Below are 57,671 nucleotides of genomic sequence, written 5' to 3' on the forward strand. Positions count from 1 at the left end.
TAGGCCAACATAAAGCGTCGCGGGATGGAGCAGCCCGGTAGCTCGTCAGGCTCATAACCTGAAGGTCGTAGGTTCAAATCCTACTCCCGCAACCAGTACTCTCGAACAACAAGCCGCCTCAGGGCGGCTTTGTTCGTTTTGGGGCACGCCCAACGACAAAAGACTCCCAAGATCGCCAAGCAGATCAATGTCCAAGGCATTGGAAGCGTTGGGCACAAGGCGAATGTTTTCAAGCAACGAGCGGAGGAGGGTCGTCGTCTCCGCTTTGGTGTCTGAGCTGTTGAGCTGCTCTGTGAGCGCCGCGACCTTGACACGGTACACATCAGAGAGGTGGCTGAACGGCCCACTTGGGTAGTTCATGTTAAAAGTTTGTGCATGATGGGCCTTTGATCCATTGGGATGATGACTTCAGTCGCAGGTGGGCGGATTGGTTCGCGACCTTTCAACAGTCCATCTGCATTCAACTGAGCCAGTAAGTCCACGATCTGGCGCCAGATGCCCTCGTCAGGCACAAGATTGATCATACTCGCAAGATGAAAAACGGGTGTGTTCAAGCCGTCAGCTCCCAGGTTCTCAATTTCTTTTTGACGCGGGCCCTCCCTGCTCAAACAGTGAGGACAAAAAGCCCACGGCGCGATCAACGCACCGGCACTGAGGCCAGAGATGAAGGCCCGGCGTCCCATGATCCAAAGGGCGCATCCATGACCGGCCGTTCGCCCCACTGTGACCACCTACGTTGGCGGGTTGGGGTGGTTTTGGCGGAGGTTTCATCAATAAAGGCAACGCGACCTGGTCGGCGCGAGATCGTTGGCAGACAGTGTTTGACGCAGTCCTCGCGCTGCTTATTTGCCCTTGCCCGGCGTCGCTCAGTCGCGACCAAAGTCCTTTGTATGTAAACTTGAGCTTGCGCAAGAACCGGCCGGTCGCATCCGTTAGCCCTTCAATATTGTCAAATCCATGCACTGTTTCTTTGGGAAGCTGTTTTGACAAATGATTGATGGACTTACCTTTGAAATACCGAGTTCAATTACAAGCCCGGCCTCCCCCTTTGCATACTCAGCGGCATAGTCCCAAAGATCCTGTGCCTTTTCTAAGACCATGGCATCGCCGAAATACGGTTCGACATAATCGGCAGAGTCAATGATGGAGCATTCCCGAAGAATTGGAAAGTCGCTCAGTTTGTAGGGGGGGCTTGCTCAGCAAATTGAACACGCGGCGTTGGTTCTTTTTGATCTTCTTTCCATCCCAACACGTCGCATAATCTGCGACGTTGGCGCGGCGCACAACATGCGATTGGAAGGTGCAAAAAGAGGCATCAGTTGATTGTTCAATGTCCTTATGGTCCGAAAACCCTTAGAAACGAGAATAACCGGGTGTCCCGCTAGTTTGTCGAGATTGCAATTCGCTTCGTCATTGCTAAGTGACTATCCCCCAAAGCGTGCCTTCATCTTTTCTGTCACAGGAAAGATAAACTGCTGACCCAGACGCGATGGCTTGTCCACTTTTGCAGGGACATCATCCACCGAAAGGACTGCGATATCGCGCTTTTCGCCACTGGTTTCGAGCACGTCTTGCACAGCCATCCGCACCTCTTTCCGGTCATTGTGAGATTTTAGCAGATCGTCGCCAGTGATATATCCGCCCACTTTCACCTTACGGATTGAAAGCTCTAGTTCGTCACGCACCTGCTGATAGGTGTGACTCGCATCGATATAGACCCAGTCAAAATGGCTATTGGGGAAGGTTGGCAATTCTTCTTGCGAAAACCCCCGGACAATCTTCACTTCTTTGTTGCCCTTAAAGCGATCGACAACCCCGGCATGAAGGGCCTTCATTGTGTCACTGTTTTCGAACCACCTGTTAGGATTTGCAGCGTCCCCCAATCGCTCGGCTAGAAGGTTCCAGGGATCAACGAGCACCAGTTTCTTAGGCTCGACAGTTCGCAAGATTTCCTCGGAGAAATCACCTTTCGAAACGCCAATCTCTGCCCCAACAGAGTTCTTGGGCAGGAGAGTTAATAGCGAATATCGGATGCGCTCCCGTCCGGAAGAAAATTCCCTGTCAGTCATTGAAGATGTCCTTTGAGTAAAAAGCTTGGGCTTTTCTACCTATTTTTAAAACCATTGTTCAAGTGGAACCGTCACCAGTTGCCAGTTCTAAGACGTTTACTATCGAGAGGTATTGTCGGGAACGGAATGTGTGTCGTCCGAAGTTGGACGGATTCACGGATTACACTGATACGTGGCTTTTGAAGGGTAAGCGGTGCGCACCCAAAACAACCATCCATCGGCACATCACGTAGCCTACCTTTACGCCGCCCTACGGGCCCACTTTTGCTCCTCCCCTGACAAAGCACCCCAAACCACAACTGGACCGCTACATTGAAGAATGCCTAAGGAGTTTGGTTTCTTTTCGCTTTGGTGAAAAGACCTTGATCTAACTTCCTGTCATTGGCAATTTGATGAAAACGGCATGTCGCATGTGACTCTGTCGCTGAATAATGCTCAAACAGGTTTATCGATGTCCAACAGTGCTTTAGTGTCTTGCAAAACCCAAAATTTGGATTTTTCGAAGCTTTTCAAGTATCAGTACCTAATATCACGAGTTCCTGATCCCGAGATACCGATGCGGTGCCACTCTCTTAGCGGGTGGACTGTTATGGCTGGCGACGAACTTCCAATGGCCTTTCTGCTGGACAAATCGGGCGTTCTTTTTGCGGTTTTTTTAGGCATTGGCGTAGACGTTGAGGGCCTTGTCGAAGGCGATCACCACGTTAAAACGCTGTCTGTTGATCAGGATAGTTTCTTCACTGATTTTGAAAGCTGGTTGATAGATGTGGCTGGGCGCTACACGATTTTGGTTTCGGCGCGTGGCGAGACACGGGCCTATACGGATCCGGTGGGCATGAACGGAATGGTTTATGATCCATCATCGCGACAGATCGCATCAAGCACGCTGTTGTGCCTGAACCGGCCGATTGAAGATCACCCAAGCTACGATCATAGTGTCGTGGAGCAAGGACAAGGGAAATACACGCTCTTCCACACCCGCGACGCCAAAGTCAGGCGGTGCAACCCAAACTGTTACATTGATTTGGGCGATTTTAGCGAACATCGGTTTTGGCCGAGACATGAGACCTTTGAGACAACTGACAGCAATCTGGCGATTTACGAAAACCTGACCTCGATGACGCGCCATGTCATTCGAAACATTAATGCAAAATACAAAACCGCGTTGCCTATGTCTGGAGGGCAGGACAGTCGATTGCTGGCAGTTTTGGCGGGTAGCGAAATTCATAATTTCGATCAGATTTTCACCCATATTCACAACTATGCCAGCCGCATTGATGCGACCATAGCCTCGGAAATTGCCAAGTTCTTGCAAGTGGACATCAGTATATCCGACAAGCGAACGACCAAGGTTTCCAAACTTAAAGCGCGACAAGAACAGGCAGAGTTTCAGGTCGCCGCTGGGCTGATCACGCCGCAGAACCGTGAGGTTGAACTTGGGCTGCATCACAATGTGCTGGAGGGCGCTGTAGTGATGCGGGGTCATCAAACTGATCTGTTGAGGGCTGTTTTTATTGATCGGCTGGGGCCTAAGTCACGCAAAAATCTTAAATGGCAGGTCAAACGCTTGTTGATCGTACCGCCCAGAGAATTCAGCGACGAAATATACCATAGGTTCCTGCCTGAATACGAAGCTTGGCTTGATACCTTGCCCGAAACCGCTCGGGAGAGGTCTGTGGATTTTATGTTCCTGGAAATCTACTATAGTTCGACGCTGGGTGTGACCTTCCCTGCCTTGACGCATAACTTCTTTATGTCGCCCTTCAACAGTCGGCGGCTCATTGCGCTAAGCCTGTCATTGGACGAGACGTACCGCCGCAAAAGCCATGTCGTAAATGATATGTTGCTGATGGGAAATCCTGCCCTGCACAGCATTCCTTTTGACTACGAATTTGGTGGGGGCCGCGATTTGGCCCAGATCCTGGACGGTGCCGAAATGGATGAAATTACAGCAGAGCGGCGGCAGAGTTCATATGCTCGGATGGCAGATTTGAGAGCCACAGCAGAACCGTCTACCACCTAATAACGGGCCATGCGGCCTGCGATATAAAAGGAGCAGCAACAGATGCGGCAAGACGTCGAATACGGAAAACTGAGAACCTTGGTTGAGGATTCTGTTGTTCGTATCAATCATCTGCCCCAAAAAGGCAGCCATCTGATTGTGTCTTTTGCCAGCATTGGCAAGGGGTGGCACCTGATGCCGCCGGATGAATTTGTTGGAACGATTAGCAAAATGCCCAATTGTTCGGGACTTTTCATTAGCGATATGACCCGGTCCTGGATGAATTCGAGTGTATTGCGCAACACCGTTGAGCGGGTCGTAAATGAGGTGATCGCCGAGTTTGAAATTGAGAAAGTGACGACACTTGGCCTCAGTATGGGGGCGTTCTCGGCTCTTGTTGCGCCTCGGCTTTTTCCGGTGGACACAGCTATCGCCTTATCCCCCCAGTTTTCGGTGTCCCGTGAGATTGTTCCAAGTGAAACACGCTGGCGGCACTGGACCAAGAATATACAAGACTTCCACTTCCCTTCAGTATTGCCGATTTCACCTATGGGACGCGTGGTGATCTGTCACGGTCTGGTGGATGATTATGAGCAGATGAAACTGTTCCCGCAGCAGGACAATGTCGATCATTTTGTTTTTCCGAATGCCCGCCATGCCGAGATTGGCAAGCTAATTAAGAAAGGCGGAAAACTGTCGCCCTTCATCACCGCTGCCAGTGCGCACAAGAAAAGGTCTGTGGCGCAAATTTTGCGCGGTTTGGGCGGTAGTTGGCGGATGCGCTACGAGGTCAGCGCCCATGGCGATGCTGCCGTGTGACAAGACCTTTGTACATCAGCTTAACGTTGCGCTGCTTTTTCCTCATTTACCACCTCTCTTTATTGACACGACTCTTAAAACAAAAAATGGATCGCCCGATCATGACGCCCAATGTTCGCAAGATGATCGTCGCGTTACATGCCAAGGTCATGATTTCGAGGCCGCCAAAATGGCCGATACTGGCCGCGTATTTCTGTCGGGGCAATGCACTCCACACGTTGGCTGCCTTGGATCGAAGAGAGCAAGATGTGGCAGCTCGTTTCCACAACCGCCCGCTCTTAGTCGAACGCCAATGCACGGCGTGAAAAAGTTGCCTCGTCGGTCCTTTGCTGCAGGCATACAAAGTTGGATCTGCGGCAAAATCTGCGGCAATGACCGCTAGTGCAGGCGACAAACCGGTTCCAGAAAATTGTGCGCCAATCCAGTCAAAACAAGTTTTATCTGGTTTTCAGGTTTGCCAAGGTATGCGCCCTTGTTGATTTCGATACCAAAGTCGACGCGAGAAGCCATCTTATCCGCGCCAGTAGCGCGCCAGATAACAAAGCCTTGCACTGCCAAATCCTGATCTTTGGGCGACTGGCCTTTGATCAGTAAATCAACGCGCGGTCGTCCATCGGAATTTTGGTGTGGGAGGCGCCGTTTTGCACCGGAGCCAACGCTCCGGCCCAAAGTAAGTCGAATTGCGGAAAACGCCCCCACAGCAGGTTGGAAAACACGGTCGCATCCGTCGCTTCAATGCAGCGTGAACAAAGTCTCTTGACCCGCCGCAACGTCGTAAACCGCTCCCTGCGGACGATCTAAGGCCTCTATATCCTTTCGCGGGAGGTCACGAATAAGCCCGCGGATCATACAAAGGGTCACCGAATGGGAAACAAGAATGGTTGGGCGTTCCAGTCCACTTAGAAATGCCACACATCGAGCGCGCAGGTTGTCAAAACCTTCTCCACCTGGTGCTGTCAAAAAGAGCCGCATCATATTGCAGTCTTTCACGAGCTCTCCAGTGTCCACAATTTCCCCGTATGTTTTGCCTTCCCAGTCCCCGGCGTTGATTTCTGCAACCAAAGGATCAAATCGCGGCAGTTTCCCAACCGCCCCAAGAGCAATCAGGGCGGTCTCTTGGGCCCTTCCTAAAGGGCTGCAGACCGCATCAAAGCTCTCGACGCCTTTGATTTGTTTTAGGATGTGCCCCTGTTGGCGGGCTTGCGCCCGCCCTAGGTCCGTGAGTGGTGAGTTTTTGCGACCCTGCAACCGGCCCTGCCGGTTCCATTGTGTTTCGCCGTGGCGCAACAGAAGCAGGCGCGGGCCGGAATAGACAAAGCTCATGAGGCAACAATCACCGCTTCGTTGGTGTTGACCTTCAGGTGCACGTCGCTGCCGGTGTCACGCCAGTCATGTCCCACGTGGTGAAACTGATCAACAATCATTTCGGTGCCCGAGGTGCGTACAATGTAGCGCACCTGACTGCCCATGAACTCGCGGTGCAGGATTGTGCCGGGCAAAGTGTCTGCCCCCGCCTGATCCACGATCTGCATGTTCTGCGGCCGCAGGACAATCGATCCGGCGCCTTCGTGACCGTCACTGAGCGGCAGCACATCGCCCGCACTGGTGCGGAACCTCTTGGCGCCCCCATCACTTTCCACCTGTCCACCGAGGATATTGGCGGTGCCAAGAAACTCAGCCACAAACAGGTTTTCGGGCGTGTCATACAACACCTGTGGTGTGCCAATTTGCTGGATCACACCTTTATCCAACACCGCCATGCGATCTGCGGTGGTGTTGGCCTCTTCCTGATCGTGGGTCACAAAGATGGTGGTCAGCCCCAGTTTGCGTTGCAATGCCAGCAATTCCCTGCGCATTTGCACCCGCAGGCTGGCGTCTAGGTTGGACAAAGGCTCATCCAGCAGCAGGACTTCCGGTTCCACAACCACCGTACGGGCCAGTGCGATCCGCTGTTGTTGCCCGCCCGAGAGCTGGTTTGGCATGCGGTCTGCCAAATGGGTCAGCCCAACCAATTCAAGGGCGGCGTCGACCTTGGGCGCAATCTCCGATGCAGGCATTTTGCGTTCTTTGAGACCAAAACCAACGTTGTCCCGCACCGACATATGTGGCCACAGCGCGTAAGACTGGAACACCATACCCACATTGCGTTTCCACGGCGGCAGGTTGACCACATCACGCCCGCCAATGCGGATGCTGCCTTGCGGTGTGGGCCCAAACCCAGCGATGGAGCGCAACAGCGTCGATTTGCCAGAGCCGGAGGGCCCGAGGAAGGCGAAGAACTCGCCCGGTTGAATGTCGAGGTTCACCCCGGTCAGCACCTCGGTTTCCCCGAAAGAGAGGTGCAGATCGTTGATTTCAATTCCGACCATTTGATTTGTCATAGTTCTATACTCCCGCACGTTTAGTGCGACTGATCCGTGGATTTGAATTTCTTGTCGCGCTCAATCATCAACTGCGACAGGAAGGTGCCGAGACCGACGATGATGACAGCAACCACACCAAGGGCTGCGCCAGCGCCACGTCCGGACGGCGTTTGCATGAAGAGGTAGATGCCATAAGCCAGCGGCGCGTCACTTTCCGAGCTCACCAGCATGATGGTGGCCGAAAGCTCGACCGCCGCGGTGGCAAAGGAGGTCACAAAGCCCGCCAGAATACCGCCCGACATCAGCGGGATCACAATCCTGCGAATGGTGGAGCCTTTGGTTGCGCCAAGGCTTTCCGCAGCTTCTTCCAGCGCCAACGACACCTGTTGCAACGCGGCAGTACAAGCACGCAATGCGTAGGGTAGGCGGCGGATCATCAGCGCCAGCGCAATGATCACCCACCAGCTGGCCATCGGCTTATCCGTGAACGGGATGTCGATGGAGTGGAACACCCGCAGGTAGCCAATGCCCAGCACCACACCCGGCACAGCCAAAGCGGCGGTCGCGAGATAGTCGAGCGACTTACGCCCCCAGATGCCGGTACGGATCACGATATAGGCAATGGCGGTGCCAATGATCACATCCAGCACAGCTGCGATGCCCGCGTAGATCACCGTGTTGGTGATGAACTGCTTCGAGTTCTCCCACATCACGACGTAGTTCTGCAGGGTGAAACCGTCAGGCAGCGGTGCAAAGCTCCAGATGGTGGCAAAGCTGAGCAGGGTCAGGCCGATGTGCGGGCTGAGCACCAGAATGAGGATGAAGGCCACAACCGCGTAGGCGGCAATCTTTTCCCCTGTGCGCAGGTCGCGTCGAGACAGACCGCCGCCGCCTTTTTGCACCGTGGAGTAGTCTTTGCCGCGCATCACAAGGAAGGAGGCCCAGAGCGAGAAGATCGAGAAGGCCACCAGAATAAAGCTGATCACATAGCCCATTGGATCGCTGATCCCAATCGAGCTGATCCGCAGGAAGGCCTGTGGTGCCAGCATGTTGTTCACGTTGAGCAGCAGGGGCGTGCCAAGATCGTCAAACACCTTGATGAACACCAGCGCGGCACCCGCCACATATCCAGGCATGGCCAGTGGGAACACAATCCGACGGAACAGGCGCATGCCTTGCGAGCCGAGGTTCTGCGCGGCTTCTTCCATAGACCGGTCGATGTTGCGCAGGCTGGTCGACAGGTTGATCAGGATAAACGGGAAGTAGTGGATCGACTGCACCAGAATGACGCCGTTGAGCCCCTCCATAAAAGGGATGTTGATGCCAAACTTCTCTTCCATCAGCAGGTTGACTGTGCCGTTGCGGCCAAAGATCAACTGCATCGCCACCGCGCCAACAAAGGGCGGCATGATCAGCGGGATGAAGCCCAAACTTTGGATCACCACGGAGCCGGCAAAGTTGAAGCGCGTGGTGATGTAGGCCAAGGGCAACGCGATGACAGTGGCAAACACCACCGACATGGCGGAGACGTAGAAAGAGTTCCAGAAGCTTTCGCGGAACAGCGAGGTGCGGAAGAAGTCCACAAAGTTTTGCAGCGTCAGAGCGCCGGTGTTGGGATCGAGAAAGGCGACGTAGATCACCTGAAAGACGGGGATGATCAGCAGGCCGATCAAAAGGATGGCAATGATCAGCGCGGCGGCATGAAGGCCGGTGACGCGCGGAAAGATCGACGCCGGGAGACGGTCAAGCAGAGACGGACCGCCGGCGTTGTGCGGCGAGGCATTCGACATGGGAAAGTACCCGAGAATTTAGAGGAAGAGTGGCTTTGGTGCCGGGGAGTGACCTGCACCAAAGCGGGGGGGCGAGGCGGCGAAAACCGCCTCGGGAGGTGCCGTTACAGAGCGGCGGCTTGGTCAGCCAGCTCTTTGGCTTTGCGGTAGTTTTCAACCACCATAGCGTCCCAGCGCTGTTCAACTTCGGCCTGACGCTCGCCAACCGTGTCGGAGGCTTTCTTGCGCTTTTTGGTGAAGATGCCAGCGAACTCCGCGTCCATCGATTTGGCTTCGTCAATAGGGTTGGCGTCGATCAAGGCACGAGCCTCCGCGATCAGCGCTTTGGCCTCGGCATTGTCGCCACCCACATGTTTGGCTTCGGCGGCCTGCACCGCGCCCACGGCGGCGCGCAGATCGTCCAAACGATAGGTGATCATCACGTCAAACATGGAGTTCACCAGGTTGTAACGTGCACCAGACTTGGCGACGTCAAACTTCACAGCCGCACCAATGGACCCGTCCTCAAACGGGTTTGGGAAGCCTTCTGGCGCATTTGCATAAGTCGCTGGGTTGATCGGCAAACGCATGATTGCCGGATCCAACAACACTTCCTGACCAGCCGGTGTCAGCAGGTGTTCCACAAAGGTTTTGGCAGCCGCTTCATTTGGCGCATTTTTCACCACAGCGATGTTGGCTGGCACCAAGGCAGTGACCTCAGGATACGCGAAGTCCACCGGGAAGCCGGAAGCTTTGGAGCTAAAGCCAAAGAAGTCGATCACAATGCCAAGGCCAAAGTTGCCGGTGTTCACGCCATCCGGCACACCAAATGAACGCTCGGTTACGGTGGAGAAATTGCCGCCGATCCATTTCCATTCCGCCCATCCATTGTCCCAACCTTCACCCTGCAGAACTGTTTCCACAGTCAGGTGAGTGGTGCCAGAGCGTGACGGCGCAGACATGCCAACGTGGCCATGATACGCGGCGTCTTTCAATTCCGCCCAGTTTTTGGCCGGTTCAAGCTTCTTGGCTTTTAGGTAACGCTCATTCCACATGATGCCGTAACCCGCAGCAGCAAAGCCATAATACTTGCCGTCTGGGTCATTCATCGGATAGGCGCCGATTTTTTCCGGGATGCCGTCAGAATTGATCTCGACGGCAGCCAGAAGATCGTCACCTTTCAGGACTTCAAATGCATCCGGAGCGGACGCCCAGAAGATATCCGCCGTGTTGGCGTCTGAAATCTCTTGAATGTATTTTACACCAGCGGAGGTTTTTTTATTCAGGATCTCCAGATCGATGCCCGGGTTGGCCGCTTCAAAAGCTGCCTCAATTGGGCCGGTCATCGAGTTGGGGAATGAGGTGACCACAACCACTGTGTCGGCCGCCAAAGCTGCGGATGCAGAGCTCAGGGCCAGAGCGGCCACAGATGCGCGAAAAGTTTGTTTCATATTTTCCTCCCATTGATGGGCAACACAAGTATAGCCCATCGATGGTCAAACCCTAACGATCCAATAATAACAGGCTCAACGGGTGATTTTGAAACAGGCCTGATTGCAGTTGTGGGTCACTTTTGACACGCCCATTTGTGTCATATTTGACCGATCACTCCTCGATGCCGCAGTGCTTCAGGCGCAGATACAACCGCTTGCGGGGGATGCCGAGCAGATCGGCCGCTGCCGCCTTGCGCCCGCCACTCTGAATCAGCGCGTTGCTCAGCAATTCACGCTCGTGGCGCAACATTGCATCGTCATAGGTTTCGCTGATCTGCGCCGCCGCTCGATCATCCAAGCGGACAGTCAAGCCAACCACCAATTTTTCCGCCACATTGCGCAGTTCCCGGACATTGCCGGGCCAAGTGTATTTCCCCAATGCCTCAAGGTCCGGGACCGGCATCGCTTTCTGCGATTTTCCATGACGGGCAGCAGCCCTCTGAATGAAATGATCCAGCAGAACAAACACATCACGCCCCCGTTCTTTGAGGGGTGGCAACTCGATCTGCGCTACGTTGATCCGATAAAGCAAATCGCTGCGCAATTTACCACCGGCCAGAAGCTCCTCTGGCTTGTGGCTGACGGAGGCCACGACCCGTGGTGCATTTGGACCGTCAAAAATGCGCAACAGCTGCGCCTGCAGCCGATCGCTAAGCGCTTCGATGTCCTGCAGATGCAAGGTCCCTCCAGATGCACGGGCCACGGCGCCACCTTCGTCAAAAAGCGTGCGCTCAATGGTGTCTTGCGACACGGCTGAACAATTGACGACAACAAACTCTTCAGCAGCGTTTGGCGACAGGTCGTGTATCGCGCGTGCCGCCGCAGTTTTGCCGGTGCCGTCTTGCCCCCAAATCAAAACGTCTACCTGTAATGGGGCCACGGCCTGAATGTCGCGCCGCACAAACCGCATGGCCTTGGACCGGCCAACCAGCCGTTCTTCCAAAGGCAGCGTGGCACGGGCTTTGTGTTGGAGATTGGTCAACTCCACTTGCAGGCTGCGCATTTTTAACGCCCGCAAAACCACCTGATGCAAATGATCGGGATGCACCGGTTTTTCCAGAAACTCAAAGGCGCCGTTGCGCATGGCCTGTACCGCGACGGGGACATCTCCGTGCCCCGTGAATAAGATCACCGGAACGTCTGGGGCCAGTCGCTTGACCTCTTTCTGAAAAGACAGGCCGTCCATGCCGGGCATGCGAATATCACTGAGAACAACGCCGGACCATTCCGGATCAAGCGCTTCCAGCGCTTCAGCGGCGCGGGCAAACCCACGGGCAGATATCTTGTGTTTGTGAAATGTGTCTAACACGGCCTCGCGCAGGTCGTCGTCGTCATCCACAAGGAATATCTGCGCCTGCATACCGTTAGTCCTCTCTGCGAAGAACAAGCGTTGCCGTGGCCCCTGGAGCATCTACATTTGGGGTCAGCCGCAAATCGCCGTTCAAGTCTTTCATGATGTTGTAGGAGATCGAAAGGCCAAGTCCCAGACCCTTTCCCACCTCTTTGGACGTTACAAATGGGTCCAACGCGTCCGAGGCTGGAATGAGGTCAAAACCAGCTCCGTTGTCGCGTACTGAGAGCTGTACAGTGTCCCCTTCGCGTCGGGCTGAGACGTCGATCCGTCCGGGGTGTTCGGTCTGCTGGATGGCATCCAACGCATTGGACAGGATGTTGACCAACACCTGTTCGATCAGAATTTTGTCACCCAAAACACTCATGTCAGCCAACGTGCTTTGTATGTGCACTTGGACATCCTCTTGCGTCACCCGCGCTTTTAGCAGGGCAAGTGAGTCCGCCACCATCTCATCCAACGGCAAGTGGTCCTCACTGAACTCCGAACGCCGCGCAAAATTACGCAAATATGCGATTGTCCGGGTCATGCGGTCGATTAATCCATCAAGTCGTGACATTTGGCGTGTGACCATCTCGCTATCACCCTCGGCCACAAAGTCTTCTAGCAGGTGTAGACGATGCTGCATCGCCGCCAGCGGTTGATTCAACTCATGAGCAATGCCCGCGGACATTTGCCCCAACGCGGCCATCTTTCCGGCTTGGATCAATTCCATCTGCGTTTGTTTGAGGGTTTCAACCGCGCGGCGGCGTTCTTGAACTTCGCTTTCAAGGGACGCCAGCGCGGCGTCGCGTGTTTCAATGGAACGCTCAAATTCGGAAATGGCCACAGAGAGCTGCACAATCTCGTCGTCTTCCTGGTTAGGCGGCAGTTTGAGGTTCTGACCCTGCGCAATGTCGCTGAGGTTTTTGGTCATTTGGCGCAGAGGGCGTACAATGCCGCTGCGCACATAGCCAAACAACACGCCCACGCCAACAAAAGCAGCCAACATGGTCAATCCAACCAGCCAACGGATTGCCACCGCAGACGCCCGCCGCGCCCGCTCTGTGTCAGCCAGAATGCGCGCCCGCTGTTCTGCTCCCGCGGCGGACAAGACCGATTGAAGAGTCCTTAGATCGGCCTGCAAAGCAGACAGGCTAGTCAGAATTTGGGCTTGCCCGTCAAGCCAGCCGCGGCGCAGGCTAAACACCCCGGTTTTGCTGGTGGCAACGGGAACCAGAGCGTCTACTGATTGTCGCAAAGTGGCCAGTTCCGGTTTGTGAGGCAATTGTTGTTGCAAGAGCGACATGTGCACCAGCGCGTCATCCGTCAAACCACGCAGCTGCTGCAGCCGTGGCAGGCTTTCAGCCACCGCAGCTTGAAACACCAGCGTGGCGGCATTGGCGGTGCCATCCCCCAATCGTCGGACTGTGTCCCTTTGGCGGGCTTCTTCTTCGATCAAAGTTGCCTGACGCGCGCGGAAATTGGCGTCGGCGCTGTTGACGATGCTGCTCATGGCCAGCGCGATGTTGAAGGAAAAGTCACTCAGGAGGGGATCAACCTCGTCCTGCACATCGGCATTTAACCACCGCAGCGCGTTTAGCTGCGTGCCCATTTGGTGCTCCGCTTGTGAGATCGCCGTTTGCAGCGCCTGAATCTGGCCCAACTCGTCTGTGACATGGGCGACAACATCGGCGGCATCATTGGTTCTGCTGGTTTCGGCAATGGCATCCAAGCTTCCAATCAGCGCGTGTTTGATGTCCAGGAATTCGTCACTGGTGTTCGCATCTGTGCTTTGCCCCACAATTTGCGTGGCCATGGTGGACAGCTGCGCCGAGTATTCCGCCAAAGCGTTCACAGCCGCCAAAGCAGGGATTTGCTCAGACGCAATAGCGGTATAATCGCGCTGGGCTTTTAGGAAAAAAACAATCGATACGGCCAGCACCAGCCACACGATCAGGATGATCCCTGAAATGCTAAACAGCAATCGGTTCCAGACGGACGCGCGCGGGCGTTTGGGAAAAACGGCCCGCATCAGTCGCGCACCACGTCTTGTGCAGCCCGCTGCTCCAAAACACGCAACAAGCTGTCAGCCTTGTGCAATATGCCGCGTGACGCCTCGCGCCAGGCTTGCACACTACTTTTTTGTTGGTCCGACAGGGTGGCAAAAGCATTGCCATTGGTGGCCCGCCCTTCATTGCCAACGTCAGTTTCGCCAATTGGAAATGAAGTCAAAAGACGTCGGATTTTATGCATCTCCACAGTTGGGGCATCGTGTTGCGCTTCCAGGACACGCAGCCTGCGCCAAGCCTCACGGCGCGTCTCAAACACGTCAAACACAAAGGCATCAAACAACGCATTTACCGCCCAGTACCTTTCGCTGGCCAAAGCGGCATCGTATTCTAACCAATTCAACGTCAGCGCATTTTCCAGGACTTGATGATAAGGGGCGGTGGCTTCCGCTCGGATACTGGCGGAATGAGGCGTTCGTGCAATGTCTGGTGTCATCAGCAACCTTTGGCCAGCATCAGAGACCACAAATTCAACAAAATGATGGGCGGCTGCTGGCGCGTTCCCGCCCGCCAGAATGCCTATTCGCGCTGGTGTGACCATAACCGGTGTCCCATAAATAAATGTCAGGTCGTCCTCCGCTCGTGCGTGGGCCAGAAAATCGATCGTTAAACCAATCTCAAATCGCCCATTGGCCACCCCGTCCAACACTGTGAAGCTGCGCGCTGTGATGGTGCTCAGATTGCCTGCCAGCTCCAGCAGGTAGGCCCAGCCCTCCTGCCAGCCGCGCACCTGCAACGTGCGTTCCAGCATCATATGGGTCGAGCCGGAGCGTGAGGGGCGCGCCATAGCAATGGTCCCGGTTTTGTCTGTGGCCAAAAGCGCCTCCCAGTCCGCAGTTTTGGCGCTTGGGCCGGTGCGTTTTCGTGTCCAACCCAACGCTGAGTAGGCAAAGGAATACACGTCTGGCGCACCGAAGGTGTCAGATGCTGTCAGGTGTCCATTTTGTTTCAGAAGCTCAAATGCTTCCGGAGAAGAGGACCAGAAAACATCAAACCGCCGTTCATTACCGCGCAGCAACTCATCAACTGAGGCATTGGTGTTTTTGTTGAGTACGGCAACTTTGACATCCGGAAAAAGCTCACCAAACGCGACCACAAACGGTTGATAAAAACTGGGCGGCATAGACGTCAGCACACGCAGTTGTTGCGCCTGTAGCGGTGTGCTGATCACCCCAACGCAAAACGTCGCAATTGTCAGTGGCTTTTTCAACCATTCTCCTGCGTTCCACATTAGTTTTGTCACTGCGAGCCTCCCCAAGCCGATGCGATCTTCCCCGTTGGAGGTGGGGGCAAGTCGCATGACTTGGCAGCATAGCGTCCGGTTGCAAGCTGGCAACCGATGACGTGCGGCATGTTTTTTGCAGGAAAACGCGGAAAATTTACCGTGTTTGCATGTGGTCATGTTGAGAGGTACGCTGGGAAAACGCGGGCAAAACGCTGATATGAATTGGGATGAAAAATGGAAAAACGACGAATTGTATCCTCGCGGCACTTGGCCGAAGGCGACGGCTGGGAGGCCTCGGAGGTCGAGTACGGTATGATCATTGCTTATAACGCTTTTTCGCGCTGGATGACCCGTTGCATGGCAGCGGCTGGCAACGCTGATCTGACGCCTCTGGAAATTCTGGTTCTGCACAATCTCAATCACAGAGATCGGGATAAGCGTCTGACTGATATCGGGTTTTTACTCAATATTGAGGACAGCCACACGGTCAATTACGCCCTCAAGAAGCTGTTGAAAATGGGGCTAATCGAGTCTGAAAAACGCGGCAAAGAGGTGTTTTATCGCCCCTCTGAGGCAGGCATCGCGCTGTGCGAAGATTACCGTACCGTGCGCGACCGCTGTTTTGTTGAGGGATTGTCTCGTCTGGATATGACCGGAGACGATATGCGTGACATCGCCTCCAGTCTGCGTCTTTTGTCTGGCCAATATGATCAGGCCAGCCGGGCCGCTGCCTCGCTTTAGCGGCTCATCAGCTCGGGCAGGTAGGTCACGATTTGCGGGAACACCGCGATCAGGCCGACACCCACCAGCAACAACAGGAAAAAGGGGAAGGCCGCCTTGGCCACCTCCAAAATGTTGATGCCGGTCATGCCTTGGATGACAAACAAGTTGAAGCCCACAGGCGGGGTGATCTGGCTCATTTCCACCACGATCACCAGATAGATACCAAACCACAGCGGGTCGATGCCCACGGCGGCAATCATTGGCATGATGATCGAGGTGGTCAGCACCACCACCGAAATACCGTCCAAAAAGCACCCCAGGATGATGAAGAAGATGGTCAGCGCAAATAGCAGCATGGGGGCAGAGAGGTTCATCTCGGCAATCCATGTCGCGAGGTTGCGCGGCAAGCCGGTGAAGCCCATCGCCACCGACAGGTAAGCCGCACCCAGTAGGATAAAGGCAATCATGCAGGAGGTGCGCGTGGCGGACAGAAGCGCATCCATAAACAGCTTCCAGCTAAAGCCGCCGGATAGCCAAGCTAGCAAAGTTGCCAGCACCACGCCCAATGCGGCAGCGTCGGTTGGGGAGGCCAGTCCGGTGTAGATCGAGCCAATCACACCAATAATCAGTAGGGCCACCGGGATCAAGTTGCGGGAGGCTTTGATGCGCTCAACAAAGCTGAACTGTTTGGCTTCTTGCGGGATCAACTCCGGGTTCATCCATGCCCGCACAGCCACGTAGCCTGCAAACAGGGTGATCAACATAACACCGGGCAATACGCCCGCGATGAACAGACGGGCAATCGATTGTTCGGTGGCCACGCCATAAACAATCAGGATGATCGACGGCGGGATCAGCAAGCCCAATGTGGCAGAACCCGCGAGCGTGCCAAGGATCAGGCTTTGCGGATAGCCGCGTTTGGTCAGCTCCGGCACAGACATCCGGCCAATGGTGGCGGCGGTGGCGGCAGAGGAGCCGGACACGGCAGCAAAGATGGCGCAACCAAAGACGTTTACGTGTAGCAGGCGTCCCGGTGCACGTCCCAGCCAGGGTGCAAGGCCAGAGAACATGTCGTTGCTCAGGCGGGAGCGTAAGAGGATTTCTCCCATCAGAATAAACAGGGGCAGGGCGGTCAACGCCCAACTGTGAGAGTGTCCCCAGAATGTGGTGGCCAGCACCAGTCCCGCCGGAGCGTTGGAGAAGGTAAGAAGCGCAACCAGCGCCACGGCGCCCAAAGACAGTGCCACCCAAAGGCCAGCAGCCAAGCAAAGAAGCAGCAGGCCCAGCAGGACCAAAGCAATTAACGGATCAGCCATGTCTTACACCTCGTCTGGAGTGCTGAGGACGGGTGAGCCGGTTGTCACCAACTCCACAAGCGTGTGCAGCAGCGCGACAAGCAACAAACCCATGCCAAAGGTCATGGCGGATTGCGGCAGCCAAAGCGGTACGGGGATGATGCCGTTGGAGACGTCGCCGTAATGCAGGCTTTCCAACACCAGCGCTCCGCAGAAGTAGAGCGCATAGCCAACAAAGACGCTGGCGACTGCCAGTGCCAAGAATTCTGTGAGGATGACAGCGCGGGGAGACAGGCGTTGGACCACTAGGTTCACCCGGATGTGCCCGCCTGAGCGTAAGGTGTAAGCCATGGCGAGGAAGGTGGCTCCTGCCAACATGAAACCTGCAAAATCAGCATAAGATGGGATGGTTGAGGGCAGCAGGCCGGGCATCAAGCGGCCAACACCGTTGAGCACAATCTGCGCACTGATCAACAGGCAAATTGTCAGGATCAGAAAGGCGCTGAGCATCCCTGCGGCCTTATAGGTTGCGTTTAGAAAACGGCGCATGACAAACCTCTCCCCATCGGTTTGGTGATACAAAAAGACCGGCGGCACGGGGTGTCGCCGGTCTCTCATAAGTGGTGCTTATTGCTGGTATGTGGTCAGGATCGACAGCGCGGCGTCAGACGCGTTGCCTTTCCAGTTGTCCAGCATTTTGGTGCCGATGCCCTGCAGCCCCTCGACCAGCGCTGCACTTGGCTCGTAAACGGTGATGCCGTTGGCTGCCAGCTCTGCGGTTTTGGCGTCTGCTTCTGCTGCAGACATTTCCCAACCGCGGGTTTCCGCGGTGGCAGCTGCTGCCAGAACGGCCGCTTTTGTGTCATCGCTCAGCTTGTCAAACACACGCTGGTTCACAACAACGATGTTCTTTGGCACCCAGGCGTTGATCGGGCTGTAGTGGGTGACAAAGTCCCAAGCGGTGGAGTTCACACCGGTGGAGGGCGAGGTGATCATCGCCTGTACCTGACCGGTGGAGAATGCCTGTGGAATGTTGGACGCTTCCACCTGAACCGGCGCGGCACCTGCCAAAGTGGCAAATTCTTCCAGCGCCGCGTTATAGGCACGGAAGCGCAGGCCGTTCAGGTCAGCCACAGTGGCAATTTCGCCGTTGGTATAAAGACCCTGCGCTGGCCATGGCACGGAGAACAGTGGCACCAGGCCCTGTTCGGCCAACAACTCAGTCACAACCGGCTTTTGCGCATCCCAGAGCTTTTTGGCTTCGTCATAAGAAGTTGCCACCAGCGGCTGGCTGTCGATGCCATAGGCCAGATCTTCGTTGGACAGGCGGGACAGGAAGAACTCACCAGCAGGCACCTGACGTGAACGCACGGCGTTTTTGATCTCCGCGTGTGGGATCAGCGAACCCGCAGTGTGCAGGGTGATGTTCAGATCACCATTGGTGGCTTCACGCACATCATCGGCAAACTGTGCGATGTTCTGGGTGTGGAATGTGCTGTCGCCATAGGGCGTTGGCATGTCCCAAGCGTCTGCATAAGCAGGGGCGGCGCAGGTCAGCGCCGCCGTGAAGGCGATTACATGTTTCATAGGTTGCTCCCTGTTCGTTTTTACGATTCTTACAATTACATTACGTTGACAAATTGTCAGCGTTATAAACATAAAGCAACTATAAAGTTGATTCGAGGAGAACGGCATGTCCACGCAACCAGCAGAGAAGTGGCAGTTTTGGGTCGACCGTGGCGGCACGTTCACGGACATTGTGGCCAAGGCCCCGGACGGTGCGCTGCACAGCCATAAGCTCTTGTCAGAAAACCCGGAAATCTACCGGGACGCGGCGGTGCATGGCATTCGCACTCTGCTGAAACTGGACGCCGACACGGAGATTCCCGAAGGCAAAATCGCTGCTGTAAAAATGGGCACAACGGTGGCCACCAACGCGCTTTTGGAACGCAAAGGCGAGCCGGTTGTGCTGCTGATCACCAAAGGTCTGCGGGATTTGCTGCGGATCGGCTATCAGAATCGCCCGAAACTTTTTGACCTCGACATCCAACTGCCGGAACTCCTCTATGATGAAGTCATCGAGATCGACGAGCGTCTGGATGCGGATGGCAACATCATCATTGACCTAGACGAAGATGCCGCCCGCGCAGCCCTAAGCGCCGCGCACGCCAAAGGCTTCCGCTCCGTTGCCATTGCGCTGATGCACGCCTACCGCTTCCCGGATCACGAGCAGCGTCTTGGCAAAGTGGCCGAGGAGATCGGCTTCTCTCAAATTTCACTCAGCCATGAGGCCAGCCCACTGATCAAGCTGGTGGGCCGGGGCGACACCGCTGTGGTTGACGCCTATCTCTCGCCTATCTTGCGTCGCTATGTGGATCAGGTCGCTGACGCGCTGGGCACGGATCAAGGCGGCTGTGACCGACTGATGTTCATGCAGTCCAACGGTGGCCTCACCGACGCGAGCCTGTTCCAGGGACGTGACGCCATTCTCTCCGGTCCCGCTGGCGGCGTGGTTGGCATGGTGCGCTCCGCCGCCGAACTGGGTTTTGATAAGCTCATCGGCTTTGACATGGGCGGCACCTCTACCGACGTCTGCCACTACGCGGGCGAATACGAGCGCTCCTTTGAAACCGAGGTCGCAGGTGTGCGCATGCGCGCGCCAATGATGTCGATCCACACCGTGGCGGCGGGTGGCGGCTCGATCCTGTCGTATCGCGACGGTCGCATGCAGGTTGGCCCAGAAAGCGCGGGTGCCAATCCGGGACCATGCGCCTATCGCCGAGGTGGGCCGCTCACGGTCACAGACTGCAACGTGCTGCTGGGCAAGCTGCACCCCGACCATTTCCCCCATGTCTTTGGGCCCAATGGTGATTTGCCGCTAGATGCGGACGCCGTGCGCGCCAAATTCGAAACGCTGAAGGCTGAAATTGGCACCGACAAATCGGTGGAGGATCTTGCCGAAGGTTTCCTGCGCATTGCGGTGGAAAACATGGCCAACGCAATTAAGAAAATCTCTGTGCAGCGCGGCTATGACGTGACCAAATACACCATGAACTGCTTTGGCGGTGCGGGTGGTCAACACGCTTGTCTGGTGGCCGACGCGCTGGGCATGGAAAGCATCTTTATCCACCCGTTTGCTGGTGTGCTTTCTGCCTTTGGCATGGGGCTGGCCGATATCCGCGCCATGCGGGAGGCCCAACTTGGGTGTGCGCTGGAAGACAGCAACGCCGCATCACAGCTGGCAGAAATTGCAGCCGCCGCGCGCGCGGAGGTGGCCAGCCAAGGCGTGGCCGCGACAGACATCACCGTGGAGCAACGCGCCCACATCCGTCCGCAAGGCGCACAGCAAAGCCTGCCGGTGGAGTTTGGCAACGCTGACAAAATGCGTGTGGACTTTGTCACTGCCCACAAGCAACGCTTTGGCTTTGCCCCTGACACCGATGATTTGATCATCGATGTGTTGGAAGCGGAGGCCATCGGCCAAACCGGCGAGCCGGTGACCATGCCGGACCCATCCAGCGCTGTGCGCTCCGACGCAACTGTGACGTTCCACCTCAATGGCGCGTGGCAGGACATTCCGCTGGTCGATCGGACCACTTTGGCTATTGGGGACAGTGTCACCGGTCCAGCCATCCTGACCGAACCCACCGGCACCAATATGATCGAAGACGGCTGGCAGGCCACCTGTGCAGCGGGCGGCAACCTTGTGCTCAAACGCATTGTGCCGCTGGCCCGCAAAGAGGCAATTGGCACCTCGGTTGATCCGGTCATGCTGGAGGTCTTCAACAATCTCTTTATGTCGATTGCCGAACAGATGGGCGCCACACTGGCCAACACCGCCTATTCGGTGAACATCAAAGAACGCTATGATTTCTCCTGTGCGATGTTTGACCAAAACGGAGATCTGGTGGCCAACGCCCCGCATGTACCGGTGCATCTGGGCTCCATGTCGGAAAGCGTGCGCACCGTGCTGCGTACCAACGCGGGCAAAATCCGCCCCGGCGATGTGTTCATGATGAACAACCCGTTCAACGGCGGCACCCACTTGCCGGACGTAACCGTGATCACGCCGGTGTTTGACAAAGCGGGTGAGGAGATCCTCTACACCGTGGCGTCACGTGGACACCACGCCGACATTGGCGGAAAAACGCCCGGCTCCGCGCCGCCCGATAGCCGCACCATCGACGAAGAAGGCATTGTGATCGACAATTTCCTGTTGGTGGATCGTGGCACCCTGCGCGAAGAGGCGGCGCGTGAGCTGCTCGCCTCCGGCCCATACCCGTGTCGCAACGTGGATCAAAACATGGCCGACCTTGCGGCACAGGTCGCGGCGAATGAAACCGGCGCAACCGAGCTGCGCAAGATCACAGCGCAGTTTGGTCATGGCACGGTGCAGGCCTACATGGGCCACGTACAAGACAATGCCGAAGAAAGCGTGCGCCGCGTGCTCGACGTGCTGCATGATTGCAGCTTCTCTTACCCGTTGGATGATGGTGCCAAAATCGAAGTGGCCATTTCCGTCGACAAGGCCGCGCGCAGCGCGACCATCGACTTCACCGGTACCTCGGATCAAAGCCCGCTGAACTACAACGCGCCCATGGCGATCTGTCGCGCGGTGGTGCTCTATGTCTTCCGCACCATGGTGGGCAGCGACATTCCGATGAACGAAGGCTGTCTGAAGCCGCTGAGCCTGATTGTGCCCGAAGGCAGTATGATCAACCCGCGTTATCCGGCGGCGGTGATCTCCGGCAACACCGAGGTCAGTCAGGCGATCTGCGACACGCTCTACGGCGCGCTGGGCGTGATTGCAGGAAGCCAAGGCACAATGAACAACTTTGTTTATGGCAACGACACCCATCAGAACTACGAAACCATCTGCGGCGGCACCGGGGCGGGGGACGGCTTTGACGGGTCCAGCGCTGTACACAGTCACATGACCAACACCCGCATGACCGACCCAGAAGTTTTGGAAACCCGCTTCCCGGTGCGCGTGGATGAGTTCTCCATTCGCCACGGTTCTGGCGGGCAGGGGCAGACGTCCGGCGGCAACGGCATTGTGCGTCGGCTGCGGTTTAACGAGCCGATGACAGTGACGGTTCTGTCCTCGCATCGCGTGGTGCCACCACATGGTGCGCAGGGCGGGGGTACAGGCGCGGTTGGTGAAAACAGCGTTGTGCGCGCGGATGGCGCGGTTGTAGCGCTTCAGGGCAATGACCAAGCAGACCTTGAAGTGGGGGATGTTTTTGTGATGAAAACGCCCGGCGGCGGAGGTTTTGGCGCGCTCTAAGCGCCAAAATACGCACCTCCGTGATACAGTCGCGATACAGACGTAATACCGACGTCCCAAATTCGTACATTTGGGGCGGTTAATGAGAGGTAAAATGACACAAAAGCCAACCATCCTGGTGTCCGGTTACGGCTCTTGGGCCAAAGCCCGAAACAACCCTGCTGCTTTGGTTGCAGTGCGTCTTGGGCAAGAAGAGTTTGACTGCTGCAATTTGGTGGCTGTCGAACTGGATGTGGACACTAACGCCTTGCAGGATAACGTAAATCGACTTTTGGAAGCGCATCAGCCGGATGGATGGATTGGGCTTGGTGTGTCAAGTTCCGCCGTGGTCGAGCCGGAGATGGTGGGCGTGAACTGGCGCCATTTTGGGGTGCCGGATGTGACGGGTGCAAAGCTCACAACAACCCCGATTGTTGACGGTGGTCCAGCTGCCTACAACGCCACATTGCCATGTGCAGATATGGTGATGGCAATGAGGTCTCAAGGCATTCCCGCAGCGCTCTCATTTTCCGCGGGAACACATCTGTGCAACCAACTAATTTATACCTTGGCGCACACCGCAAAAAGCCGTGGTACGGATCTCAAAAGCGGATTTGTGCACATACCGCAAACGCCTGAAAATATTGCCGAAAAGGCCGAGGTGGCGCCGTCGATGGGACTCTCTATTTCGACCAGCGCCATTCGTGCCTGTGTCGAGGTTTTAGCTGCCAATCTCGTGCCCAAACCCGAGGCAATGTGACGTAGTTTCAGTCTGCGAAAAGATAATCTGTCCGCGCAATTTCACGGGCCTTTTCTTCGGGTACATGTAAAAATTCAACAAGCGCACTCACGTGTTCGTCCTCCGTCCCAGACTGCACCATTCGGCTCACATTTTCGAACTCTGCGTCGCGGATACGGTCACTTTCGCTCAAGATGTCCCGCCGAATGGTTGGCAACAAGCGTTCCAGTGTTTCCGGCGACGTTTGTTCGCCAGCCAATCCAATGCGTATAGAGTGCCCCGTCAGGTAATCATCCGTGAATTCACACTGAATTTCCAACATTCTAGTGATGGAGCGATCCCCAAAGAAATCCTGCATCAGGTCCATCGCACTGGGATCAAGACAGACCACCATCTGGTTGGTATTGTAGTAGTCAAACAGCATGCGCATCAACGCACGCCGATGCCTCGTCCGCTTTCCCAACGTTGACTGGATGCCACCCAAGTCGGGCAATGGCGTGCTCTCTTCGTTGAAGAGGTAAGCGATGGTTGGATGCACAGTGGCTTGGTCTATTTTTTCGAGTAACCGCTTGGCAACATGCCACTTCTTACAAACAATCAACATTAGTTCACGGTCGCGGCCGAGTGTGCTTTCAGTCTCCCAAAATCGGCTGGCAAACCGTTTGCCTTGCCGCCCACGCCCTGTCAAAAACTTGAACAAGCTTGGGCCTTCCGCAGAGATTTGAAAGTCTACACCTTTTTCTGCATAAAGTTGGCCAAGCCGTTCCTTGAGGTCCAAGGCGTCAGGGCTGATCTTTCGTGCGAACAGATAGTCTTGGCTGATCAACAGATCGTAGTGATCGTTATAAAACGTCAGCGGCATCCCATAGTCGGTAAACATCAGGAAAGTTAGTGTTCGTGTCCGAATTTCATTTGTCGGAACCAAATGCCGCACGATTGTTTGAAAAAACGTCTCATCCGGAATCCAGGTGGTTTTGAAAAACCGCATCACATCGCGGCGGGATTCGGTGAAATGTAAGACCGCTTCAATGGTTTGGCGCCGCAAGCACCACCATTGGCTGCCAATCATGACTTGAATATCCGCCGGGATTTCGCGGGTCAGGGCCAGCTTTTTTTGAACATTGAATGTCGCGTAGAACCGGCGCTTTTGGGTGCGTTCATTGAACCAATGGCGGTAAATCAGCCGCTCTGACTTCATTCCGGTTTTGATCCAGTCACTCTCAAAAAAGTCAAAACTTTCAATGAAATCAACGTCATTGTCATCCAGGAATTCATGGATGTATTCCGATGATTTGATGACCATACAGTCGCCGGACAACATGTAAAAATGCGATGCGCGTGGGAAGTTTTTGACCGCCGTTTGCACAGCATGGAGCGTTGCTTCTACAAGGCTCCATTCACCCCAGCCACATTTGATCCGCTTTTCAGAAAACGCGACGTTTGGGTTAGGGCCAAGCACCTCCTGCAACATAAAAAAATGCTCAGGTTTTGCGCGCGCGTCAAAATGGATGGAGATGTAATCCCCTGTGGCCGTAAGCCGTTCTGCCTGCTTGATGATCGCTTCAGGATCCTTGTGGCACAGAAGAATGTAAGCAATTCTCGCCATCTAGCTGTTTGATCCCCACTTTGACGTCTTGTGTTTATCCATTTAAAGATGAAAGCGCGTTGAATAAACAGGCTTTGTTTGGAAATTTTTGACAGGCGCATAGATCGTGGCCAAAACGGTAACCGCGGCGGTAATGGAGGCAGGAACATGGGATTCCCGGGCACTTGGATGACCGAAAGTGAAAGTGTGGTGTATCGAGTCGTGCCAAAATGTGCATGCTCTACCATCGGACAAATCATGTTTTATTCGGATCATGGCGAATTTTTTGATGGTGATATCCACGATGCCAAAGGTGGCATGCACAAGTGGGCCTTAGAAGAAAGCCATAAGCCGATCACAGATAATGTGCGCGAGCACAGCTCATATGCATTCACCTGTGTACGAAATCCTTACACGCGCATTCTCTCGTCATTTTTTGACAAAATTTGCGGTATCCAGCGCAATGGCAAACGGTACCGTGGAAATTTGGTGCCGATGCTGATTCAGAAATATGGCATCGAAGTTGGCGGCGAGGACGGCAAACAAGATTTTGACCAGATCCAGAGCTTTCGGAGGTTCCTATTGTTTGCACGCGATACCATCCGCTGGCGGCGCCCTATGGATCCCGACATTCACTGGTCTGCGATGTCCGGGCATGTTTCCACGTTCATCGCGAACGGCGGCAGTTACGACAAAATTGTTTGGACCGAGCAGTTTAACGACGGCATGCAAGGCGTCCTAGACAGCATTGAAACGCCGCACGCCGTCGATTTGGCGCAGATCCCACGTTTCAACGAGTCTGAAGGACATGGTCCCAAACGGGCGCATCCGGTGGCGGATTATTTTGATGACCTCTCGATGCATCTCGTCTACGAAATCTACAAGCGTGACTTCCAGTTGTTCAAATACGACTTCGAAAACCCCGGCAACAAGATGCCAATTGGTGAAATTGATCTGGATGAAGTACACGCTAAACTTGGCGACTGAGTCCTTGGTATTTTCGTGAAAAGGTGGTTTTGCGATTTCGCGCAAGGGCTGTCGGGTAATGCGATATTTGTGTGACGTTTCGCCTGGCAGTGGCGCCGCTCCTTGCCCATTGGCAGCCCTTTCGCTAAAGCCTCAGGCGTAATGAATTCACAAGGACCATAGCTATGGCCAAGCAGAAGAAAGCCCCCCGTCCCAAGGCCGTTACGCCAAAGGGGTTTCGCGACTATTTTGGTGTAGAGGTGACAGAACGCGCCGAAATGCTGCATCAGATTGCCGGGGTGTATCATCGCTATGGTTTTGAAGCCTTGGAAAGCAGCGCGGTAGAAACCGTTGAATCTCTTGGGAAATTCTTGCCTGATGTGGACCGGCCAAATGAGGGCGTATTTGCCTGGCAGGAATACGATGAGAAAGATAATGGCGATTGGATGGCCCTGCGCTATGATCTGACGGCGCCTTTGGCGCGGGTTTATGCCCAGCACCGCAACGATCTGCCAAACCCCTACCGTCGCTATGCGATGGGGCCGGTTTGGCGCAACGAGAAACCGGGGCCAGGCCGATACCGCCAGTTTTATCAATGCGATGCAGATACCGTCGGTACAGCAAGTATGGCGGCAGATGCCGAAATCTGCGCGATGTTGTCTGACACACTGGAAACTGTTGGTATTCCGCGCGGCGACTATCTCGTGCGGGTGAATAACCGCAAGGTCATGAACGGCGTGTTGGAGGTCATGGGGCTTGGCGAAGATCAGGCGGCCAAGGACAACGTGCTGCGCACCATCGACAAATTTGACAAAGTTGGCGAGACCGGCGTGCGCGCACTTCTGGGCAAGGGACGTTTGGATGCGTCTGGTGCCTATATCGATGGTGTTGGGCTAAGCGACGATCAAGTTGAACCAGTGATTGCTTTTTTGACTTCCAAAGCTGGTGATGTTGCCAAGACCTTTGATAATCTGCGGGGTGCCGTTGGCGCGTCAGCCATCGGTGCCGAAGGTATTGTTGAATTAGAGCAAATCGGCGATTTGCTGGCTGCTGGTGGGTATGACAATGACCGGATCGAGATCGACCCGTCGATTGTTCGCGGTTTGGGTTATTACACTGGTCCGGTGTTTGAGGCTGAATTGACCTTTGAAATTTTTGACAAAAAAGGCCGCAAGCGGCAGTTTGGCTCCGTGTCAGGCGGTGGGCGTTATGATGACTTGGTGAAACGTTTCACGGGGCAAGCAGTGCCTGCTACCGGGCTGTCTATTGGCGTGGATCGCCTGCTGGCAGCGCTGCGCGAAAAAGGTCGCATGGGCGGCACGTCTCAAGGCCCCGTGGTGGTGACCGTGATGGATCGCGACCGGATGGCGGACTATCAGGCCATGGTGGCGGAGCTACGCAATGCGGGGGTTCGTGCCGAGATGTACCTCGGGAATCCGAAGAATTTTGGCAACCAACTAAAGTATGCCGATAAGCGCAATTCTCCAATTGCCGTGATCGAAGGCGGCGACGAAAAGGCCAACGGCGTAGTGCAGATTAAAGATCTGATCCTCGGAGCAAAAATTGCCGAAAACGCCACACTTGAAGAGTGGAAAGAACGCCCTAGCCAGTTTGAAGTGCCGCGTGATGAATTGGTTACGAAGGTGCGTGAAATCCTTGATGGGCAGGCTGGGTGATGGCCGGAAAAGCAATAATCCGGGCGCGGGCAGCCGCGCTTACATCACAGTTTGAGGCTGTCGGGGCAGTTCCGGTAGAAACGCCAGTGCTGTTACCTGCCGAAGCGCTTCTTGAACTCTACGGTGAGGATATTCGTGGGCGGGCCTATGTGACTTCTGATGCCCTACGCGGTGAGCAGATGCTGAGGCCTGATTTTACTGTCCCGGTTGTGCAAATGCATATGTCTGATGGGGCAGAACCGGCACGTTACACTTATTCGGGGGAAGTGTTCCGACGTCAGGAGGAAGACCCGTCGCGGGCCAACGAATACATTCAGGTTGGCTATGAGGTTTTCGACCGCGAGAATCCGGCGGCAAGTGATGCAGAAGTCTTTGCTGTGATGCAGGATGCGTTGAAAAGCGTGGAGTTGCGCGCAGCTACAGGCGACATTGGTATTTTGGCCGCGGCTGTGGCGGGCCTTGAGACCACGACGAGGCGCAAACGGGCTTTGGCGCGTCACATCTGGCGGCCGCGTAAATTCAAGGCGTTGCTTGATCGTTACTCGGGAAAAGCAGAAGTGCCACAGAGCCGCGCAACGCTTCTGGCGGCGGATGATCCCATGGCACATGAGTTCCTCGACATTGGTCTGCGGTCGCAATCAGAAGTGGCAGAGCGGATTGACGGGTTGCGCCATGACATGGCCGCAGAACCAATTTCTCCGCTGCAAGTGGAGCTGATTGAAGCGCTGCTGACCGTGCGCGAAACTCTACCCAATGCACTGGAACATATTCGTGATTTGGCAGTGGATATGCCTGCGATCACAGAAGCGACTTTTCGGTTGCGGGATCGCATGCATGCGCTTGAGGCGCGTGGTGTGGACGTCGAAAGTCTCGAATTTGAGGCAAGCTATGGGCGCACGTCGATGGAGTACTATGACGGATTTGTCTTCGGTTTCTATGTTCCTGGACGGGCCGATTTGCCACCGGTGGCAACGGGTGGGCGCTATGACGCGCTGACTCGTGTGCTTGGTCAAGGCCGCGAAATCCCCGCTGTTGGTGGTGTCATTCGCCCGAGTCTTTTGGTGGACTTGGAGGATGCGGCATGACCATCAAGTTAGGTGTGCCCTCAAAAGGGCGTCTGATGGAAAAAACATTCAGTTGGTTTGGTGCGCGTGGCGTGGGCTTAAGCCGAACTGGATCTGATCGGGAATATGCCGGTGCGGTAGACGGTGTGGACGGTGTTGAACTGGTGCTTCTTTCGGCAGGTGAAATACCGCGTGAACTGGCCGCTGGACGAATTCATTTGGGTGTGACCGGCATCGACCTCGTGCGTGAGAAGCTGGGTCAATGGGAACAGCAAGTTCAGGAAAAAGCTGAATTGGGTTTTGGCCATGCGGACCTGATCATTGCGGTACCTGGTTGTTGGGTAGATGTGGATACGCTGGAAGACTTGGACGCAGCCGCCGCTGCATTTCGACGCAAACATGGCTTCCGTTTGCGGATTGCGACCAAATATCACCGATTGGTGCGGGAGTATCTGCAAGCCAACGGTGTTGCCGATTATCAATTGGTGGACAGTCAGGGTGCAACCGAAGGCACCATCAAAAATCTGACGGCGGAAGGTGTGGCGGATATTACGTCAACCGGGGACACGTTGCGGGCGAACCACTTGAAAATCTTGTCAGATGCATTGGTGTTGAAATCGCAGGCGACGTTGTTCAAAAGTCGGAAGGCGGCAATGGATGATGAGGAGAGGGTCACAATGAAGGCGCTCCTGACCACCTTGGGGTTGGATGACTGACACCTGCGTTGGCAGGTTTTTGCAGGTTTTCACAATCCATGCTTGGCCTTGCTGACGGCAATGCTTAGAAGGGTCTCCCTAGGCTAAAAGGAGACCCGCCCCGTGGACACACGCACCCGCATTTTCCGCACGATTGCTGACGAGATTGCCGCAAAACCCAATCAGGTTGGTGCAGCTGTGACGCTGTTGGATGAAGGTGCGACGGTGCCGTTTGTGGCGCGTTACCGTAAAGAGGTTACGGGCGGCCTGGATGACACACAGTTGCGGACCTTGGCGGATCGATTGGCCTATTTGCGCGAGCTTGAAGCACGGCGCGACACTGTGATGGCGTCGATCACCGAACAGGGGAAAATGACCGACGATTTGGCCAAGGCCATTGTTGGTGCAGAAACCAAAGCGACCCTGGAGGATATTTATCTGCCCTATAAGCCAAAGCGACGCACCAAAGCGATGATTGCGCGTGAAAACGGCTTGGCACCTTTGGCTGAGGCTATTGTCGCGGATCGGGCTGCGGACCCTGAGGTTCTGGCCACCGGTTACGTGACTGAGGCGGTTGCGGACGTAAAGGCTGCACTGAACGGGGCGCGTGATATTGTGGCTGAGGGGTTGACTGAGAATGCAAGACTGCTCGGTGAATTACGCACTTTCCTTCAAAAAGAGGCAATTGTTTCTTCGAAGTTGATCGCTGGTCAAGAGCAATCTGGCGCTAAGTTCTCCGATTACTTCGAACACTCCGAGCAGTGGTCAAAAGTGCCAAGCCACAGGGCTTTGGCGATGATGCGGGCTTCCAAAGAGGGAGTGATCGCTTTGGATATTGGTCCCGACCCTGAAAGCGGCAAGGCGCGTGCGGAGGAGATGGTTGCCAGCTATCTCGACACGCGCACAGATGCACCCGGAGACAAATGGCTGCGCAAAGTGGCCGGCTGGACCTGGCGGGTGAAGCTAAGCCTGACGATGACTGTAGATTTGATGGGCGAATTGCGGGCGCGGGCGCAGGAAGAGGCCATTCAGGTGTTTGCTCGAAACTTGAAAGACCTGTTGTTGGCAGCACCAGCAGGAGCAAAGGCCACTCTTGGGCTTGATCCAGGTATTCGGACCGGTGTGAAAGCGGCAGTGGTGGACCATACTGGTAAGCTGCTGGATACAGCGACGATCTATCCGTTTCAGCCCAAGAATGATGTGCGTGGGGCTGAAGCCGCAATTCTGGCGCTTATTGCAAAACACAATGTGGAGCTTGTGGCGATTGGCAATGGTACAGCAAGCCGAGAGACTGAGAAGCTGGTGGGTGAGATTCTGAAGCTCCTGCCCAAAGGTGTTAGGGCGCCGACCAAAGTGATCGTGAGTGAGGCTGGCGCGTCGGTTTATTCCGCAAGCGAGCTGGCGGCGCGTGAGTTCCCTGATTTGGATGTGTCCCTGCGTGGTGCGGTATCCATTGCACGACGTCTGCAAGATCCTTTGGCAGAGCTTGTTAAGATCGAGCCCAAATCGATTGGCGTGGGCCAATACCAGCACGATGTCGACCAACACCGCTTGGGGAGATCTTTGGAGGCGGTCGTGGAAGATGCTGTGAACGCGGTTGGAGTGGACCTAAATATGGCGTCCGCTCCGCTGTTGGCGCATGTGTCCGGGCTTGGGCCGTCATTGGCCGAAGCGATTGTATCACATCGCGATGCCAACGGAGCATTTGGGTCGCGCAAGGCGCTTCTGGATGTGTCGCGGCTTGGGCCAGCGGCGTTTGAGCAATGCGCTGGATTTTTGCGGATCACGGATGGGGAAGAGCCTCTGGACGCGAGTTCCGTGCACCCCGAAGCCTATGATGTGGCGCGTAAAATTGTGTCAGCCTGTGGGCGGGACGTGCGCGCATTGATGGGGGATGGGGCCGCATTGAAGTCCTTGCGTGCAGAGGAATTTGTATCCGAAAAATTTGGTTTGCCAACCGTGCGGGATATTCTTGGCGAGTTGGAGAAGCCGGGCAGGGACCCGCGACCGACGTTTAAGACAGCGACCTTTACGGACGGTGTTGAGCAGATTTCCGACCTTAAAGCGGGAATGACCCTGGAAGGTACGGTGACCAATGTGGCGGCCTTTGGCGCCTTTGTTGATGTAGGGGTGCACCAAGATGGCCTGGTGCACGTAAGCCAGCTGGCAGATCGCTTTGTCAAAGACCCGCACGAGGTGGTGAAAGCTGGTGATGTGGTGAACGTCACTGTGACTGAAGTTGATGTGCCGCGAAAACGGATTGGCCTGTCGATGCGTAAGGATGGTGGGGCATCGGCCAAAGAGGATCGCGATGCGCGATCAGGGTTTGGCAGCAAAGGTCGTGCTGGATCTGGTGGCGGGGAACGTGGCAAAGGTCAGCGAAGTGGCGGGGGTGGTAACTACAGTGCCAAACCTAAGCAGAACAGCGGCGGTGCATTGGGTGCGGCGCTGATGGATGCGATGCGGAAGAAGTAAGGGGCGATATTGGGCGTGACTGGCTTTGAACCGGCGCGCCCTACTTGAGCGATCACAACAACGGTTGTCAGGTTAGCAGTGTAGCCATCTGACGCATGGCCAGCGCGTACCCATTTACGCCAAATCCAGCAATCACGCCTTCGGCCCGTGCGGAAACGTAGCTGTGATGGCGGAACGTCTCACGTTTGTGGATGTTGGAAATATGCACCTCCAGAACGGGCCCTTCGAACATGTGTAATGCATCGAGGATTGCCACAGAGGTATGTGAATAGGCAGCCGGGTTGATGATGATCCCGGCAGCCTCGGTACGGGCTTCGTGAACCCATTCCACCAACTGCCCTTCATGGTTGGATTGCAGTTGTTTTACAGTGAGACCAAATTCGGCACCAACTTGTGTACACGCTACCTCAACATCCATAAGCGTGTCGGTCCCATAAATTTCAGGCTCACGCTTGCCGAGAAGGTTCAGGTTCGGGCCGTTTAGGATGTAAATTGTCTTGCTCATTGCGCCGCTTGCCTTTTGCTGTTGCCGTTGAGGTAGCCGGAAAACTGGCGCAGGAGCAAGGTTCAGGACTTTAGATCACGAAGGATCACGTTGGTCTGTGCCGAACTTACCGCAGGCAGCATAAAGAGAAAGTCCTCCAAAAAGCGATTGTATGCTTCGATGTCGGTGCACCGCACCCGCATATGGTAATCTGCCGAGCCGGTTGTCGCAAAACACATACGGATTTCCTCCCGTGCGTTCACGGCCTCGATAAAGCGCTTAAGGTTGGCCGGATCATGGCGAGTGAGTTGCACGTGTACAATTGCGTGAAAAGTCAGTCCCAGTTTTTCGGACTGCAATCGCGCTCCGTATCCGACAATCAGACCAGCCTCCTCAAACGCGCGAATGCGACGCCAGCAGGCCGAGGTCGACATCCCCATCTTTTCCGCCAAATCAGCATTGGACAGTCGGCAGTCTTTCTCCAACAACGCAAGCAAGAGGCGGTCTTTTGAATCTAGGTTCACGGCATGAATTTCCAAATTGGATCGAAAATCTGAAACGCAATGTCAAGTTTGACCAAGGTAATGCAATAGTTTGGAACGGTAAACCGGATTACATGTGAGATCATTCCTCAATTCATGAGGAGCGCGCAAATGACCAAAGCCAGCCACGAGTTTGACAGTTATGCCCTGTCTGATCGTTATGACCGCACAACGGGACGGGTGTTCTTGACCGGAACACAGGCTCTGGTGCGGATCATGTTTGATCAGGCGCGACGCGATCGAGAAGCTGGCCTGAATACAGGTGGTTTTGTATCTGGATATCGGGGCTCCCCTTTGGGCGGTGTGGACTTAGAGTTTTGGCGGGAGCGCAAACGCACCAAAGAGCAAAACATTACTTTTATGCCCGCCGTGAACGAAGACCTCGGTGCAACCGCCGTTTTGGGAGCTCAGCAAGCCACGCTGGATCCTGAGTGCGACGTCGAGGGGTTGTTCTCCATGTGGTACGGCAAAGGCCCGGGTGTGGACCGCTCTGGCGACGCACTCAAACACGGCAACGCCTATGGTTCTTCCTCCAAAGGTGGCGTGCTGGTTGTGGCGGGTGACGACCACGGGTGTGTCAGCTCCTCGATGCCGCATCAATCTGATGTGGCTTTCATGTCGTGGTTCATGCCAACTTTGAACCCAGCGAGTGTCGACGAGTATCAAGCGTTTGGAGAGTACGGGATAGCGCTGAGCCGGTTTTCGGGAACGTGGGTTGGGTTCAAGGCAATTTCGGAGACGGTGGAATCCGGCCGGTCAGTGGAGTTGCAGGCGGATCGGCAGTTTGTGGAGCCTGAATTTGAAATGCCCGCGGGAGGTTTACATGTGCGACCCAGCGATTTGCCAAGCCCAGACATTGAAACGCGCATTAGTCATAAACTTCGAGCGGTTGAAGCCTTTGTGGAGGCCAATCCGATTGATCAGCGCATCTATGGTATTGACGAGGCCACATTCGGTTTTGTGACCACGGGCAAGGGGCATTTGGACCTGATGGAAGCTTTGCGGCTTCTTGGATTGGATGAGACGGCCTGTCGCCGTTTGGGAATCGACATTTACAAGGTCGGTATGGTTTGGCCGTTGGCGCGGCGTGATGCATTGTCTTTCGTGCGCGGCAAAACTGAAGTGCTCGTTGTTGAAGAAAAGCGTGGCATCATCGAAAGCCAGTTCAAAGAGTATTTTTATGACTGGCCGGGTGACAAGCCGGAGAAGATGGTTGGCAAGCATCGCGCGGCGGGCGATCCACTGTTGCCTTGGACCGGGGAGTTGTCACCGAAAATGCTGGTGCCGGTTGTAGCCGAACGCCTAGCTCGATTGTTTCCGGAAGAAAGACTGCTGGAGAAGGCGGCGGCCTTGACCGAAGAGAAACCACCGGTGTTGAATGTCGAGGGCGCAAATCGGACGCCGTATTTCTGCTCCGGCTGTCCGCACAATACATCCACTAAATTGCCTGATGGCTCCAAAGCGATGAGTGGCATTGGTTGCCACGTCATGGCGAGTTGGATGAACCGTGAAACAGGCGGCTATGCGCAGATGGGCGGCGAGGGCGTGCCTGTGGCCGTGGCGCAGAAGTACAATGGCAATAAACACATTTTCCAGAACTTGGGAGAAGGTACTTGGTATCACTCGGGCTCGCTCGCGATCCGGCAAGCTGTGGCCGCAAATGCCAATATCACCTATAAAGTGTTGTTCAACGACGCGGTGGCAATGACTGGGGGACAGCCGGTAGACGGCCCTGTTTCGGTGCACGGAATTGCCTGGAACGCCCGTGCCGAAGGCGTGGCCCGGATTGCGTTGGTGAGTGATAACATTGGCAAATTTGATAAATCTGATTTCCCGCCTGATACTTCCTTCCATGATCGTGCGGATCTGGACCCGGTCCAGCGAGAACTGCGTGAAATCGAGGGCGTGACGCTCTTGGTATATGAACAAACATGCGCTACCGAAAAACGGCGGCGTCGTAAGCGTGGTACGATGGAAGATCCGGATACGTTTGCTTATATCAACGAGTTAGTTTGTGAGGGCTGCGGGGATTGCTCGAAGGCATCCAATTGTTTGAGTGTCGAGCCTGTTGAGACCGAGTTTGGCCGTAAGCGCAAAATCAACCTATCGACCTGCAACAAAGACTTTTCATGTGTGGATGGTTTTTGCCCCAGCTTTGTAACTGTGGAAGGGGCAAAGCGGCGTAAGAAATATGGGGCTGATGTGGATGTGGCCACACTGCTTGCGCTGCTGCCGTCTCCCAAGGTGCCATCTTTGGATAGGCCGTTTGACTTGTTGGTGACAGGAGTCGGTGGCACGGGCGTAGTGACCGTTGGCGCGCTGATCACCATGGCGGCGCACTTGGAAGGGATGGGCAGCTCAGTGCTTGATTTCACTGGGTTCGCGCAGAAATTCGGAACAGTGCTGAGCTACATTCGTCTGGGTGCCAATCCCGCAGCGGTTAACCAAGTGCGTATTGAGAGTGGTGCGGCAGATGCGGTGATAGGCTGCGACGTGGTGGTGAGTTCCGCGCCTAAGGCGAGTATGCACTATCGCAAAGGAGCGCAGATCGTTTTGAATACCGCAGAAATGCCCACCGGTGATCTTGTTCTCAACCGGGATGCAGACCTGAAAGTCGGTGTGAGGGAAGACGTCATCCGTAAAGCCGTTGGAGCTGAAAATGTGCGGGCGCTCAATGCCAACAAAATGGCCGAGAAGATGATGGGTGACTCGGTGTTCGCCAATGTGATGATGTTGGGGTTTGCTTATCAGAGGGGATTGGTCCCGGTGAGTGAAATGGCACTCAAACAAGCGGTCCTGCTTAACGGAGTAGCCGTTGAGAAAAACGCCAAGGCATTTGATATTGGGCGCGTGCTGGCGCATGATCCTGACGCCTTCTCGTGGGAGAAGCCGCGCAAAGAGGAAACGGTCGATGCCGTGATTGCCAAACGTGTGGCTTTTTTATCGGACTACCAGAATGTCGCTTATGCGAGACGCTTTGAGCAACGCATCGCAGATTTGGCGAGGGTACTGCCGGATGATTTGCTGATTGAGGCAGCCAAGTCGCTGTTCAAGCTGATGGCTTACAAAGATGAGTACGAAGTGGCCCGGTTACAACTGGATCGTCAATTTGAAGTACGGCTTCACAAGGAATTTGAGGGGGAATTCAAAGTGAACTACCACATGTCCCCGCCCATTTTGCCACTGGGGCGTGACGCCGAAGGTCGACCAAAGAAGATTAAATTGGGGCCGTGGATGCGGCCTGTGCTTGGTGCTCTTGCTAAGGCGCGTGGCTTGCGAGGATCGATGTTAGATGTGTTCCGGTTCAGCGCGGACCGCAAGCTCGATCTAGAGCTTCTGTTGTGGTTTGAGGGTGTTCTCGATTTGGTGGAGAAGGGGTATGGCGCAGGCAATCGGGATACTTGTTGGGCCCTGCTGACGGCGCCTAAGGAAATCCGAGGTTATGGAGTCGTGCGTGAAGTATCTGCGGACAAGGCACGTAAAAGCGTGACAATGCTGGAGACAATGTTGTCGGCCAAAATATAGTAACCAAGGTGATGCCTCCCGGCGGATCTTTGACCTTAAAAATGGGGTCTGGTAAGTCTGCGAACGTAGGCGGAAGGCGGGGGTTATCTCGCTTTTTTCCAAAACCCTTCGGTGTTAATGCGAGAGTGGCGAGCGTTTCAACGCTGGGAGTTGGGCGGTTTAACCAAAAAGACGAAGCCCGGATGGCGATCCATCCGGGCTTCTGAAATTCTTGGTGGCGGTACAGGGACTTGAACCCCGGACACGCGGATTATGATTCCGCTGCTCTAACCAACTGAGCTATACCGCCGTAAGTGGAGTGCGATTTAGGCTCTTCCTGAGGCAGGGTCAAGAGAGAAATTGCCTCCTGTAGGCGGCTTTTTGTTATACGTCGCATTTTGCCTAGCCTAGGCTTAGGAGGCGTTGGAAAATTGAGGCAGTTTCTCCGCATAGCAAGGGCATCAGGCTGGTATTGCAATGTTGGGCATGAAAAATGGCAACTTCCGAGCAGTCAACTGACCTGCACCCCTGAGGGTCCGCTAATTTGGGTTAGCTCTGTTAAGGTTTTTGTCTTTTTCTGGCTGGGTAACACATCCGACTGGTGTGAGGCCAGCGAGGCTTGTGTGGGGCCGACGGTGATTGAAGTCGCTGCGCCACGTTGCGATCAGATTGCGGGTATTCCTGAGGCTATCGAACAGGTGTTCGTTCAGACACTCATCTCGCATCCTGGCGTTTAAGCATTCCACAAATCTGTTCTGCGTCGGTTTGCCGGGGCAATATAATGCCAGTCAGCCTTGCGGTGTTTCAACCGGATAGGTTTTGCCGGTGAACCTCATGAAACATCCCATTTGTGTCTTCGCCGACCAAAGTAAGGCTGTCGATCTTAAAGGGGCGCTCAAGCAGTGGTTCAATACGCGGCGCGAGCGCGGCTATTGTGGTCTCAACGTCAGTCCCAAGGCACCCTGTAAGTGTTAAATGAAAGCGGAACTCATTTAGAACGTAGGGATAGCCCCATCGCGTCAGAAGCGCCTCTTGCGAAGCCGACAAATTGGCTTTGCGCCGACGCGCTAGCTCAGCCTTGGAGGGGGGCGCACGAAAGGTGTCCAGTTCGCAAACAACAGTGGCAGCCAAATTGGCCAGCCGTTTTTGGTCCCCGTTGACTTTCAAGGCAATGAAGTTCTCAAGGCGGGCCAAAACCAGACCGTTCAATCTGATGGGAGCTAATTTGGAACACAGGCTCTCAAAATCGGATGAGAGACCTTCCGCACTCTTCCCTTCGGCCAAATGAAACGGCGGTTTGATTGTGCCGTGTAAGCCGTATTTGCGTGGGGATGCTGTGATCTCGGAGATATCGCGTGGCAGCCCTTTCAGGGCCGGATGCGCCATCGATTGCCCTGAAACGGGGTCCCACCCCATCCAAGCTGCTCCAAAATCGGCCAATGCTCCGGGGCGTGGAGTGTAGTATATGCCATATCTTCGAAATTGCATGGAGCCTCTTTCAACACATATAAAGCGAATGCCAACAATGCGTGACACTCACATGACACAAGAGCTGATCCTTGCAAATGCCACCCTTGTTTTGCCCAAGGAAACCGTAACCGGCTCCATTGTGGTGCGCGAAGGTCGAATTGTGGATATGGCGTCAGGGCGCGCGGTTCCCGCGGGTGCCAAGAATTGTGATGGGGACTACGTGGCACCGGGTTTGATAGAGCTGCACACGGACAATTTGGAGCGACATATGCGGCCGCGTCCCAAAGTGGATTGGCCTCATCAGGCGGCAATTGTGGCGCATGACGCTGAGTTGGCAAGTGTTGGCATTACCACGGTTTTTGATGCGCTTCGGGTTGGGTCCATCCTGTCAGATCCGCGACGTAATTACGGCAAGTACGCTCGCTCGATTGCAAATGAAATTCTAGGAATGCGCGAGAGCGGCGCTCTGAGGATTAGCCACCAACTTCACCTGCGGGCCGAGACATGCTCAGAGACTCTGGTGGAAGAGCTAGCCGAATTCGGCACAGAGGATCGCGTTGGTATTGTCAGTTTGATGGATCACACGCCTGGCCAGCGGCAATTCATGGATATCGCGAAGTTTGAAGCATACGTTTGCGGAAAGTATGCGATGGACGCGAGTGGTTTTGGCGAATACGTCGATTTTCTTTACGGCTTGCATGATAAATTTGGCAAGCGACATGAAGAAGCAACAGTGGCGGCGGCCAAACGGTTCGGAGCGGTTCTTGCCAGCCATGACGACACCACCGTTTCTCAAGTTACCACGTCGGCTGGTTACGGCATTCGCCTTGCGGAATTTCCAACGACAGTTGAGGCTGCTCAAGCCAACCACACCCATGGCATTGCCAATATCTTGGGTGGCCCAAACCTGGTGCGTGGGGGAAGTCACTCGGGCAATGTCGCTGCGATGGATCTGGCGAAGCAAGGCTTGCTCGACATCATTTCGTCAGACTATGTTCCGTCCTCTCTTCTGCTGGGAGCAGTGATGCTTGGCAACGAGTGGGGGGATTTGGCAAAGGGTCTGCACTCTGTCACCACGGCACCGGCCAAATATGCCAATCTGCACGATCGAGGGCGTCTGGAAGTTGGTTTGCGGGCTGACCTGATACGCTTTCGTGTAACCGAAGGCATACCTGCGCTGCGTGCGGCATGGCACAAAGGGCTTCGCAGCGCCTGACATAAAGAAAGGCCCCAATGGAGACTGGAGCCATTCTAGGTTCGTTCGCAAATAAGCTTAGCCGATTGCAGCAGCTTTCACATCGGCGTCGATGTAAGGCAAATACTGTTCGAAGTTGTCTGCGAACATTCCCACAAGCTTGGCGGCTTGCGCATCATACGCTTTTTTGTCTGCCCAGGTTCCACGAGGATCAAGTAGAGCGTCGTCGACACCAGGTACAGACACAGGAACTTCAAAGCCAAAGTTGGCGTCTTTGCGGAACTCAACATGGTTCAGAGAACCGTCCAGCGCTGCCGTCAGAAGGGCGCGAGTGGCTTTGATTGGCATGCGCGAACCAGTTCCGTAGGCGCCGCCGGTCCAGCCGGTGTTCACCAGCCAGCAAGTGGTACCAAACTCAGCAATCTTTTGGCGCAGCAAGGCGCCGTAGACTTCCGGGCGACGCGGCATAAACGGCGCGCCAAAGCAGGTGGAGAAGGCTGGTGTTGGTTCGGTCAGGCCACGTTCAGTACCGGCCATCTTGGCTGTGAAGCCAGACAGGAAGTGGTACTCTGCCTGTGCAGGCGTCAGGCGCGCGACCGGAGGCAAGACGCCAAACGCGTCACAGGTCAGCATGATTACGTTCTTCGGGTGACCACCCAGGCCATTGTCTGACGCATTTGGGATTGAATCCAGAGGATACGCGCAACGCATGTTTTCCGTGAGGCTCTTGTCCTCAAAGTCGAGCTCTTTGGTCTCTTCATCATAGACCATGTTCTCGATGACGGTGCCAAACATCTTGGTTGTGGCGTAGATTTCTGGCTCAGCTTCCGGGTTCAGCCCGATGGTTTTGGCGTAGCACCCACCTTCGAAATTGAAGGTGCCACGATCAGACCAGCCATGCTCGTCATCGCCAATCAGGGTGCGATTTGGATCGGCAGACAGGGTTGTCTTGCCGGTGCCCGATAGGCCAAAGAACACGGCGCTGTCGACCGGGTTGTCCTTGGCGTGATTGGCAGAACAGTGCATCGGCATGATGCCTTTTTCCGGCAGCAGATAATTCAGAAGACCAAAGACAGACTTTTTGTTTTCACCGGCATATTCGGTGTTACCGATCAAGATCATCTTCTTTTCGATGTTTACGGCAATGACAGTTTCGGTGCGGCAGCCGTGTTTCGCAGGATCGGCTTTAAAGCTTGGGCAGTTGATGATGGTGTAATCCGCAATAAAGCCATCAAGCGCGTCGCTGTTCGGGCGGCGGAGGAGGTGACGGATGAATAGGTTATGCCAGGCCAGCTCGTTCACAACGCGCACATTGATAGCGTGAGATGGATCGGCACCTGCGGTTAGGTCCTGCACAAAGTAGTCACGGCCTTTCATGTGTTCCAGCATGTCGGCATGCAAGCAATCAAACGCGTCAGATTCCATGGGGGCGTTGTTTTCCCACCAGATGGTGTCTTCAGTCATTGGTGTCCGAACCGTGAACTTGTCTTTTGGAGAGCGGCCAGTGAACTCACCAGTGCTGACCAAAAAGGTGCCGCCATTGCCTAAAGTGCCCTCGCCGCGTTTCAGCGCGGATTCAATGAGGGCGGGCTCCATAAAGTTGTAATAGACATTTCCCAGACCTTCGATCCCTTGATCTTGCAGGCGGAATTGCGGGTTTACCCGTCCAAATGTCATTATCTTACTCCTGTAGCCGCGTGTCCTGTTGCGGCGGTCCTTGAAAGTCTTCAGGGCGACATATTCTTGCGCGTCAAAACACCCCGAAGTGCGACATGCGGGTCATAACATGTCGAATATTAAGAAGAACAGGACGCTTTGGCGCAGTTAGCGCAATCAAATGCAGGTTAGCGCAATCAAGCGTTCCTATCGGAAAGCCTGTGTATGGAATGTCGGCAAAAGTGAGGCAATTTAGCCATTGCTCAAGGAATTTCTGGCTAAATAAGTCCGGTTTGTTACCCGAATCGCACTTTAACGTTGATTGCCCCAGTCTGAATTGCGCATAATGCCGCAAAAAATAGACATAATAAGAGCAGTAATAAGGACCGATCCCATGTCGAAAATTGCCCTTGTGGATGACGACAGGAATATCCTGACGTCGGTTTCTATCACCCTTGAGGCCGAGGGGTTTGAAGTCGAGACCTATCATGACGGCCAGCAAGCGCTTGACGCGTTTAATAAAAAACTCCCGGACATGGCCGTTCTGGATATCAAAATGCCCCGAATGGATGGCATGGATCTTTTGCAGCGCCTACGCCAAAAGACCAGTATGCCAGTGATTTTCCTGACCTCCAAAGATGACGAGATCGACGAGGTGCTCGGTCTGCGCATGGGGGCCGATGACTATGTGAAAAAGCCGTTCAGCCAGCGGCTCTTGGTGGAACGCATTCGTGCTTTGTTGCGCCGTCAAGAAGCCGTCGATGGCGAAATTGTAGGCGATACCGAAGAAACAAAGATCATGGAACGTGGTGATTTGACTATGGATCCGTTGCGCCACTCGGTGAGCTGGAGGGGGCAAGACGTGACGTTGACTGTTACAGAGTTCCTACTGCTTCAGGCGTTAGCGCAGCGTCCTGGTTTTGTTAAAAGCCGGGATCAGCTGATGGACGTAGCCTACGACGATCAAGTTTATGTAGATGACCGTACAATCGACAGTCACATCAAACGTCTCCGCAAAAAGATGCGTACGGTAGATCGAGACTTCTCTGCAATTGAGACGCTGTACGGCATCGGTTATAGGTACAACGAAGAGTAACGACACAAGGCCGGAAGGACCAACGTGCAAGACATGGCCCAAGGGCGAGATGGGGACGTGGTTTTGGGCGATGATTGGGTCGCTCCAGAAGCCAACGTTGAAAAAGAGTTGCAAGGCCGGCGCGAACGTCGCCGGCTTTTGCCTCTGGGGAAGTCTCCGCTAACTCGTAAAATTATTACCTTTAATATGATCGCGCTTTTGGTGCTGGTCGCAGGTATCCTATTTCTAAACAGTGCACGTGACAGCTTTGCTGTGCAACGTGCCACGGGACTTGTCACAGAGGCGCGGTTGATAGCCGGCGCATTTGAGGCTCAGCTGCCGACCGGTGCGCCAGCAAATCTGGCAACCAACGACGGTGTAGACGTTGCGGCGACGCTGGAGAAACTGCCTTTGCAGGTTGGCACAACGGTGCATGTTTTTGATGCGGCTGGACAGGCTGCGGGAAAAAAAGAAGGCAAAGCCTCAGCTGAAGCTGCAGAGGTGCTTGCAGAGCGTCCCGACGGCGCGCCTTTGACTTCTGCACTCAACAAAATCTGGAGTTCCATATCAGGCAAAGGCGACGTTCAAGACGCGGGCGTGGGCCAACTGAACAACCAACTGGAGATCATGGCACAATCCGCCGTGAGCGGAGCTGAGACTTTGGAAACACTTGTCGCCGCAGATGGCGGTCACGTTTTTGCCATGGCAGTTCCGATCCGGCAAAATGGCCGGGTTGTTGGGGCAGTAGTGTTGTCCAGCGCGTCGGGTGAGTTGGATCGTATGGTGAGTTCAGAGCGTGAGCGTGTCTTGCAAATGTTCTTGATCGCGACCGTAGTTTCTGTTGGCCTGTCCATGGTGTTGGCTTCTACAATTTCCAATCCACTTTCGGACTTGGCCGCCGCAGCGGAACTTGGCCGAGACAGTGACAGTCGGAAAGTGAACCCAGGTCGTGTGCGTATCCCGGACCTGACCGCAAGACCGGATGAAATTGGACGTCTGTCAGGCGCTTTGCGCGGCATGGTCTCGGCTCTGTATGAGCGGATCGACAGCAACGAACAGTTCGCTGCCGACGTCGCGCATGAGATTAAGAATCCTCTGGCATCTTTGCGTTCAGCAGTGGGCTCGCTGCGTATGGTGAAAAAAGAGGAACACCGCGAGAAATTGCTCAACGTTATTGAGCATGATGTGCGTCGGTTGGATCGTCTTGTGAGTGACATTTCTAACGCATCTCGCCTAGACAGCGAACTGGTTAAAGAAGAAGAAGAAACTTTCAACTTGCTCGGAATGGTCGGCAATTTGACTCAGTACCTCGGCGAAGACGCAAAAGGTAATGGGATTGATTTCATCACAGATTTGCCTGACGCGCCAATTGACATCACTGGGTTGGAAGCGCGCCTGGCACAGGTTTTTGTGAACCTGATAACCAACGCCATTAGTTTTTGCGAAGATGGAGACGCCATACGAGTTTGGGCACGTAAGCGCGAGAACCGTGTGTTGGTTGTGGTTGAAGATACCGGGCCGGGAATTCCTGAGCAGGCGCTCAATAAAATTTTCAATCGCTTCTATTCTCATCGCCCCGAAGCTCAATTTGGCAACAACTCAGGTTTGGGGTTGGCAATCTCGAAGCAGATTGTCGAAGCACATGGCGGTGTGATCTGGGCCGAAAATATCCGGCCAACCGACGCTGACGTGACGTCCGAGCCTCTTGGTGCGAGGTTCGTTGTGGGACTGCCGGTGTAGGCCATGGCGCGCGCGGATGACTTGCTTTCTGTGTCACCTGCACCCGACGACGAGGAGAGCATTCTGCATGCGTCCTGTGTGTCTGACGGTGGTCGTGCAGTGCTCATTTGTGGGGCTTCGGGTCGTGGGAAGTCCGGGCTTGCGCTTCAGTTGATGGCCTATGGGGCCCAATTGGTTGCTGACGATCAAACCATTGTACGCCCAAAAGGTATGCAGCTGTTGGCGTCTGCACCTGACACAACAAGTGGGTTGATCGAGGCGCGTGGGGTTGGGATCTTACGCGCGATTCCTGTAAAAGGCGTGCCCTTACATTTGGTTGTGGACTTGGATCAAGTTGAAGGCCAAAGGCTACCTCATCCAAGGGATGTTCGCATTATGGGGCAGGCGTTACCGGTGATATTTGGCGTGGATGCTCCGTATTTTGCTTCCGCTGTATTGCAGTTTTTGCGCCACGGAAGGAATGCATAAATGACCGATGGTGATGCTCTGCTAGGAAAGGTCCCGCTGGTATTGCTGACCGGTCCCTCGGGCGCCGGTCGCTCCACAGCGATTAAGGCGTTGGAAGATGCGGGGTTTGAAACTATTGACAACTTGCCGCTTGGGTTGCTGCCGCGTCTTTTGTCGGGGCAGCCCCCCAAACGCCCTATGGCTCTCAGTTTGGACGTTCGCAATCGGGATTTTTCGCCAACAGCGATAATTGATGCGCTGGAACTGGTCGATGATCTGCCCAGTGTAGCACCTGAGCTACTGTATCTGGATTGCCGTGCTGAAGTGTTGCGGCGACGGTACAATGAAACCAGGCGCAATCACCCGCTTGATCGCGCGGAAAACCCAAACGATGGCATCGAAAGAGAGCTCACGCTTTTGGAAGATGTGCGCGCTCGTGCAACGGTTTTAATGGAAACGTCGGAATTGACGCCTCATGAGCTTCGTCATGCAGTGCAAAGCCGGTTTGCCCCGCAGAAGGATCAGGCGATTGGCATCACCGTTCAGTCATTCAGTTACAAGCGCGGATTACCACAAGGTGCTGATCTCGTGCTGGATTGCCGATTTTTACACAATCCGCACTGGAAGAAAGAGCTGCGTGACATGGATGGCGGTGACGCGCCGGTAGGGTCCTACATCGCCACGGACTCTGGTTATGATCCATATGTAAAGTCAATCCAGGTGCTGTTGGAGCAAACTCTGCCTGGTTATGTTCGAGAAGGCCGCAATCATCTCCAGATCGCATTTGGTTGTACGGGTGGAAAACATCGTTCTGTTTTCATGGCTGAGACCATTGCCGAATCCCTTGCAAATAGGGGCTGGCGGGTGTCTATAAGGCATCGCGAACTCAATCGGTACGCTGTGCTTGGCGCGCGTCCACGGATCGCAGAAGATGGGGAATAGATAGCTTGATCGGTATCGTGATCGTGGCACATGGTGGGCTGGCCAATGAGTATTTGGCAGCTATGGAACATGTCGTTGGCGCGCAAAATGGCGTCAGCGCAATTACCATTGAAACCAATCATGATCGCGGACAAAAACAACGCGAAATCTGTGCGGCTGCGGACGCAGTTGACCACGGGGACGGGGTTGTTGTTGTCACTGATATGTTTGGCGGTTCGCCGTCAAATCTGAGCCTGCGCGCTTGCGCGCCTGCCAATCGGCGCATCCTTTATGGTGCAAATTTGCCAATGTTGATTAAGTTGGCCAAAAGCCGCCACCTTGATGTGGCCGATGCGGTCAGAGCAGCCTTGGAAGCCGGCCGCAAATATATTGATAGCCAAAATATTCAGACAGGGTGAGCAGATGAGTAATGTCGTCCAACGCACGATGCAAATCGTGAACGAAAAAGGTCTGCATGCGCGGGCATCTGCAAAGCTGGTGGAAGTCGTAGAGGGCTTTGACGCTTCGGCAGAAGTGGCAAAGGATGGCTTGAGTGCTGGTGGAGACAGTATTATGGGATTGCTAATGCTGGCGGCATCTAAAGGCACCAGTGTTGAAGTAGAAACCAGCGGGCCAGATGCGAAGGCCTTGGCCGATGCCATTGAGGCGCTTGTCGCCGACAAGTTTGGTGAAGGATTTTGAGTGTAGCTGGGGCATAGGAAGACAAATTTGGTAGATACGGTGCCAGAAACGCAGGTTGGAAAACCGGCCAAAGAGGCGGAAGGTCAAATCTATGACCGCCGCACGTTGACCTATGCCAATTCCTTTGATGATCGCTGGACGTCTTTTGCCATTCGCTCCATTGAGTGGGTGACGGGCAAGTTAAGAATCCTGCGCATGGTCAACAAGTTTGAGCGTGACAACGAGAAATACCGCGGCCAGAAGTTTTGGCGAGGCGCGTTGAACGTGATGGGCATTGAGCTCACAACCCCAGTTGAGCAGCTGCAAAATATACCTTCGGATGGACCGGTTGTGTTTGTGGCCAACCATCCACATGGCATGGTTGATGGCATGATTTTTGCCGACCTCATCGGACGTGTACGCCAAGACTATCGTATTCTGACACGATCAGTTTTGACCGGTCTGGATGAGGCGGCCTCTAGCTTTATGATTCCTGTGCCGTTCCCGCATGATCCAGATGCGCAGCGCAAAATGGTTGAAATGCGTGGAAGGGCCATGGCGCACCTTAAGGAAGGCGGCGTTGTCGCGCTGTTTCCGTCCGGCGTGGTGATGAGTTCAGAAACTTGGTTCGGCCCTGCAATTGAACAAGAGTGGAACGTGTTCACCGCTCAAATGATCCGGCGCTCCGGCGCACGCGTGGTGCCCATTTTTTATCCTGGGCAGAACAGCCGCGCCTATCAGGTCGCGAACAAGCTTTCACCAATCCTTCGCCAAGGATTATTGCTGCATGAAATTGTGCGGTCTTGCAACAAACCACAAGCCCCGATTGTTGGCGCTCCGTTGACGGATGAACAAATGGCCCAGCTACAAACGGATCCACGCGGATTTATGGCATGGTTGCGTCAGCACACTTTGGATCTTGGTAAAAGCAGCTGATCACTAATTCAGAAAACAAAAGCGAGGCGCCTGCTTCGCTTTTTCAATTGTGCTATCGCGTGGGGAGCGGTGTCTCTCCGCGGTAGTCATAAAAGCCCCGCTTGGTTTTTCGACCGAGCCATCCGGCCTCAACATATTTTGTAAGCAGCGGACAAGGGCGGTATTTGGTGTCAGCCAAACCGTCATGTAGCACGTTCATGATCGCCAAACACGTGTCCAAACCGATAAAATCAGCCAGCTCTAGCGGTCCCATAGGGTGGTTCGCACCAAGTTTCAGTGCGTTGTCAATGGAGGCAACATTACCCACACCTTCGTACAGTGTATAACACGCTTCGTTGATCATAGGGATCAGGATGCGGTTCACGATAAAGGCCGGAAAATCTTCGGAGCTGGCAGCTGTCTTGCCAAGGCGTTCCACAATGCCAAGGCATGATTGATAAGTGTCCTCGTCTGTGGCGATGCCACGGATCAACTCAACTAATTTCATCATCGGAACCGGGTTCATGAAGTGGAACCCCATGAAGCGCTCCGGGCGGTCTGTGCGAGATGCCAGGCGCGTTATGGAGATCGACGATGTGTTGGAGGTCAGCAGCGTGTCCGGGCCGAGGTGCGGTTTCAAAGTGTCAAAAATTTGATGTTTGATCTCTTCACGTTCGGTCGCGGCTTCGATGATAAGATCTGTCCCACCAAGGGCCGGCAGCTCCAAGGTCGTCTGAATCCGACCCATTGCGGTGGCCTTCTCGTCGGCCGAAATCTTCTCCCGTTCAACTTGTCGCTCAAGGTTTTTGTCGACCCGAGCGACAGCTGCTTCCAGGGCGTTCTGATTGATATCATTCAAAAGAACATCGTACCCAGCAAGCGCCATGACATGCGCGATACCGTTGCCCATTTGGCCTGCCCCAACGACGCCAATCGACTTGATGTCCATAGTTGATATCCTCTCAAATTGTCTGGCTGACCATAGGCCTGAGGGCGCGGAACCTGCAAGAGGGCAGGGCCTCTAAAACTTGCCTCAAAGTGGCCTATTAGCTTTTTCGCAAGGGCTTTCGGCGATTCTCTCTCTTGGGTGAGAAAAGTAGTGGTGAGAAAATGTCTTACGAAAAGATGTCGGGCACCGAGCTCAATTACGAGCCGTGCCAATATGGGGAATCGCGCCTTTTGTTTCGCGGTCCCAAACAGGAGCTTGATGCTCCGTTTGTTGCCTTTCTGGGGGGGACAGAAACCTATGGTAAATTTGTTCCGCGGCCGTTTGTGAACGCGCTGGACGAGGCTCTGCCAATCAATTGTGTGAATTTTGGGTACGTGAATGCCGGAATTGACGCGTTCTTGGCAGAACCGTCGGTGTTGCACAATGCACAGCAATCAGATGTGACCGTTGTTCAAGTCATGGGCGCTCAGAACATGTCCAATAGATACTACAAAGTGCATCCACGCCGGAACGATCGCTTCATCGGCGCGTCAAACATGATGCAAATGGTGTTCAACGAAATTGACTTCAGCGAGTTTCATTTTACACGGCACATGCTTGGAACGTTGTGCGCCCGCGCGCCGGATCGGTATGCGATGGTACGTGATGAACTCCGCATGGCGTGGAGCGCACGCATGAAGCTGTTGCTGAATACAATTGGCGGCAAAATTGTATTGCTGTGGGTTGCGGATCACGCGCCGGAAACAGCCATGGGCACCAGTGGCTTGGGGCCTGATCCATTATTCGTTGATCGTCTCATGATCGAGGAACTGCGGACTATGGTTGATGACGTTGTCGAGGTTGTGGTGAGCAAACAGGCGCAGGCCAAAGGGATTGAAGGTATGCAGTGCACCGATATGGAACGGGTTGCAGCTCAACGGATGTTGAATGCTGCAGCTCACCAAGAGGTGGCTGACGCCCTTGAGAAGAGCCTGTCCACCATGATTTGATGACGCAATACACCCAACGAGAAAGGCCCGCCAAAGAGGCGGGCCTTTTGTGTTTGCGTGAACTGCGCGACTTAGCCGAGCTTTTCAGTTAATGCAGGCACGGCCTCAAACAGATCCGCAACCAGTCCGAAGTCGGCCACCTGGAAGATAGGGGCTTCTTCGTCTTTGTTGATTGCGACGATGATCTTTGAGTCTTTCATACCCGCAAGGTGCTGAATGGCGCCGGAGATACCTGCAGCAATGTAGAGTTCAGGTGCAACCACCTTACCGGTCTGCCCCACTTGCCAGTCGTTTGGCGCGTAGCCTGAATCCACCGCAGCACGGGATGCGCCAACAGCGGCCCCCAGTTTATCCGCCAGAGCTTCAATGATTTTGAAGTCTTCTTCAGAACCAACGCCGCGACCACCGGAGACAACAATGCCAGCAGAGGTCAGTTCCGGACGATCGCTTTCGGCAACTTTGTCTTCGACCCATTCGGACAAACCCGGATTGTCAGCGGCACTAATGGTGTCCACAGAAGCAGAGCCGCCTTGGCCTGCCGCGTCGAAAGTTGACGTGCGGAAAGTGATCACTTTAGTTGCGTCGGAGGACTTCACAGTCTGGATCGCGTTGCCGGCGTAAATCGGCCGCTCAAATGTGTCAGCATCCACAACGGCCGTCACGTCGGAAAGTACCATCACGTCCAAAAGTGCTGCCACGCGGGGCATCACGTTCTTTGCGTCGGTCGTGGCCGGTGCCACGATATGGCTATAGTCGCCAGCAAGAGACACGATCAAAGCAGCGGTTGGTTCCGCAAGGCGGTGGCCCAGAGACGCATCTTCAGCAACCATTACTTTGGCCACACCGTCGATCGTGGCGGCGGCTTCACCGGCTGCAGCAGCCGAAGCGCCTGCGGCCAGAATAGTTATGTCACCCAGCGCTTTGGAAGCGGTGACTGCTTTGGCGGTGGCGTCCAGAGCCAGCTCGCCGTTGTTGACTTCTGCGAGAAGAAGAACAGCCATTACACAGCCCCCGCTTCTTTGAGTTTCTCAACCAGCTCATCTACAGAGCCCACGATGATACCTGCGGCACGCTCAGACGGCTCAGAGGTTTTGACAACCTCAAGACGCGGAGTTACGTCCACCCCGTAATCCGCAGCGGTTTTCTCATCCAGCGGCTTTTTCTTCGCTTTCATGATGTTTGGCAGGGAGGCGTAGCGCGGCTCGTTGAGGCGCAGGTCCACAGTGATGATGGTTGGGGTGCTAACCTTGATGGTTTGCAGGCCGCCGTCCACTTCGCGTGTCACAACCGCAGTGTCACCGTCGATGTCGACCTCAGATGCGAAGGTAGCTTGCGACCAACCCAACAGGGCGGACAACATCTGGCCGGTGGCGTTCATGTCGTTGTCGATCGCTTGCTTGCCGCAGAGAACGAGGCCTGGCTGTTCTTCCTCAACAATTTTTGCGAGGATCTTGGCAACAGCCAACGGCTCAATATCTTGGTCAACATTGTCTGCAGCCACAACCAGGATTGCACGATCAGCGCCCATGGCGAGCGCTGTGCGCAGCGTTTCCTGAGCTTGCTTCACGCCGATGGAAACAGCGACGATTTCGTCCGCTTTGCCCGCTTCCTTCAGACGGATGGCCTCTTCAACGGCAATCTCATCAAACGGGTTCATGGACATTTTCACGTTGGCGAGATCGACACCGGTTCCGTCCGCTTTCACTCGGACTTTCACGTTGTAGTCAATCACGCGCTTGACAGGCACAAGTACCTTCATGGGCGTAGGACTCCTCAAAGTTTGTCAAAGCCGCCTCAGGCAGCTCATCGGAATGCTCTCACCGCGTTGATATAGTCTCATGCGCGGCTGAAACAGAGCAAAATCGTCACGTTTTGGGGCAACGACGTCGCGTATCAGCGTTTTCACGCCACGTTTTTTGCAAGAATGTTTCCGCAGCGCAGAAAAGTTACGTAAGGGGAATTTACGTCAAGTGATTTGGTGGCGCTAACGGCGGCATTCAACCATTTAGCGATTCGCGCCAGGTATCCAAAGCACGTCAGACTGTCCGTTATCATTGGCGACGCGAGCCGCCACAAAGAACCAATCGCTAAGGCGATTGAGGTAGGTCACTGCGTCTGCATTGATGTCTTCAACTTGAGAAAGCTCGACTGACAAGCGCTCAGCGCGGCGGGCAACAGTGCGGCAGACATGCAGCTGCGCCGCCAGTGCCGAGCCACCTGGCAAAATAAAACTGCGCAGTGGTTCCAACTGCACATTCATGGCGTCAATCTCGGTTTCAAGGCGCAGCACTTGCGACGCAACTACGCGCAGCGGCGGATATTCTGCTGCCGCATCCTTGGCCATGTCAGGGCGGCAAAGATCTGCTCCTAGGTCAAATAGGTCGTTTTGGATACGGGCGAGGGCGGCATCCATTTCACCCTCAGAGTGGAGGCGCGCTACACCTAAAACGGAGTTCAACTCATCAGTGGTGCCATAGGCTGCCACCCGAGCATCATGTTTGGCAACACGATCGCCATTGCCCAAAGCGGTGGTGCCCTTGTCACCAGTACGCGTGTAGATTTTGTTGAGAACAACCATTTTCTCAGCCCCCGCTGCGTATCCAGACAAAACCTACGATCAAGATGACCGCTACAAACTGTGCAAGCAAGCGCAAGCGCATGATTTTGTTGGCGTGCTTTTTGTTAAACTCGCCACCTTTGGCGAACCCACCAATGCCGACAAGCAAAATGAAAAGGACTACAAGGCATGCTGCGGCAGCAAGCCAGAAAAGGGGATCATTGGCCATAAGGGACTCCGTTTTCAGCGATATTTCCGGTGTAGCTTGTCACGGCGCGGAACTGAACCACCTTTGACATGACGTCGCATCAGCCCTTAGCTACCATCCAGTCTAGCAATGTTGTCGGAAGCATGCGGCGCAGGCCGTTCATAATATGGGCAGGTGTTGTGACGCGATAGCGGGCACGAGGTCGTGGGGCTTCCAAGGCATGGATAAGTTTTTTGCAAACAGCTTCCGCCGGCAACTCAAATGGATCCAGCCCCTCATTCTTTTCAGAGAACCGCTTGACCAATCCTTGTCGGTAATCCTCTGCAAAGACGGAATTTTCCCAGTCGATCCATTCAAAAAACTGCTTAGCGTTATTCCTTCTCATGTCGGATGTGATTGGGCCTGGCTGAATCAAACTAACATGAATTGGTGTGTCGCGAAGCTCAATTCGGAGGCTGTCCGTTAGCCCTTCAAGCGCGTGTTTGCTCGCGACATATGCACCGCGATAACGCATGGCCACATAGCCCAAAACAGATGAGTTTTGAACAATACGCCCGTGGCCTTGTGCGCGCATAACCGGGATCACTTGTCGGGTGAGGTCGTGCCACCCAACAACATTGCTTTCCATCAGGTCGCGAAGCGCATCGGTCGGCAGGTCTTCTACGGCGCCGGGCATGCCGCGGGCACCGTTGTTGAACAAAGCGTCCAGAGTGCCACCAGTTGTCTCCAGTACCTCTTGCAGGCCAGAGCAGATACTGGCGCCGTCACGCAACTCAATCTGAGGGCTGTCAAAGCCGTCCTCAATCAAGCGCGCGCAGTCGTCGGCGCTCCTGCATGAAGCGAACACATGCCATCCTCGAGCGCGCAGGCAGTGGGCAGCTGCCAGCCCTATGCCGGAGGAGCAGCCGGTAATCAAAATGGATCTTTTTGGCATTTCTCTCCTGGCCGTCTGGCTCTTTGGGCTAGCCGTCAGCTTCGTCGGCGCTGTCGGCGTTCAATTGTCCGTAGTTTTGGGCTCCAATCGCATCGTGAAGCTCAAGTTGAGTTTCGAGGAAATCGATATGCCCTTGCTCGTCATTGATCAACTCTTCGAAAAGCCCCATGGATGCAAAACCCCCAGCATCGGCGCAATATTTTCGGGCTTCTGTGTAAAGGGCCACAGATTCCATCTCGGCTTTGAGATCACAGGCCAGCGTTTCACGTACATTTTCGCCGATGTGAAGAGGATCAAGGGTTTGCAGGCTTGGATGGCCTTCGAGGAAAATGATGCGGTCGATCAGCTTGTCGGCATGCTCCATTTCTTCGATGCTTTCTTCGCGCATCTTTTTGGCGAGCTTGCCGTAACCCCAATCTTTTTGGAGGCGATAGTGGAGCCAAAACTGGCTGACGACGGTCAGTTCAACCCGCAGCGCTTTGTTTAGATACTCGATGGCCTTTGGATCGCCCTTCATCACCAATACTTCTTTTGGTTTGCTCACTTCGCAATCCACGAAGCTCTGCAGGTACTTCCAGATTAGTATTGGCGCGCATCTTAGCAACAAAAAGCTTCATGCAGCCGCCGCATTCCGGCGATTTTCCAAGGGCATGGTGGATTTTTCTAGGAGTGATTATAGCTGCTTTATCTGCACAACGCATCCAATCAATGGCCGCGTTAATGTAGCGGTCGTTAATCGACTGGCAGTGGCACACAATCATAAGCTCGTCTCCGTGGATGAACTGCTAGTTGATTGAATTAGTTGGTAAGTCAATCCTGATAGAAATACGTTAGTTGCTTGCGGCAATATTGGGAGTGGAGAGCATCTTTGCGGCCATCCATCCAATTCGCCCGCTACCAGTGTCACGCAATTTCACCCAGCCGGTGCCATTTTCACGCAATATTTCGACCTCGCTGTCACGAGCCAACACCATCAGCACACCGTGAGAAGTGCCAGGCCCTCCGCGCATGTTCACGCGAGAGCCGCGCACACGCCGAATATCTCGCGTCTGTTGGGTTTCCAGCGCAAGAGCAACCGAGTCTTCAATGGCCGCGTTCGCTGCAACTGAATTTATGAGCAGTGGCGCCCCCGGTGTTGCAAAAGAGTCCAGCCCCGTGGCCAATGACGCTATGACAACCGGCACTGCACCTTTCTGAGTTACGCCTTCAACAACCGCAGGGGGTGCCGTTGGTAGGCGCTCAGACGTTGCAGAGGCTTGAGTGACAGTTGGCGCGGCCCTGACCTTGATAATTGGCACAGAGATAGCCGCACGCGCCACAATCGACGCGTCCTCATTTGGCTGAAGTATATTGTCCTCGGTCACTAGAACGCGCGATTTGGGTTCAAAATCAGACCCGCCGCTTAGCTCCCAAAAAACCCAACCTAAAAATGCAAGACTTAGAAATACAAATTTGTTCACTATTCAACCCCCAGGAGAATCACCTGTTCACACACCAGTGTCGGCTAACAGGTTCTACGAAAGGTTTACACTGCGGACATCTTATCATGTCGGGGAAAAAATCGCGAGTGTTCCCTCGCATCTGCTTTACCGACGCATCGTCAAAAGCTATCAGCAGAGTATGACTGATCTGATCGATGATGACCTCCCTTCCCAGAATGTGACCGAACCGCTGCGGCGCGCGATTGGTGACCGTTACCTGACCTATGCGCTTAGCACGATTATGCACCGTGCTTTGCCAGATGCACGGGACGGGCTGAAGCCGGTACACCGACGCATTCTCTACGCTATGCGTGAATTAAAGCTGAGCGCGACGGGAGGGTTTCGGAAGTCGGCCAAAATATCCGGCGACGTGATGGGGAACTACCACCCGCATGGCGACGCAGCAATTTACGACGCGATGGCGCGTTTGGCGCAGGACTTTAACGTGCGTTATCCGCTCGTCGATGGGCAAGGCAACTTCGGCAACATCGACGGTGATAACCCGGCTGCAAGCCGATATACAGAGGCGCGGATGACCTCCGTCGCTGAGGCCCTTTTGGAAGGCCTCAATGAGGATGCCGTTGATTTCAGAGAGAATTACGACGGCACTCTGCGTGAACCAGTGGTGCTGCCTGCAACATTTCCAAATCTTATGGCCAATGGGTCGAGCGGTATTGCAGTGGGCATGGCCACTAATATTCCACCCCACAATATCAGCGAGCTGTGCGACGCCTGCTTGCATATGATCAAAACGCCGGACGTGCGCGAAGACACTTTGCTGAATTACGTACCGGGTCCAGACTTCCCAACTGGCGGCGTGATTGTCGAGCCGCCTGAAAGTATTGCGCAGGCTTATCGTACGGGCCGAGGGTCTTTCCGCTTGCGCTGTAAGTGGGAGAAAGAGGATCTTGGTCGCGGGCAGTGGCAAATTGTGGTCACTGAGATTCCCTACCAAGTGCAAAAGTCCAAACTTATCGAGAAGTTGGCGGAGCTAATCCAGACCAAGAAAGTTCCAATTCTGGCCGACGTACGCGATGAATCGGCGGATGACATTCGCGTGATCTTGGAGCCTAAAAGTAAGAACGTTGAGCCGGATGTGCTCATGAACATGCTTTATCGCAGCAGTGATTTGGAGATTCGATTCTCGCTCAATATGAACGTTCTGATTGATGGGGTTACGCCAAAAGTATGCTCCATGAAAGAAGTCTTGAGGGCGTTTTTGGATTTCCGTCGTGAGGTTTTGATCCGACGGTCCACGCATCGGATGGAGAAAATCGATCACCGGCTGGAAGTGTTGGAAGGTTTCATTATCGCCTTCCTCAATCTGGATCGCGTGATTGATATCATCCGCTACGATGATGCGCCCAAACAGGCACTGATGGCGGAAAACTGGGATCTGGATCATCCGCGAGCGCGAGATGAGAAAGACTATAAATCGCCGCTTCCCGGTTCCGGCGAGACGCAACTCACTGAGGTGCAGGCTGAGGCAATCCTCAACATGCGCCTGCGCAGTTTGCGGCGTTTGGAAGAGTTGGAACTGGTTCGTGAGCGCGATGCGCTTCTGGAAGAACGCGCTGGAATCGTTGCGCTTTTGGGAAGTGATGAGTTGCAATGGCAGCGCATTTCCGAGCAGCTAAAAGAGGCAAAGAAAACCTTCGGGAAAGACTACGAAGGTGGCGCGCGGCGTACTGTGTTCTCTGAGGCGGCTGAGGTTGAAGAGGTGCCGATTGAGGCCATGATTGATCGTGAGCCCATCACCATTGTCTGCTCTGAAATGGGGTGGATACGGGCGATGTCAGGTCACATTGATCTGAAGCGCGAGTTGAAGTTCAAAGATGGTGATGGGCCGCGGTTTATCTTCCATGCGGAGACCACGGATCGGCTTTTGATGTTTGGCTCAAACGGGCGGTTCTACACGTTAAGCGCGGCAAATCTGCCGGGCGGACGTGGCATGGGGGAACCTGTGCGTTTGATCGTTGATTTGCCAAATGACATTGAAATCGTTGATATTTTTGTGCACAAGCCAGATCGCAAGCTGCTGGTTGCCTCCAGCGCCGGTGACGGGTTTGTGGTGCCAGAAAAAGACGTGATCGCGCAGACGCGGACCGGCAAACAGGTTCTGAATGTCAAAGACGACAATCGGGCGATGATCTGTCATCCGGTCAACGGGGATCACGTGGCAGTGGTGTCCAAAAACGGCCGTTTCCTTGTGTTCCCGATTTCCGAGATGCCAGAGCTTGGACGCGGAAAAGGTGTGCGAATTCAGAAGTATAACATGGCACGTGGGCGTCAGGGTACGCTGGAATTGGACGGCGGGCTGTCTGACATCACCACGTTTGAATGGGAAAATGGTCTGACCTGGTCGATGGGCGGCAGCGGTAAGACGCGGCACGAACAGGATCTGTCAGATTGGCTGGGAAAGCGGGCTGGTGTGGGCAAGAAAGCGCCCTACGGGTTCCCCAAAGACTACAAGTTCGACGCATAAATTTCGGGGGCCGTTGCGCCCCCGTTTTTGTCTGAAAAAGCACGTCGGTATTGCGTCTGTATCACGACTGTTTTGCGGAGGTGCGCGTTTTTGGAGAAAAGCGACAAATGCAACGGTCGGTGGGGTCACGAATTGGTGCGATTCTGCGCGTTGGGGTTGAGTGCTTGTAACGGTGTATAAGGAATAGTCATAATCTGTTTGGCGCGCATTCCGAAAGGATTGACGCATTGCCGCAAGGCAAGAGCGCCGACCCATCGCCATCTCAGTAAGAGAGGGGCTGACGCTCCTGTGGACCTTACTGAGGGAGTGGCACAATGTCAGATTGGATCGCAAACGGAGCTGAGCGCGCCTATTGGGACGCTTGCCGAAGTGAGGCCGAAGGTATCTATTTTGTGGAAGGGTGTTGGGCCTGGAAGGATAACGAAGAGCCTTCTGATAGCGTCTCTTTCGAAGTGACCTCTTCTGAAGGCCAGAAAGAGGTTGATGTTATTCAGGCGTTGAACACGAAGTACATCGATTGGTGCGCTGCGAGCGGATTGAGGCCGCGCAGAACTTATGCCTTGGAAGGTCTCACTGATACGCTGGAAGGGCGCGCAATTGACCTACGTGCTTGATCGCTCGTATGCTGCTGCGTTTTGTTCGCCAGCTTGGTGGCAACGCCCATCAAAATAGATGCCACGCGGCATGGCCCCTAAATGGCTAGGTGATGATCAGCCCCTCATGCTGCGAGTGCATGTCAGCAAGGCTGCAGTCTTTCGATCAACTGCAACCGCTCTTGATCGGGCAATGTATCCAAAAAGTCGGTTGGACGTGTGAGTGAGACAAATGCGCCGTCCGAAGACGTTTGTATCCAAGTCGCGACCGGCAGGCCGTCGGTCAACGTGCCGGTTAAACAGCCACCGGTGATCCCAACGCTTAATGTACCAGTGCCAGTAAGGCCCCGGTCTTTTAAGGCGCCAATCCGATCTTGGAGTGCCGTCAGGTGCGCAGCCTCTGATGTGCCAAAACCAAAGACGTAGATTCTCTGGCCTGCGTTGGGCGTAAGGGATTCGGTCTCAGTTGAAACCGTAAGGGGCACCGTTGTGCCCACCGGGGGTGGTGTGTTTGCGCCGTCGGGTGCAAAGCCAAAAAACAACTGTGCATCCGCGTCCGCTAGGCGCAGGACCTCAGGCACGCCAACAGCAATCGATATATCGCTTGGGTCTGTTTCCAACGGATCAAGTCGAGCCGCGGCGATGAGGCCGCTGGGGGAAACGACGCTGCACCCAGTTAAGAGTACGGAGATGAGACCGGAAAGAAAGATTGATTTGAACATTTCAATTGACCTCGCGGGCTGTGCATGTAAAAGCTTCAGAAATTCATGTTTAACATTAATTGATGGGCGGTAAAGGATGAAAGTTGAAAAAACCTCTGTTGTGCGGTCTGCAACCCTGTTGGGGCACGTGCTGTTGCTGATTTTGGTTGCTCTATCAGGGGCTGCTGCTGCGGTGGTCATTTGGCTCTTTGTTGATGCGCAGCAGCTCGGCCAAATCCTCGCAGCCGGGGTGGGCTACGAGAGCGAAGTCTTGAAACCATGGCAAGCCGTTGCTCTGACGCTGATTTTGTTGGTTCAAGTTGGCATTTGGATCGCGGTTGTCTTCCGGGGAAGACATATTTTCACCGCGCTCACGCAGGCCGCTCTCAGCGAGGCGAGCATGTCAGCGGGTAAAACCGCACGTCTGTTGTGGGCCATGTTGGTATGGGGAATCGTCGGGCATACCCTCGCGACAGTGGTCGCAACGTGGCATTTCCCCGAAGGCATGAAGGCGCTTG

At 54.6% G+C, this 57,671-nt stretch carries 48 protein-coding genes, 2 tRNA genes and 1 pseudogene (1 of these 51 running past the window's edge); 24 read left to right on the plus strand and 27 right to left on the minus strand.

Features of this window, described 5'->3' with window-relative positions; all coding sequences use genetic code 11:
• The first annotated feature begins 18 nt into the window (after positions 1-18).
• A tRNA-Met gene (locus QOL67_RS20685) sits at positions 19-95 on the plus strand.
• A gap of 1,329 nt (positions 96-1,424) precedes the next feature.
• Here the strand turns inward: QOL67_RS20685 and QOL67_RS20690 are convergent.
• Positions 1,425-2,069, minus strand: a complete 645-nt coding sequence (locus QOL67_RS20690; protein ID WP_283427896.1) for a class I SAM-dependent methyltransferase — start codon at positions 2,067-2,069, stop codon at positions 1,425-1,427.
• A gap of 403 nt (positions 2,070-2,472) precedes the next feature.
• Here QOL67_RS20690 and QOL67_RS20695 point away from each other — a divergent pair, with 403 nt between their 5' ends.
• Both QOL67_RS20695 and QOL67_RS20700 read left to right on the plus strand, forming a co-directional pair.
• The gene (locus QOL67_RS20695; RefSeq protein ID WP_283427897.1) at positions 2,473-4,092 is read left to right on the plus strand and encodes a hypothetical protein; all 1,620 of its coding nucleotides are present in this window, start codon (positions 2,473-2,475) and stop codon (positions 4,090-4,092) included.
• 42 nt (positions 4,093-4,134) lie between these two features.
• On the plus strand, positions 4,135-4,890 hold the full coding sequence (locus QOL67_RS20700; protein WP_283427898.1) for a hypothetical protein: 756 nt from the start codon (positions 4,135-4,137) through the stop codon (positions 4,888-4,890).
• 732 nt (positions 4,891-5,622) lie between these two features.
• On the opposite strand, the gene QOL67_RS20705 is transcribed toward QOL67_RS20700, so the two are convergent.
• The 7 genes from QOL67_RS20705 to QOL67_RS20735 form a co-directional block, all read right to left on the minus strand.
• Positions 5,623-6,213 (minus strand): histidine phosphatase family protein, encoded by a 591-nt coding sequence (locus QOL67_RS20705; RefSeq protein WP_283427899.1) that lies wholly within the window; start codon positions 6,211-6,213, stop codon positions 5,623-5,625.
• The gene (locus tag QOL67_RS20710) at positions 6,210-7,271 is read right to left on the minus strand and encodes an ABC transporter ATP-binding protein (RefSeq protein WP_283427900.1); all 1,062 of its coding nucleotides are present in this window, start codon (positions 7,269-7,271) and stop codon (positions 6,210-6,212) included. Before QOL67_RS20710 ends, QOL67_RS20705 begins: the two co-directional genes overlap by 4 nt.
• 20 nt (positions 7,272-7,291) lie before the next feature.
• Positions 7,292-9,043: an ABC transporter permease gene (locus QOL67_RS20715; RefSeq protein WP_283427901.1), complete on the minus strand. Its 1,752-nt coding sequence runs from the start codon at positions 9,041-9,043 to the stop codon at positions 7,292-7,294.
• A 104-nt stretch (positions 9,044-9,147) separates the two neighbouring features.
• Positions 9,148-10,473, minus strand: coding sequence for an ABC transporter substrate-binding protein (locus tag QOL67_RS20720; RefSeq protein WP_283427902.1), 1,326 nt, complete (start codon positions 10,471-10,473; stop codon positions 9,148-9,150).
• 154 nt (positions 10,474-10,627) lie between these two features.
• Positions 10,628-11,875: a sigma-54-dependent transcriptional regulator gene (locus tag QOL67_RS20725; protein WP_283427903.1), complete on the minus strand. Its 1,248-nt coding sequence runs from the start codon at positions 11,873-11,875 to the stop codon at positions 10,628-10,630.
• A gap of 4 nt (positions 11,876-11,879) precedes the next feature.
• Entirely contained in the window at positions 11,880-13,880 is a 2,001-nt protein-coding gene (locus QOL67_RS20730) for an ATP-binding protein (protein WP_283427904.1), read from the minus strand.
• Positions 13,880-15,160: an ABC transporter substrate-binding protein gene (locus QOL67_RS20735; protein ID WP_283427905.1), complete on the minus strand. Its 1,281-nt coding sequence runs from the start codon at positions 15,158-15,160 to the stop codon at positions 13,880-13,882. Before QOL67_RS20735 ends, QOL67_RS20730 begins: the two co-directional genes overlap by 1 nt.
• A gap of 216 nt (positions 15,161-15,376) precedes the next feature.
• On the opposite strand from QOL67_RS20735, the gene QOL67_RS20740 reads away from it, so the two are divergent.
• On the plus strand, positions 15,377-15,883 hold the full coding sequence (locus QOL67_RS20740) for a winged helix DNA-binding protein (protein ID WP_283427906.1): 507 nt from the start codon (positions 15,377-15,379) through the stop codon (positions 15,881-15,883).
• On the opposite strand, the gene QOL67_RS20745 is transcribed toward QOL67_RS20740, so the two are convergent.
• From QOL67_RS20745 to QOL67_RS20755, 3 genes are all read right to left on the minus strand, one after another.
• Positions 15,880-17,181 (minus strand): TRAP transporter large permease, encoded by a 1,302-nt coding sequence (locus tag QOL67_RS20745; protein ID WP_283427907.1) that lies wholly within the window; start codon positions 17,179-17,181, stop codon positions 15,880-15,882. The genes QOL67_RS20740 and QOL67_RS20745 overlap by 4 nt on opposite strands.
• A 3-nt stretch (positions 17,182-17,184) precedes the next feature.
• A complete protein-coding gene (locus QOL67_RS20750) occupies positions 17,185-17,709 on the minus strand; it encodes a TRAP transporter small permease (RefSeq protein WP_283427908.1) in 525 nt (174 codons plus the stop codon).
• Between the two features lie 78 nt (positions 17,710-17,787).
• Positions 17,788-18,747 (minus strand): TRAP transporter substrate-binding protein, encoded by a 960-nt coding sequence (locus tag QOL67_RS20755; RefSeq protein ID WP_283427909.1) that lies wholly within the window; start codon positions 18,745-18,747, stop codon positions 17,788-17,790.
• A gap of 106 nt (positions 18,748-18,853) precedes the next feature.
• Between QOL67_RS20755 and QOL67_RS20760 the strand changes: the two genes are divergently transcribed.
• The gene (locus QOL67_RS20760) at positions 18,854-22,447 is read left to right on the plus strand and encodes a hydantoinase B/oxoprolinase family protein (protein ID WP_283427910.1); all 3,594 of its coding nucleotides are present in this window, start codon (positions 18,854-18,856) and stop codon (positions 22,445-22,447) included.
• Positions 22,448-22,541: 94 nt separating this feature from the next.
• Entirely contained in the window at positions 22,542-23,186 is a 645-nt protein-coding gene (locus tag QOL67_RS20765) for a pyroglutamyl-peptidase I (RefSeq protein ID WP_283427911.1), read from the plus strand.
• Positions 23,187-23,193: 7 nt separating this feature from the next.
• Here the strand turns inward: QOL67_RS20765 and QOL67_RS20770 are convergent, their stop codons facing one another.
• Positions 23,194-24,771: a DUF5928 domain-containing protein gene (locus tag QOL67_RS20770; RefSeq protein WP_283427912.1), complete on the minus strand. Its 1,578-nt coding sequence runs from the start codon at positions 24,769-24,771 to the stop codon at positions 23,194-23,196.
• 147 nt (positions 24,772-24,918) lie between these two features.
• Between QOL67_RS20770 and QOL67_RS20775 the strand changes: the two genes are divergently transcribed.
• The 5 genes from QOL67_RS20775 (at position 24,919) to QOL67_RS20795 (ending at position 31,626) form a co-directional block, all read left to right on the plus strand.
• On the plus strand, positions 24,919-25,737 hold the full coding sequence (locus tag QOL67_RS20775; RefSeq protein WP_283427944.1) for a sulfotransferase family protein: 819 nt from the start codon (positions 24,919-24,921) through the stop codon (positions 25,735-25,737).
• Positions 25,738-25,901: 164 nt separating this feature from the next.
• Complete coding sequence (gene hisS, locus QOL67_RS20780; RefSeq protein WP_283427913.1) at positions 25,902-27,392, plus strand: histidine--tRNA ligase; 1,491 nt, start codon at positions 25,902-25,904, stop codon at positions 27,390-27,392.
• Positions 27,392-28,477: an ATP phosphoribosyltransferase regulatory subunit gene (locus QOL67_RS20785; protein WP_283427914.1), complete on the plus strand. Its 1,086-nt coding sequence runs from the start codon at positions 27,392-27,394 to the stop codon at positions 28,475-28,477. The genes hisS and QOL67_RS20785 overlap by 1 nt, the downstream gene beginning before the upstream one ends.
• The gene (gene hisG, locus QOL67_RS20790) at positions 28,474-29,172 is read left to right on the plus strand and encodes an ATP phosphoribosyltransferase (RefSeq protein WP_283427915.1); all 699 of its coding nucleotides are present in this window, start codon (positions 28,474-28,476) and stop codon (positions 29,170-29,172) included. Before QOL67_RS20785 ends, hisG begins: the two co-directional genes overlap by 4 nt.
• Before the next feature lie 102 nt (positions 29,173-29,274).
• The gene (locus QOL67_RS20795; RefSeq protein WP_283427916.1) at positions 29,275-31,626 is read left to right on the plus strand and encodes a Tex family protein; all 2,352 of its coding nucleotides are present in this window, start codon (positions 29,275-29,277) and stop codon (positions 31,624-31,626) included.
• Positions 31,627-31,693: 67 nt separating this feature from the next.
• Here QOL67_RS20795 and aroQ read toward each other — a convergent pair whose 3' ends face one another.
• The gene (gene aroQ, locus QOL67_RS20800; protein WP_283427917.1) at positions 31,694-32,131 is read right to left on the minus strand and encodes a type II 3-dehydroquinate dehydratase; all 438 of its coding nucleotides are present in this window, start codon (positions 32,129-32,131) and stop codon (positions 31,694-31,696) included.
• Between the two features lie 62 nt (positions 32,132-32,193).
• Entirely contained in the window at positions 32,194-32,634 is a 441-nt protein-coding gene (locus tag QOL67_RS20805) for an Lrp/AsnC family transcriptional regulator (RefSeq protein WP_283427918.1), read from the minus strand.
• A gap of 129 nt (positions 32,635-32,763) precedes the next feature.
• On the opposite strand from QOL67_RS20805, the gene QOL67_RS20810 reads away from it, so the two are divergent.
• Positions 32,764-36,177 (plus strand): indolepyruvate ferredoxin oxidoreductase family protein, encoded by a 3,414-nt coding sequence (locus QOL67_RS20810; RefSeq protein WP_283427919.1) that lies wholly within the window; start codon positions 32,764-32,766, stop codon positions 36,175-36,177.
• Between the two features lie 212 nt (positions 36,178-36,389).
• Here QOL67_RS20810 and QOL67_RS20815 read toward each other — a convergent pair.
• The 3 genes and pseudogenes from QOL67_RS20815 to QOL67_RS20825 form a co-directional block, all read right to left on the minus strand.
• A tRNA-Met gene (locus QOL67_RS20815) sits at positions 36,390-36,466 on the minus strand.
• A 229-nt stretch (positions 36,467-36,695) separates the two neighbouring features.
• Positions 36,696-36,955, minus strand: a pseudogene (locus tag QOL67_RS20820) (integrase core domain-containing protein); the annotation flags it as partial.
• A gap of 5 nt (positions 36,956-36,960) precedes the next feature.
• Positions 36,961-37,644, minus strand: a complete 684-nt coding sequence (locus tag QOL67_RS20825) for a DUF1045 domain-containing protein (protein ID WP_283427920.1) — start codon at positions 37,642-37,644, stop codon at positions 36,961-36,963.
• A 52-nt stretch (positions 37,645-37,696) separates the two neighbouring features.
• On the opposite strand from QOL67_RS20825, the gene QOL67_RS20830 reads away from it, so the two are divergent.
• Positions 37,697-38,842: an alpha-D-ribose 1-methylphosphonate 5-triphosphate diphosphatase gene (locus QOL67_RS20830; RefSeq protein WP_283427921.1), complete on the plus strand. Its 1,146-nt coding sequence runs from the start codon at positions 37,697-37,699 to the stop codon at positions 38,840-38,842.
• Between the two features lie 57 nt (positions 38,843-38,899).
• Here QOL67_RS20830 and QOL67_RS20835 read toward each other — a convergent pair whose 3' ends face one another.
• Positions 38,900-40,498, minus strand: a complete 1,599-nt coding sequence (locus QOL67_RS20835) for a phosphoenolpyruvate carboxykinase (RefSeq protein ID WP_283427922.1) — start codon at positions 40,496-40,498, stop codon at positions 38,900-38,902.
• A 373-nt stretch (positions 40,499-40,871) separates the two neighbouring features.
• Here QOL67_RS20835 and QOL67_RS20840 point away from each other — a divergent pair, with 373 nt between their 5' ends.
• The 7 genes from QOL67_RS20840 to QOL67_RS20870 are packed head-to-tail and all read left to right on the plus strand — an operon-like array spanning position 40,872 to position 46,277.
• Complete coding sequence (locus QOL67_RS20840; RefSeq protein ID WP_283427923.1) at positions 40,872-41,573, plus strand: response regulator transcription factor; 702 nt, start codon at positions 40,872-40,874, stop codon at positions 41,571-41,573.
• A 33-nt stretch (positions 41,574-41,606) separates the two neighbouring features.
• Entirely contained in the window at positions 41,607-43,292 is a 1,686-nt protein-coding gene (locus QOL67_RS20845; protein WP_283427945.1) for a sensor histidine kinase, read from the plus strand.
• 3 nt (positions 43,293-43,295) lie between these two features.
• The gene (locus tag QOL67_RS20850; protein WP_283427924.1) at positions 43,296-43,760 is read left to right on the plus strand and encodes an HPr kinase/phosphorylase; all 465 of its coding nucleotides are present in this window, start codon (positions 43,296-43,298) and stop codon (positions 43,758-43,760) included.
• Positions 43,761-44,681 (plus strand): RNase adapter RapZ, encoded by a 921-nt coding sequence (gene rapZ, locus QOL67_RS20855; protein WP_283427925.1) that lies wholly within the window; start codon positions 43,761-43,763, stop codon positions 44,679-44,681.
• 5 nt (positions 44,682-44,686) lie between these two features.
• Complete coding sequence (locus QOL67_RS20860) at positions 44,687-45,079, plus strand: PTS sugar transporter subunit IIA (RefSeq protein WP_283427926.1); 393 nt, start codon at positions 44,687-44,689, stop codon at positions 45,077-45,079.
• A gap of 4 nt (positions 45,080-45,083) precedes the next feature.
• On the plus strand, positions 45,084-45,362 hold the full coding sequence (locus QOL67_RS20865; protein ID WP_283427927.1) for an HPr family phosphocarrier protein: 279 nt from the start codon (positions 45,084-45,086) through the stop codon (positions 45,360-45,362).
• A 27-nt stretch (positions 45,363-45,389) separates the two neighbouring features.
• The gene (locus QOL67_RS20870) at positions 45,390-46,277 is read left to right on the plus strand and encodes a lysophospholipid acyltransferase family protein (protein ID WP_283427928.1); all 888 of its coding nucleotides are present in this window, start codon (positions 45,390-45,392) and stop codon (positions 46,275-46,277) included.
• 52 nt (positions 46,278-46,329) lie between these two features.
• Here the strand turns inward: QOL67_RS20870 and QOL67_RS20875 are convergent, their stop codons facing one another.
• Entirely contained in the window at positions 46,330-47,205 is an 876-nt protein-coding gene (locus QOL67_RS20875) for a 3-hydroxybutyryl-CoA dehydrogenase (protein WP_283427929.1), read from the minus strand.
• Positions 47,206-47,366: 161 nt separating this feature from the next.
• Here QOL67_RS20875 and QOL67_RS20880 point away from each other — a divergent pair, with 161 nt between their 5' ends.
• Complete coding sequence (locus tag QOL67_RS20880; RefSeq protein WP_283427930.1) at positions 47,367-48,194, plus strand: DUF6473 family protein; 828 nt, start codon at positions 47,367-47,369, stop codon at positions 48,192-48,194.
• 71 nt (positions 48,195-48,265) lie between these two features.
• On the opposite strand, the gene QOL67_RS20885 is transcribed toward QOL67_RS20880, so the two are convergent.
• The 7 genes from QOL67_RS20885 to QOL67_RS20920 form a co-directional block, all read right to left on the minus strand.
• Entirely contained in the window at positions 48,266-49,195 is a 930-nt protein-coding gene (locus QOL67_RS20885; protein WP_283427931.1) for an electron transfer flavoprotein subunit alpha/FixB family protein, read from the minus strand.
• Positions 49,195-49,953: an electron transfer flavoprotein subunit beta/FixA family protein gene (locus QOL67_RS20890; RefSeq protein ID WP_283427932.1), complete on the minus strand. Its 759-nt coding sequence runs from the start codon at positions 49,951-49,953 to the stop codon at positions 49,195-49,197. Before QOL67_RS20890 ends, QOL67_RS20885 begins: the two co-directional genes overlap by 1 nt.
• Positions 49,954-50,199: 246 nt before the next feature.
• Positions 50,200-50,772 carry a cob(I)yrinic acid a,c-diamide adenosyltransferase gene (locus QOL67_RS20895; protein WP_283427933.1) on the minus strand — a complete coding sequence of 191 codons (573 nt, stop codon included), beginning with the start codon at positions 50,770-50,772 and terminating at the stop codon, positions 50,200-50,202.
• A 4-nt stretch (positions 50,773-50,776) separates the two neighbouring features.
• On the minus strand, positions 50,777-50,980 hold the full coding sequence (locus QOL67_RS20900) for a twin transmembrane helix small protein (RefSeq protein WP_283427934.1): 204 nt from the start codon (positions 50,978-50,980) through the stop codon (positions 50,777-50,779).
• 79 nt (positions 50,981-51,059) lie between these two features.
• A complete protein-coding gene (locus QOL67_RS20905; RefSeq protein WP_283427935.1) occupies positions 51,060-51,893 on the minus strand; it encodes an SDR family NAD(P)-dependent oxidoreductase in 834 nt (277 codons plus the stop codon).
• A 28-nt stretch (positions 51,894-51,921) separates the two neighbouring features.
• Complete coding sequence (gene bfr / locus QOL67_RS20910; protein WP_283427946.1) at positions 51,922-52,410, minus strand: bacterioferritin; 489 nt, start codon at positions 52,408-52,410, stop codon at positions 51,922-51,924.
• Between the two features lie 313 nt (positions 52,411-52,723).
• Complete coding sequence (locus tag QOL67_RS20920) at positions 52,724-53,353, minus strand: SH3 domain-containing protein (protein WP_283427937.1); 630 nt, start codon at positions 53,351-53,353, stop codon at positions 52,724-52,726.
• 160 nt (positions 53,354-53,513) lie between these two features.
• Between QOL67_RS20920 and parC the strand changes: the two genes are divergently transcribed.
• Positions 53,514-55,859, plus strand: a complete 2,346-nt coding sequence (parC, locus tag QOL67_RS20925; RefSeq protein ID WP_283427938.1) for a DNA topoisomerase IV subunit A — start codon at positions 53,514-53,516, stop codon at positions 55,857-55,859.
• Between the two features lie 314 nt (positions 55,860-56,173).
• Positions 56,174-56,473, plus strand: a complete 300-nt coding sequence (locus QOL67_RS20930) for a hypothetical protein (protein WP_283427939.1) — start codon at positions 56,174-56,176, stop codon at positions 56,471-56,473.
• Positions 56,474-56,595: 122 nt separating this feature from the next.
• Here QOL67_RS20930 and QOL67_RS20935 read toward each other — a convergent pair whose 3' ends face one another.
• A complete protein-coding gene (locus QOL67_RS20935) occupies positions 56,596-57,174 on the minus strand; it encodes a hypothetical protein (protein WP_283427940.1) in 579 nt (192 codons plus the stop codon).
• A gap of 76 nt (positions 57,175-57,250) precedes the next feature.
• Here QOL67_RS20935 and QOL67_RS20940 point away from each other — a divergent pair, with 76 nt between their 5' ends.
• On the plus strand, positions 57,251-57,671 hold the 5' portion of the coding sequence (locus tag QOL67_RS20940) for a hypothetical protein (protein WP_283427941.1). It continues 119 nt past the right edge of the window; 421 of the gene's 540 nt are visible here — the first part of the coding sequence; its start codon is at positions 57,251-57,253; the stop codon falls past the right edge of the window.

Source organism: Shimia sagamensis (assembly GCF_900182745.1).
In the GTDB taxonomy this organism is placed as follows: domain Bacteria; phylum Pseudomonadota; class Alphaproteobacteria; order Rhodobacterales; family Rhodobacteraceae; genus Shimia; species Shimia sagamensis.

What these genes read in the sequence shown, in the direction of transcription:
- QOL67_RS20725 (WP_283427903.1), bottom strand. Translation starts at nt 11,875, where the DNA reads ATGCAGGCGCAGATATTCCTTGTGGATGACGACGACGACCTGCGCGAG.
- QOL67_RS20880 (WP_283427930.1), top strand. Translation starts at nt 47,367, where the DNA reads ATGTCTTACGAAAAGATGTCGGGCACCGAGCTCAATTACGAGCCGTGC.
- QOL67_RS20930 (WP_283427939.1), top strand. Translation starts at nt 56,174, where the DNA reads ATGTCAGATTGGATCGCAAACGGAGCTGAGCGCGCCTATTGGGACGCT.
- QOL67_RS20905 (WP_283427935.1), bottom strand. Translation starts at nt 51,893, where the DNA reads ATGCCAAAAAGATCCATTTTGATTACCGGCTGCTCCTCCGGCATAGGG.
- QOL67_RS20765 (WP_283427911.1), top strand. Translation starts at nt 22,542, where the DNA reads ATGACACAAAAGCCAACCATCCTGGTGTCCGGTTACGGCTCTTGGGCC.
- QOL67_RS20875 (WP_283427929.1), bottom strand. Translation starts at nt 47,205, where the DNA reads ATGGACATCAAGTCGATTGGCGTCGTTGGGGCAGGCCAAATGGGCAAC.
- parC (WP_283427938.1), top strand. Translation starts at nt 53,514, where the DNA reads ATGACTGATCTGATCGATGATGACCTCCCTTCCCAGAATGTGACCGAA.
- QOL67_RS20890 (WP_283427932.1), bottom strand. Translation starts at nt 49,953, where the DNA reads ATGAAGGTACTTGTGCCTGTCAAGCGCGTGATTGACTACAACGTGAAA.
- QOL67_RS20850 (WP_283427924.1), top strand. Translation starts at nt 43,296, where the DNA reads ATGGCGCGCGCGGATGACTTGCTTTCTGTGTCACCTGCACCCGACGAC.
- QOL67_RS20900 (WP_283427934.1), bottom strand. Translation starts at nt 50,980, where the DNA reads ATGGCCAATGATCCCCTTTTCTGGCTTGCTGCCGCAGCATGCCTTGTA.
- QOL67_RS20895 (WP_283427933.1), bottom strand. Translation starts at nt 50,772, where the DNA reads ATGGTTGTTCTCAACAAAATCTACACGCGTACTGGTGACAAGGGCACC.
- QOL67_RS20700 (WP_283427898.1), top strand. Translation starts at nt 4,135, where the DNA reads ATGCGGCAAGACGTCGAATACGGAAAACTGAGAACCTTGGTTGAGGAT.
- QOL67_RS20810 (WP_283427919.1), top strand. Translation starts at nt 32,764, where the DNA reads ATGACCAAAGCCAGCCACGAGTTTGACAGTTATGCCCTGTCTGATCGT.
- QOL67_RS20825 (WP_283427920.1), bottom strand. Translation starts at nt 37,644, where the DNA reads ATGCAATTTCGAAGATATGGCATATACTACACTCCACGCCCCGGAGCA.
- QOL67_RS20750 (WP_283427908.1), bottom strand. Translation starts at nt 17,709, where the DNA reads ATGCGCCGTTTTCTAAACGCAACCTATAAGGCCGCAGGGATGCTCAGC.
- hisS (WP_283427913.1), top strand. Translation starts at nt 25,902, where the DNA reads ATGGCCAAGCAGAAGAAAGCCCCCCGTCCCAAGGCCGTTACGCCAAAG.
- QOL67_RS20755 (WP_283427909.1), bottom strand. Translation starts at nt 18,747, where the DNA reads ATGAAACATGTAATCGCCTTCACGGCGGCGCTGACCTGCGCCGCCCCT.
- aroQ (WP_283427917.1), bottom strand. Translation starts at nt 32,131, where the DNA reads ATGAGCAAGACAATTTACATCCTAAACGGCCCGAACCTGAACCTTCTC.
- QOL67_RS20775 (WP_283427944.1), top strand. Translation starts at nt 24,919, where the DNA reads ATGGGATTCCCGGGCACTTGGATGACCGAAAGTGAAAGTGTGGTGTAT.
- QOL67_RS20830 (WP_283427921.1), top strand. Translation starts at nt 37,697, where the DNA reads ATGACACAAGAGCTGATCCTTGCAAATGCCACCCTTGTTTTGCCCAAG.
- QOL67_RS20715 (WP_283427901.1), bottom strand. Translation starts at nt 9,043, where the DNA reads ATGTCGAATGCCTCGCCGCACAACGCCGGCGGTCCGTCTCTGCTTGAC.
- QOL67_RS20865 (WP_283427927.1), top strand. Translation starts at nt 45,084, where the DNA reads ATGAGTAATGTCGTCCAACGCACGATGCAAATCGTGAACGAAAAAGGT.
- QOL67_RS20835 (WP_283427922.1), bottom strand. Translation starts at nt 40,498, where the DNA reads ATGACATTTGGACGGGTAAACCCGCAATTCCGCCTGCAAGATCAAGGG.
- QOL67_RS20690 (WP_283427896.1), bottom strand. Translation starts at nt 2,069, where the DNA reads ATGACTGACAGGGAATTTTCTTCCGGACGGGAGCGCATCCGATATTCG.
- QOL67_RS20710 (WP_283427900.1), bottom strand. Translation starts at nt 7,271, where the DNA reads ATGACAAATCAAATGGTCGGAATTGAAATCAACGATCTGCACCTCTCT.
- bfr (WP_283427946.1), bottom strand. Translation starts at nt 52,410, where the DNA reads ATGAAGGGCGATCCAAAGGCCATCGAGTATCTAAACAAAGCGCTGCGG.
- QOL67_RS20745 (WP_283427907.1), bottom strand. Translation starts at nt 17,181, where the DNA reads ATGGCTGATCCGTTAATTGCTTTGGTCCTGCTGGGCCTGCTGCTTCTT.
- QOL67_RS20885 (WP_283427931.1), bottom strand. Translation starts at nt 49,195, where the DNA reads ATGGCTGTTCTTCTTCTCGCAGAAGTCAACAACGGCGAGCTGGCTCTG.
- QOL67_RS20845 (WP_283427945.1), top strand. Translation starts at nt 41,607, where the DNA reads ATGGCCCAAGGGCGAGATGGGGACGTGGTTTTGGGCGATGATTGGGTC.
- QOL67_RS20695 (WP_283427897.1), top strand. Translation starts at nt 2,473, where the DNA reads ATGTCGCATGTGACTCTGTCGCTGAATAATGCTCAAACAGGTTTATCG.
- QOL67_RS20840 (WP_283427923.1), top strand. Translation starts at nt 40,872, where the DNA reads ATGTCGAAAATTGCCCTTGTGGATGACGACAGGAATATCCTGACGTCG.
- QOL67_RS20705 (WP_283427899.1), bottom strand. Translation starts at nt 6,213, where the DNA reads ATGAGCTTTGTCTATTCCGGCCCGCGCCTGCTTCTGTTGCGCCACGGC.
- QOL67_RS20740 (WP_283427906.1), top strand. Translation starts at nt 15,377, where the DNA reads ATGGAAAAACGACGAATTGTATCCTCGCGGCACTTGGCCGAAGGCGAC.
- QOL67_RS20785 (WP_283427914.1), top strand. Translation starts at nt 27,392, where the DNA reads ATGGCCGGAAAAGCAATAATCCGGGCGCGGGCAGCCGCGCTTACATCA.
- QOL67_RS20935 (WP_283427940.1), bottom strand. Translation starts at nt 57,174, where the DNA reads ATGTTCAAATCAATCTTTCTTTCCGGTCTCATCTCCGTACTCTTAACT.
- QOL67_RS20770 (WP_283427912.1), bottom strand. Translation starts at nt 24,771, where the DNA reads ATGGCGAGAATTGCTTACATTCTTCTGTGCCACAAGGATCCTGAAGCG.
- rapZ (WP_283427925.1), top strand. Translation starts at nt 43,761, where the DNA reads ATGACCGATGGTGATGCTCTGCTAGGAAAGGTCCCGCTGGTATTGCTG.
- QOL67_RS20730 (WP_283427904.1), bottom strand. Translation starts at nt 13,880, where the DNA reads ATGCGGGCCGTTTTTCCCAAACGCCCGCGCGCGTCCGTCTGGAACCGA.
- hisG (WP_283427915.1), top strand. Translation starts at nt 28,474, where the DNA reads ATGACCATCAAGTTAGGTGTGCCCTCAAAAGGGCGTCTGATGGAAAAA.
- QOL67_RS20720 (WP_283427902.1), bottom strand. Translation starts at nt 10,473, where the DNA reads ATGAAACAAACTTTTCGCGCATCTGTGGCCGCTCTGGCCCTGAGCTCT.
- QOL67_RS20760 (WP_283427910.1), top strand. Translation starts at nt 18,854, where the DNA reads ATGTCCACGCAACCAGCAGAGAAGTGGCAGTTTTGGGTCGACCGTGGC.